This window comes from Rahnella rivi (assembly GCF_019049655.1).
GTDB classification, from domain to species: domain Bacteria; phylum Pseudomonadota; class Gammaproteobacteria; order Enterobacterales; family Enterobacteriaceae; genus Rahnella; species Rahnella rivi.
Map to the genome: position 1 here is coordinate 112769 of NZ_JAFMOX010000066.1, position 55165 is coordinate 167933.

The 55165-nt window shown below is 50.0% G+C and carries 69 protein-coding genes (2 of these 69 cut by a window edge); 27 read left to right on the plus strand and 42 right to left on the minus strand.

Features of this window, described 5'->3' with window-relative positions:
- The 3 genes from J1779_RS21660 to J1779_RS21670 form a co-directional block, all read right to left on the minus strand.
- Positions 1 to 80: the 5' portion of a hypothetical protein gene (locus J1779_RS21660; RefSeq protein WP_238485258.1), read on the minus strand. 730 nt of this gene lie to the left of the window's left edge; 80 of the gene's 810 nt are visible here — the first part of the coding sequence; its start codon is at positions 78 to 80; its stop codon lies off the left edge, out of view.
- A 14-nt stretch (positions 81 to 94) separates the two neighbouring features.
- Complete coding sequence (locus tag J1779_RS21665; protein ID WP_217204766.1) at positions 95 to 277, minus strand: hypothetical protein; 183 nt, start codon at positions 275 to 277, stop codon at positions 95 to 97.
- Positions 278 to 382: 105 nt separating this feature from the next.
- A complete protein-coding gene (locus J1779_RS21670; RefSeq protein WP_217204767.1) occupies positions 383 to 769 on the minus strand; it encodes a hypothetical protein in 387 nt (128 codons plus the stop codon).
- A gap of 266 nt (positions 770 to 1035) precedes the next feature.
- Here J1779_RS21670 and J1779_RS21675 point away from each other — a divergent pair, with 266 nt between their 5' ends.
- On the plus strand, positions 1036 to 1251 hold the full coding sequence (locus J1779_RS21675; protein WP_217204768.1) for a KTSC domain-containing protein: 216 nt from the start codon (positions 1036 to 1038) through the stop codon (positions 1249 to 1251).
- A 34-nt stretch (positions 1252 to 1285) separates the two neighbouring features.
- On the opposite strand, the gene J1779_RS21680 is transcribed toward J1779_RS21675, so the two are convergent.
- From J1779_RS21680 to J1779_RS21755, 16 genes are all read right to left on the minus strand, one after another.
- Positions 1286 to 1738, minus strand: a complete 453-nt coding sequence (locus J1779_RS21680) for a lysis protein (RefSeq protein ID WP_217204769.1) — start codon at positions 1736 to 1738, stop codon at positions 1286 to 1288.
- The gene (locus tag J1779_RS21685) at positions 1735 to 2265 is read right to left on the minus strand and encodes a lysozyme (RefSeq protein ID WP_476655341.1); all 531 of its coding nucleotides are present in this window, start codon (positions 2263 to 2265) and stop codon (positions 1735 to 1737) included. The genes J1779_RS21680 and J1779_RS21685 overlap by 4 nt, the downstream gene beginning before the upstream one ends.
- 1 nt (position 2266) lies before the next feature.
- Positions 2267 to 2536 carry a phage holin family protein gene (locus J1779_RS21690; RefSeq protein ID WP_013575116.1) on the minus strand — a complete coding sequence of 90 codons (270 nt, stop codon included), beginning with the start codon at positions 2534 to 2536 and terminating at the stop codon, positions 2267 to 2269.
- A 171-nt stretch (positions 2537 to 2707) separates the two neighbouring features.
- Entirely contained in the window at positions 2708 to 3382 is a 675-nt protein-coding gene (locus J1779_RS21695) for a bacteriophage antitermination protein Q (RefSeq protein ID WP_217204770.1), read from the minus strand.
- The gene (locus J1779_RS21700; RefSeq protein WP_217204771.1) at positions 3379 to 3675 is read right to left on the minus strand and encodes a Ref family recombination enhancement nuclease; all 297 of its coding nucleotides are present in this window, start codon (positions 3673 to 3675) and stop codon (positions 3379 to 3381) included. The genes J1779_RS21695 and J1779_RS21700 overlap by 4 nt, the downstream gene beginning before the upstream one ends.
- Positions 3672 to 4268 (minus strand): DUF1367 family protein, encoded by a 597-nt coding sequence (locus J1779_RS21705; protein WP_217204772.1) that lies wholly within the window; start codon positions 4266 to 4268, stop codon positions 3672 to 3674. The genes J1779_RS21700 and J1779_RS21705 overlap by 4 nt, the downstream gene beginning before the upstream one ends.
- Positions 4269 to 5192: 924 nt before the next feature.
- On the minus strand, positions 5193 to 5687 hold the full coding sequence (locus J1779_RS21710; RefSeq protein WP_217204773.1) for a hypothetical protein: 495 nt from the start codon (positions 5685 to 5687) through the stop codon (positions 5193 to 5195).
- On the minus strand, positions 5684 to 6106 hold the full coding sequence (locus J1779_RS21715) for a M23 family metallopeptidase (RefSeq protein ID WP_217204774.1): 423 nt from the start codon (positions 6104 to 6106) through the stop codon (positions 5684 to 5686). The genes J1779_RS21710 and J1779_RS21715 overlap by 4 nt, the downstream gene beginning before the upstream one ends.
- A complete protein-coding gene (locus J1779_RS21720; protein ID WP_217204775.1) occupies positions 6099 to 6599 on the minus strand; it encodes a hypothetical protein in 501 nt (166 codons plus the stop codon). Before J1779_RS21720 ends, J1779_RS21715 begins: the two co-directional genes overlap by 8 nt.
- 3 nt (positions 6600 to 6602) lie before the next feature.
- Positions 6603 to 6740 (minus strand): hypothetical protein, encoded by a 138-nt coding sequence (locus J1779_RS21725; RefSeq protein ID WP_217204776.1) that lies wholly within the window; start codon positions 6738 to 6740, stop codon positions 6603 to 6605.
- Positions 6730 to 7176, minus strand: coding sequence for a replication protein P (locus J1779_RS21730; RefSeq protein ID WP_217204777.1), 447 nt, complete (start codon positions 7174 to 7176; stop codon positions 6730 to 6732). The genes J1779_RS21725 and J1779_RS21730 overlap by 11 nt, the downstream gene beginning before the upstream one ends.
- The gene (locus J1779_RS21735) at positions 7166 to 8152 is read right to left on the minus strand and encodes a YdaU family protein (protein ID WP_217204778.1); all 987 of its coding nucleotides are present in this window, start codon (positions 8150 to 8152) and stop codon (positions 7166 to 7168) included. Before J1779_RS21735 ends, J1779_RS21730 begins: the two co-directional genes overlap by 11 nt.
- Positions 8153 to 8154: 2 nt before the next feature.
- Positions 8155 to 8322 carry a hypothetical protein gene (locus tag J1779_RS21740; protein ID WP_217204779.1) on the minus strand — a complete coding sequence of 56 codons (168 nt, stop codon included), beginning with the start codon at positions 8320 to 8322 and terminating at the stop codon, positions 8155 to 8157.
- Complete coding sequence (locus J1779_RS21745) at positions 8319 to 8555, minus strand: hypothetical protein (RefSeq protein WP_056778987.1); 237 nt, start codon at positions 8553 to 8555, stop codon at positions 8319 to 8321. Before J1779_RS21745 ends, J1779_RS21740 begins: the two co-directional genes overlap by 4 nt.
- 16 nt (positions 8556 to 8571) lie before the next feature.
- Complete coding sequence (locus J1779_RS21750) at positions 8572 to 9036, minus strand: toxin YdaT family protein (RefSeq protein ID WP_217204780.1); 465 nt, start codon at positions 9034 to 9036, stop codon at positions 8572 to 8574.
- Positions 9037 to 9046: 10 nt separating this feature from the next.
- A complete protein-coding gene (locus J1779_RS21755; protein WP_217204781.1) occupies positions 9047 to 9244 on the minus strand; it encodes a Cro/CI family transcriptional regulator in 198 nt (65 codons plus the stop codon).
- A gap of 79 nt (positions 9245 to 9323) precedes the next feature.
- Between J1779_RS21755 and J1779_RS21760 the strand changes: the two genes are divergently transcribed.
- The 8 genes from J1779_RS21760 to J1779_RS21795 all read left to right on the plus strand — a co-directional run bounded on the left by J1779_RS21760 (position 9324) and on the right by J1779_RS21795 (position 15595).
- Complete coding sequence (locus J1779_RS21760; RefSeq protein WP_217204782.1) at positions 9324 to 9725, plus strand: helix-turn-helix domain-containing protein; 402 nt, start codon at positions 9324 to 9326, stop codon at positions 9723 to 9725.
- Positions 9726 to 9920: 195 nt separating this feature from the next.
- Positions 9921 to 10151: a hypothetical protein gene (locus tag J1779_RS21765; RefSeq protein WP_217204783.1), complete on the plus strand. Its 231-nt coding sequence runs from the start codon at positions 9921 to 9923 to the stop codon at positions 10149 to 10151.
- A gap of 238 nt (positions 10152 to 10389) precedes the next feature.
- Entirely contained in the window at positions 10390 to 10686 is a 297-nt protein-coding gene (locus J1779_RS21770) for a hypothetical protein (protein WP_217204784.1), read from the plus strand.
- 292 nt (positions 10687 to 10978) lie between these two features.
- A complete protein-coding gene (locus tag J1779_RS21775) occupies positions 10979 to 11275 on the plus strand; it encodes a hypothetical protein (RefSeq protein ID WP_217204785.1) in 297 nt (98 codons plus the stop codon).
- 21 nt (positions 11276 to 11296) lie between these two features.
- A complete protein-coding gene (locus tag J1779_RS21780; RefSeq protein ID WP_217204786.1) occupies positions 11297 to 13681 on the plus strand; it encodes a hypothetical protein in 2385 nt (794 codons plus the stop codon).
- Entirely contained in the window at positions 13678 to 14181 is a 504-nt protein-coding gene (locus J1779_RS21785; protein WP_217204787.1) for a siphovirus Gp157 family protein, read from the plus strand. The genes J1779_RS21780 and J1779_RS21785 overlap by 4 nt, the downstream gene beginning before the upstream one ends.
- 81 nt (positions 14182 to 14262) lie before the next feature.
- On the plus strand, positions 14263 to 14538 hold the full coding sequence (locus J1779_RS21790; protein WP_217204788.1) for an excisionase: 276 nt from the start codon (positions 14263 to 14265) through the stop codon (positions 14536 to 14538).
- Positions 14513 to 15595 carry a tyrosine-type recombinase/integrase gene (locus J1779_RS21795; protein ID WP_217204789.1) on the plus strand — a complete coding sequence of 361 codons (1083 nt, stop codon included), beginning with the start codon at positions 14513 to 14515 and terminating at the stop codon, positions 15593 to 15595. The genes J1779_RS21790 and J1779_RS21795 overlap by 26 nt, the downstream gene beginning before the upstream one ends.
- 50 nt (positions 15596 to 15645) lie before the next feature.
- Here the strand turns inward: J1779_RS21795 and J1779_RS21800 are convergent, their stop codons facing one another.
- The 6 genes from J1779_RS21800 to ftnA all read right to left on the minus strand — a co-directional run bounded on the left by J1779_RS21800 (position 15646) and on the right by ftnA (position 20990).
- Positions 15646 to 17112 carry a hypothetical protein gene (locus J1779_RS21800; RefSeq protein WP_217204790.1) on the minus strand — a complete coding sequence of 489 codons (1467 nt, stop codon included), beginning with the start codon at positions 17110 to 17112 and terminating at the stop codon, positions 15646 to 15648.
- A gap of 1 nt (position 17113) precedes the next feature.
- Positions 17114 to 18184 (minus strand): hypothetical protein, encoded by a 1071-nt coding sequence (locus tag J1779_RS21805; protein ID WP_217204791.1) that lies wholly within the window; start codon positions 18182 to 18184, stop codon positions 17114 to 17116.
- Positions 18185 to 18686: 502 nt separating this feature from the next.
- On the minus strand, positions 18687 to 19025 hold the full coding sequence (locus tag J1779_RS21810; RefSeq protein ID WP_321186536.1) for a YebY family protein: 339 nt from the start codon (positions 19023 to 19025) through the stop codon (positions 18687 to 18689).
- Between the two features lie 47 nt (positions 19026 to 19072).
- On the minus strand, positions 19073 to 19957 hold the full coding sequence (copD, locus tag J1779_RS21815; protein WP_122095650.1) for a copper homeostasis membrane protein CopD: 885 nt from the start codon (positions 19955 to 19957) through the stop codon (positions 19073 to 19075).
- Positions 19958 to 19960: 3 nt separating this feature from the next.
- Positions 19961 to 20347 (minus strand): copper homeostasis periplasmic binding protein CopC, encoded by a 387-nt coding sequence (copC, locus tag J1779_RS21820; protein ID WP_217204891.1) that lies wholly within the window; start codon positions 20345 to 20347, stop codon positions 19961 to 19963.
- 136 nt (positions 20348 to 20483) lie between these two features.
- Complete coding sequence (gene ftnA / locus J1779_RS21825) at positions 20484 to 20990, minus strand: non-heme ferritin (RefSeq protein ID WP_056778943.1); 507 nt, start codon at positions 20988 to 20990, stop codon at positions 20484 to 20486.
- Positions 20991 to 21396: 406 nt separating this feature from the next.
- Between ftnA and J1779_RS21830 the strand changes: the two genes are divergently transcribed.
- Positions 21397 to 21627 carry a DNA polymerase III subunit theta gene (locus J1779_RS21830; protein WP_056778941.1) on the plus strand — a complete coding sequence of 77 codons (231 nt, stop codon included), beginning with the start codon at positions 21397 to 21399 and terminating at the stop codon, positions 21625 to 21627.
- 32 nt (positions 21628 to 21659) lie between these two features.
- Here the strand turns inward: J1779_RS21830 and pip are convergent, their stop codons facing one another.
- The 4 genes from pip to dbpA form a co-directional block, all read right to left on the minus strand.
- A complete protein-coding gene (gene pip / locus J1779_RS21835; protein ID WP_122095652.1) occupies positions 21660 to 22616 on the minus strand; it encodes a prolyl aminopeptidase in 957 nt (318 codons plus the stop codon).
- A 447-nt stretch (positions 22617 to 23063) separates the two neighbouring features.
- Positions 23064 to 25103: a S9 family peptidase gene (locus J1779_RS21840; RefSeq protein ID WP_217204792.1), complete on the minus strand. Its 2040-nt coding sequence runs from the start codon at positions 25101 to 25103 to the stop codon at positions 23064 to 23066.
- 120 nt (positions 25104 to 25223) lie between these two features.
- A complete protein-coding gene (yebF, locus tag J1779_RS21845) occupies positions 25224 to 25589 on the minus strand; it encodes a protein YebF (RefSeq protein WP_056778932.1) in 366 nt (121 codons plus the stop codon).
- A gap of 164 nt (positions 25590 to 25753) precedes the next feature.
- The gene (gene dbpA / locus J1779_RS21850) at positions 25754 to 27136 is read right to left on the minus strand and encodes an ATP-dependent RNA helicase DbpA (protein ID WP_122095655.1); all 1383 of its coding nucleotides are present in this window, start codon (positions 27134 to 27136) and stop codon (positions 25754 to 25756) included.
- A 261-nt stretch (positions 27137 to 27397) separates the two neighbouring features.
- Between dbpA and purT the strand changes: the two genes are divergently transcribed.
- Positions 27398 to 28576: a formate-dependent phosphoribosylglycinamide formyltransferase gene (gene purT / locus J1779_RS21855; protein ID WP_217204793.1), complete on the plus strand. Its 1179-nt coding sequence runs from the start codon at positions 27398 to 27400 to the stop codon at positions 28574 to 28576.
- Positions 28577 to 28676: 100 nt separating this feature from the next.
- Here purT and J1779_RS21860 read toward each other — a convergent pair whose 3' ends face one another.
- Positions 28677 to 28856: a YoaH family protein gene (locus tag J1779_RS21860; protein ID WP_056778924.1), complete on the minus strand. Its 180-nt coding sequence runs from the start codon at positions 28854 to 28856 to the stop codon at positions 28677 to 28679.
- A gap of 181 nt (positions 28857 to 29037) precedes the next feature.
- On the opposite strand from J1779_RS21860, the gene pabB reads away from it, so the two are divergent.
- The 4 genes from pabB (at position 29038) to J1779_RS21880 (ending at position 34595) form a co-directional block, all read left to right on the plus strand.
- The gene (gene pabB / locus J1779_RS21865; RefSeq protein ID WP_217204794.1) at positions 29038 to 30414 is read left to right on the plus strand and encodes an aminodeoxychorismate synthase component 1; all 1377 of its coding nucleotides are present in this window, start codon (positions 29038 to 29040) and stop codon (positions 30412 to 30414) included.
- On the plus strand, positions 30411 to 31013 hold the full coding sequence (locus J1779_RS21870) for a CoA pyrophosphatase (protein WP_136375988.1): 603 nt from the start codon (positions 30411 to 30413) through the stop codon (positions 31011 to 31013). The genes pabB and J1779_RS21870 overlap by 4 nt, the downstream gene beginning before the upstream one ends.
- 193 nt (positions 31014 to 31206) lie before the next feature.
- The gene (locus J1779_RS21875) at positions 31207 to 32571 is read left to right on the plus strand and encodes an L-serine ammonia-lyase (protein WP_217204795.1); all 1365 of its coding nucleotides are present in this window, start codon (positions 31207 to 31209) and stop codon (positions 32569 to 32571) included.
- A 431-nt stretch (positions 32572 to 33002) separates the two neighbouring features.
- Positions 33003 to 34595: an EAL domain-containing protein gene (locus J1779_RS21880; protein WP_136375989.1), complete on the plus strand. Its 1593-nt coding sequence runs from the start codon at positions 33003 to 33005 to the stop codon at positions 34593 to 34595.
- A 55-nt stretch (positions 34596 to 34650) separates the two neighbouring features.
- On the opposite strand, the gene J1779_RS21885 is transcribed toward J1779_RS21880, so the two are convergent.
- A complete protein-coding gene (locus tag J1779_RS21885) occupies positions 34651 to 36210 on the minus strand; it encodes a TerC family protein (protein WP_122095659.1) in 1560 nt (519 codons plus the stop codon).
- 606 nt (positions 36211 to 36816) lie between these two features.
- Between J1779_RS21885 and manX the strand changes: the two genes are divergently transcribed.
- From manX to J1779_RS21905, 4 genes are all read left to right on the plus strand, one after another.
- Entirely contained in the window at positions 36817 to 37779 is a 963-nt protein-coding gene (manX, locus tag J1779_RS21890; RefSeq protein ID WP_122095660.1) for a PTS mannose transporter subunit IIAB, read from the plus strand.
- A 93-nt stretch (positions 37780 to 37872) separates the two neighbouring features.
- Positions 37873 to 38670, plus strand: coding sequence for a PTS mannose/fructose/sorbose transporter subunit IIC (locus J1779_RS21895; RefSeq protein ID WP_213052311.1), 798 nt, complete (start codon positions 37873 to 37875; stop codon positions 38668 to 38670).
- Positions 38671 to 38681: 11 nt separating this feature from the next.
- On the plus strand, positions 38682 to 39524 hold the full coding sequence (locus J1779_RS21900; RefSeq protein ID WP_056778904.1) for a PTS mannose transporter subunit IID: 843 nt from the start codon (positions 38682 to 38684) through the stop codon (positions 39522 to 39524).
- Between the two features lie 107 nt (positions 39525 to 39631).
- Positions 39632 to 40090, plus strand: coding sequence for a DUF986 family protein (locus J1779_RS21905; RefSeq protein WP_056778900.1), 459 nt, complete (start codon positions 39632 to 39634; stop codon positions 40088 to 40090).
- A 66-nt stretch (positions 40091 to 40156) separates the two neighbouring features.
- Here the strand turns inward: J1779_RS21905 and rlmA are convergent, their stop codons facing one another.
- Positions 40157 to 40996 carry a 23S rRNA (guanine(745)-N(1))-methyltransferase gene (gene rlmA / locus J1779_RS21910; RefSeq protein WP_122095661.1) on the minus strand — a complete coding sequence of 280 codons (840 nt, stop codon included), beginning with the start codon at positions 40994 to 40996 and terminating at the stop codon, positions 40157 to 40159.
- A 147-nt stretch (positions 40997 to 41143) separates the two neighbouring features.
- On the opposite strand from rlmA, the gene J1779_RS21915 reads away from it, so the two are divergent.
- Positions 41144 to 41845 (plus strand): purine nucleoside phosphorylase YfiH/LACC1 family protein, encoded by a 702-nt coding sequence (locus tag J1779_RS21915; RefSeq protein WP_217204796.1) that lies wholly within the window; start codon positions 41144 to 41146, stop codon positions 41843 to 41845.
- 53 nt (positions 41846 to 41898) lie between these two features.
- On the opposite strand, the gene cspE is transcribed toward J1779_RS21915, so the two are convergent.
- The 3 genes from cspE to J1779_RS21930 form a co-directional block, all read right to left on the minus strand.
- Positions 41899 to 42108: a transcription antiterminator/RNA stability regulator CspE gene (cspE, locus tag J1779_RS21920; protein WP_002221949.1), complete on the minus strand. Its 210-nt coding sequence runs from the start codon at positions 42106 to 42108 to the stop codon at positions 41899 to 41901.
- Positions 42109 to 42149: 41 nt separating this feature from the next.
- Positions 42150 to 42266, minus strand: coding sequence for a DUF2627 domain-containing protein (locus tag J1779_RS21925; protein ID WP_072158134.1), 117 nt, complete (start codon positions 42264 to 42266; stop codon positions 42150 to 42152).
- Between the two features lie 1118 nt (positions 42267 to 43384).
- On the minus strand, positions 43385 to 44374 hold the full coding sequence (locus J1779_RS21930) for an MBL fold metallo-hydrolase (RefSeq protein ID WP_183846458.1): 990 nt from the start codon (positions 44372 to 44374) through the stop codon (positions 43385 to 43387).
- Between the two features lie 185 nt (positions 44375 to 44559).
- On the opposite strand from J1779_RS21930, the gene J1779_RS21935 reads away from it, so the two are divergent.
- Positions 44560 to 44850 carry a hypothetical protein gene (locus J1779_RS21935; protein WP_122095664.1) on the plus strand — a complete coding sequence of 97 codons (291 nt, stop codon included), beginning with the start codon at positions 44560 to 44562 and terminating at the stop codon, positions 44848 to 44850.
- Between the two features lie 61 nt (positions 44851 to 44911).
- Here the strand turns inward: J1779_RS21935 and J1779_RS21940 are convergent, their stop codons facing one another.
- From J1779_RS21940 to mgrB, 4 genes are all read right to left on the minus strand, one after another.
- Positions 44912 to 45148 (minus strand): DUF4060 family protein, encoded by a 237-nt coding sequence (locus J1779_RS21940; protein WP_013576199.1) that lies wholly within the window; start codon positions 45146 to 45148, stop codon positions 44912 to 44914.
- Positions 45149 to 45280: 132 nt separating this feature from the next.
- A complete protein-coding gene (locus J1779_RS21945) occupies positions 45281 to 45595 on the minus strand; it encodes a phage protein NinX family protein (RefSeq protein WP_056778885.1) in 315 nt (104 codons plus the stop codon).
- A 132-nt stretch (positions 45596 to 45727) separates the two neighbouring features.
- Positions 45728 to 46000, minus strand: coding sequence for a YebO family protein (locus J1779_RS21950; protein ID WP_056778882.1), 273 nt, complete (start codon positions 45998 to 46000; stop codon positions 45728 to 45730).
- A gap of 114 nt (positions 46001 to 46114) precedes the next feature.
- Positions 46115 to 46237, minus strand: coding sequence for a PhoP/PhoQ regulatory lipoprotein MgrB (gene mgrB, locus J1779_RS21955; RefSeq protein WP_240993898.1), 123 nt, complete (start codon positions 46235 to 46237; stop codon positions 46115 to 46117).
- A 764-nt stretch (positions 46238 to 47001) separates the two neighbouring features.
- Here mgrB and J1779_RS21960 point away from each other — a divergent pair.
- Together J1779_RS21960 and J1779_RS21965 are read left to right on the plus strand one after the other, a co-directional pair.
- Complete coding sequence (locus J1779_RS21960; RefSeq protein WP_217204797.1) at positions 47002 to 49695, plus strand: autotransporter outer membrane beta-barrel domain-containing protein; 2694 nt, start codon at positions 47002 to 47004, stop codon at positions 49693 to 49695.
- Between the two features lie 177 nt (positions 49696 to 49872).
- Positions 49873 to 50109, plus strand: coding sequence for a YobH family protein (locus J1779_RS21965; RefSeq protein WP_056778874.1), 237 nt, complete (start codon positions 49873 to 49875; stop codon positions 50107 to 50109).
- A gap of 61 nt (positions 50110 to 50170) precedes the next feature.
- Here J1779_RS21965 and J1779_RS21970 read toward each other — a convergent pair whose 3' ends face one another.
- Positions 50171 to 50416 (minus strand): DUF2766 family protein, encoded by a 246-nt coding sequence (locus tag J1779_RS21970; RefSeq protein ID WP_056778871.1) that lies wholly within the window; start codon positions 50414 to 50416, stop codon positions 50171 to 50173.
- 203 nt (positions 50417 to 50619) lie between these two features.
- On the opposite strand from J1779_RS21970, the gene J1779_RS21975 reads away from it, so the two are divergent.
- The 3 genes from J1779_RS21975 (at position 50620) to J1779_RS21985 (ending at position 52940) form a co-directional block, all read left to right on the plus strand.
- On the plus strand, positions 50620 to 50811 hold the full coding sequence (locus tag J1779_RS21975) for a YdfD/YebW family protein (RefSeq protein WP_056778868.1): 192 nt from the start codon (positions 50620 to 50622) through the stop codon (positions 50809 to 50811).
- A gap of 128 nt (positions 50812 to 50939) precedes the next feature.
- Positions 50940 to 52580: an ABC transporter substrate-binding protein gene (locus J1779_RS21980; protein WP_217204798.1), complete on the plus strand. Its 1641-nt coding sequence runs from the start codon at positions 50940 to 50942 to the stop codon at positions 52578 to 52580.
- Between the two features lie 144 nt (positions 52581 to 52724).
- On the plus strand, positions 52725 to 52940 hold the full coding sequence (locus tag J1779_RS21985) for a hypothetical protein (RefSeq protein ID WP_122095668.1): 216 nt from the start codon (positions 52725 to 52727) through the stop codon (positions 52938 to 52940).
- A gap of 79 nt (positions 52941 to 53019) precedes the next feature.
- Here the strand turns inward: J1779_RS21985 and J1779_RS21990 are convergent, their stop codons facing one another.
- Positions 53020 to 53307 carry a sigma-S stabilization anti-adapter protein IraP gene (locus J1779_RS21990; RefSeq protein ID WP_056778857.1) on the minus strand — a complete coding sequence of 96 codons (288 nt, stop codon included), beginning with the start codon at positions 53305 to 53307 and terminating at the stop codon, positions 53020 to 53022.
- Positions 53308 to 53627: 320 nt separating this feature from the next.
- Between J1779_RS21990 and J1779_RS21995 the strand changes: the two genes are divergently transcribed.
- A complete protein-coding gene (locus J1779_RS21995) occupies positions 53628 to 53840 on the plus strand; it encodes a hypothetical protein (RefSeq protein ID WP_162997838.1) in 213 nt (70 codons plus the stop codon).
- A gap of 51 nt (positions 53841 to 53891) precedes the next feature.
- Here J1779_RS21995 and J1779_RS22000 read toward each other — a convergent pair whose 3' ends face one another.
- On the minus strand, positions 53892 to 55165 hold the 3' portion of the coding sequence (locus J1779_RS22000) for a sensor domain-containing diguanylate cyclase (protein ID WP_217204892.1). The gene runs 232 nt beyond the window's last position; 1274 of the gene's 1506 nt are visible here — the last part of the coding sequence; its start codon lies beyond the right edge, outside the window; its stop codon occupies positions 53892 to 53894.

Consider the following 55165-nt stretch of genomic DNA (forward strand, 5'->3'; position numbering starts at 1 on the left):
TAAATATCAGCCAAATCACGAAGAGAAAGTTGTCCGGCGCAGTAATCACGTTCAAGGCCGCTTTCCTCGGGATTTGTCATACCCCCTCCGGAGTTTATTTAACGAATGTCACTTTCGTGGTGATCAGTCGGCGAATGAGTCGAGCAGCTTCACGCTCCATATCAGCGACCGTTTCCGGTGTTGCCGCTTTCCATCGATATTTACGTTCAATCTCAGAAAAAACAGAGTTCACATCAGCAGTAGATGGAGGGAAAATTTCAAGGTTGAGCTTTGACATGGTTCCTCTTAAGGCTTTGCTGCACATTGGACTAAGCGCACTCGACACTCACTGCGATGGGCATAAAAAAACCGCCCGGAGGCGGCTTATTAGTAATTTTGGAAATTATTCCGAATATCTCAATTTTTGTAACCCGGCATTCATTCCCTCTAACGTGATATGCAGCGCTTTCACCGATTCACGATCATAATGATCAGGGAAAAGCCAATATTTTGCTTTAAGAGCACACAAATCTGAAAATTGCCGGTCAATCAATCTTACTGGTTCCGCTGCTTCGCTCCAATAACGAGAGAGTTGAACCTCTCTTGCCTTGTCTCTTTCTAATCCATGCTCACGTTCGGAAAAATAGATTTCGGTTTCATGGATTGCTTTCGTTAAAGCACGGATAGCATCTGTGGCTTGTTTTTCGTTCTCACGTCCTAAGCCTTTAAATGTATTTAATGTGGCAAGTAATGCAGAATAGCTACTAATAATAATTGAAGTTGCTGGCATATTATTTTCCTCAAAATAAACTGAGGTGACATTATCACAGGCACTAAGTGAATTCCTTTTGCAGAACCTTAATAAATAAATTTATTTTTAAGAGCAACCAGATCGGCTACTGCGTCTTTGACCGCTTTTTCTTGTCGCCAATTCAACCAAATCTGTGAAGTCCTCGCATTTGTTTAATCGATGACCGTGATCGTCGACAAAGTTGTAGCCTTTAAAAAGATTTACGATTTCCTCGGGACTCATCCCATCTAAACGAGGAACCTGCTTTGATTCGTCAACCTGTTTCATCTTCAAACCTTCATTCAGTTGGTTATGATAGTGCAACTTCCACTTTGGAAATTGCCTTCCATGGAGGCGGTATCTATCAATATTCTAGAGTTCCAGCCGCCATTCACACGGCACTAATGAATGCACCGTCAAAAGGTCAGTATTTTGATGTTCATATCAAAAAAGCCGGTTACCCATATCGCAAAGTTGGGTGATTAATCTAAGCGAGGTCACCACCTCGCTTTTTCATCATAGGCATTGCTCTCTGATGTACTGCTGTAGTCCGGCAATCATCTTTCTACTGGTTTCGATTCTACCTCTGAGGGTGAAATAATCCCGTTGAGCGGTGTCAGTAAGTCTGGCGCCGGTGCCATCATCCAGGCTGGTGGTGACGGGTGATTTGTCGGTGTGCGGGCAGGTTGCGTTAAGTTGCAGCCGCTTACGGCCAGCAGCAACATCATCGTGCAGCTTTTCAATATTGGCCTTCGCATCTGCCAGCTCTCCAGTGTATTTCGCATCAAGGGCAGCAACATCGCGCTGTCGCACCTGCATGTCGTTAATCGTATCTTGCCGCTGCTGTGCAAGCGACGCTGCTTTATTAGCCCGGGCGCTTTGTTTATTAACCTCACCCAGCAGAATGTAAACTAGCATCGCCGAGAGCAAGAGTTCCACGCCGACAACAATCCATGCTTTCAATGTCATTTATCCAGCCCCCAGCACGTCAGTTCGCTCTCTTGGGCACGCCTGATGACCTGACCAGCGCAGTTGTTCGTACGAATTCGGCAATCTTTCCCACCGTCCCAGATCCAGCGTTTCATCTCTGCGCATGCTCCGAGGCGATCACCAGCATTAATTTTGCGGTAGAACGTCGAAGGGAAGCATTTTCCCGGGCCGATGTTCCAAGGGCAAAAGGAAGCGATACCGACTTTCTGGGGAGGAGTAAGTTGAACGTGAATGTTTTTATCAACCCAATCCAACGCTTTGGCCTGCTCTGCTTTATCGATGGTGTCGCACTGCGCCCAGGTTAATTTCATGCCCTTGAACACAGGCTTCCCATTCACAGAGGTAACGCCACCGCAGATAGTCCAGACGCCGCCCTGATCCTGATAGGCTATCAGGCTGGTGCCTTCTTTCTCTTTTTGGAATTGTTCCATCAGCACAGGTGCGCTTGCGCCAGCAGCAATCAGCGCCAGCATTGCGGCACTGAGTTTCGTTTTAAGGTTTGCCACTTCAGACCTCGCTGGTTTTTTGTGCGAGCTCGTTAACAACCTGGGCCGTTGCTGACGGATTTTTTGCATCAACCTTATCGGCGATTTCTTGGAGTATCCGGGTGCGCTTCATCTGTTCGCGACGATTCAGGAAATACGTCAAAGCAGTAAAGAGCGCCCCAATCAGCACGCCAGCGATAAAGCCCCAATCCTGAAGGGATAAGCTTGCAAAGAAGGCCGTAATTCCAGCACCACCATATGTAGCGTTACTGTATTTTTCGTCCATTTTCATAGTCTCCCCCTCCGGTCAGCCGGTTGGGTGCATGGTCTTAGAAATAAAAAAGGCCACGCGAATGCGCAGCCCTGAAAAACGACAAAACCCGCACATCGGCGGGTTTATACAATTTTGACAACATATCAAATTAGCCTTAAATATCGCTCAATTTGTTCGGTTTTGCAAGAGTTACTCGATAACTTCTTCGAAATTGAGCGCCTCTTTACTTCTCAACACCTGAATTAGCGAATCACAATCAAGCTCAGAAGCGACCAGCTTCAATCCGCGCCAGTGCTGGCTATAAACCTCGCACCAAGTTGACCGGGAAACAGTCATGAGTGTCGCCAGCGCGGAACCTGCGTATTCCTTATATGACTCATTTTTGTTCTTTGCGGCCACATCCTGCACCGCCAGCCAAACGAGTGATATGAGGCGTTTCTTCGTTTTCTCCAGCAGCCCGGCAGGCAGGTTTTTCTGATATGCCAGCCATACAGCCTCGCAGATATTTTTCTGGTGATCGAATTTCAGGTCAAACCCATAGCAATAGCGGATCCATGAGCTTTGGTAAACCGGCAACGTGTTCACAGCTCGGCGCCAGGCGCATGAGGAAAACTCGAAATCCTTCATTGGTGGCGCTGGCCGGATACGGCTGCGCGTCTCAAGCGCGTATGTCGGCGCACGCTCTGACCGGACCTGTTTATTACCCTCCAACTGTACTTTATGAATGTGCTGGCGAGGATATTTGTTTTTATCTGCCGGGGGATGCTCACTAAACGCCTCTAACTGCCCCTTCGTCCCGCCGGACAAATCCATTAATGCCGTTGCCAGTTCTGTGCGCGCGTATTGCAAAAGTTGATTATTCACGAAGTTATCCCCTCTTCAATTTCTTTCAATGCCTGCTCAAGGAGCTGCTCTTCGGTGCCAAAATTCTTTTCCCATTCTTTCTGTCCTGCGTGAATGGCTACACCGTAACCACCAGTTCGGTGGTGTTGCGGGCAAAGTGGGATTGCACGGTAGTTACTGGCGCGCTGGCCAGCGCCGCACCCGGTACGCAAATGGTGAATTTCAGCAGGGGATTCGCCATACCCCAGATTTCGGCAAACTATGCAGCCCATATCTGAGAGCCTGTTCAGGTGTTTTCGCTCTGAAATTTTCATGCCGCATAGCTCATCAGCTGGCTTGCAGCGTTCTCTGCGGCTTCGGGGGTGCTGAAGGTTTTGTTGAGGATCCACGTCCAGAGGGTATTAAGCGTGGCTTTGTATAGCTCTGCGAAATCCGTCTCGTCCATTTTTGCGAATGAAATGGAAACTGGCTCTTTCGCAGTAACGCCATTAGGCATTACCAGTTCGGTGTAATACCCCGACTCAATGGTGGTCCAACGGCGGAAGGCGTCGAATGATTTAATGAGTGTCACGCGATCAGTACGCTCGGCCCGCACGCTCCTGAGGTAGCCGATGGCTAGCGAATTCAACGTTTCGCCATGCCCGGCAAATTCAGCAATATGGTTTACATAACCGCGAATGAGGGCTTTCTCTTCAGGGGAAATCGCGCCGCCTGTTGGCGTCCAATATTCGAAGCCGAGATTGAGAAGGGAGAAATAAAGACGATGGAAGCGCGGGTTACGGACTTTTTTAAAGTCGGACGTGATCACGTCACCCAGCTTGATTTTTGAATGCACGAAATCTCTGGTATCCGGGTTGGCGGGTATCAGAGTGTTGTTGGATGCTTTAATAAATGCTAATTGCGCCATTTCTCACCTCTTCGCGAGTAATGGCACAGCAGAAAACGGGGTTGTCAGTTGTTCAGGCTGACCGTTGAATTATATCGTGGAATAGTGATGTTTGTTAGTCAAATTCAGGAGGGATAATCGTGTATCCGGCGCACTCGGCTATTTCTAAAAAAGCCTGAAGGTTTGCTACATGCTGGTCAGCTCGGAGTATCTCGGCACTCGCGATCTCGTCGCCTGTCATTTGTATCAATACGCGGCCGCTTTCGGGGAGGGTGAATTTTACTCCATTGATTATTAAGTGCTTTATCATCTCTACCTCTTTTTTAAGACATTCCCGGTCCCGAGGTAGCCATATCCGCGCAACGAAGCGTTTACGCGGATCGGCTTTTTAAGAGTCAGGGCCATTGACAAAATACTGTATATAATCACAGTAATTTTTAATGGGTTTTATTTCAAGTTTTTTAAGATATTGACCGTCTGATTACTCATATATTGAACGATAGATTCCTATAATGAACGATTATTCAATGGCCTGTCTCTGCAGTGGTCAGCTTCTCTCGCTTTCTCATGCAGGCGACGCAGTTCTCTTTATCATTGTGAAAGCAGTCAACCCGTGCACCAGTGAACATCCACTTACCGCACAGGCTAGATATGCTGTTTTCAGTGAAGTAATGCCCCTTCTTCGCCAGATATGGGAATCCCCATCCTTGCTCTAAGGTAACCTGCCGATCGTCCCAATACGCTTTTCCGCTGGTCATGACTTGGCACCAGAGTTTGATGGGGATCTGGATTGGTGCTGACCGGTAACCTGCTCCCAAGCCCTATCCATAAATTCCCGGCTGAAATCCATCTCAGGTGCCTGGACGAAGGCGATATAAGCCTCTTCATGACAGTTGGTGCAGTAGCCAGAACGGATGGCGCAGCCGCAATTTTCACAGTGTCTGCTCATAGAGCCCCCTGTTTCGGCGCAGCGGCTAACATGGCTGCCCAGCACAATTTCGCGCGGTGTGCTGCTTGCTCACATCCACTCATGGCTTCGTAATTTTCCCATTCTTCATCTGAACTAAAGCACTGGCTTGGTTCTGATTCGAATCCATTGATAACCATGTCTTCTGTCGGCTCAATCGGGACAAGCGCACAGCCTTCAGGAATTTCTGATGTACTTTTTCCCCGGCGTACCTGGGAGAAGTATCCGAGTCCGGAATCGGTAAAACTGATCCGAACCTTTTCAGGGTCACCCTTTTTGACTTCGCCGCCGGAAAAGCAGGCAACAAAGCCAGTCCCATATTTCTCTGCATCTTCCTGTGCATTAAGGACCGTTACTGCCAGTTCAACTGCCTGCAGGTAGTTTTCCTGCGAGATCGTTATGTCGCCGTCATCGGCTTTACCTTTCAGGAATTCGAGCAGTTCCTGTGCTTTTTCGAGGGTTAGCTTTTTCATGCTTTGCTCTCCGCTGCCAGGTGACACATGATTTCGGATTCAGTCGGTAGCGGAGCCGCAGCGCACTTCATGAAAATTGATTTTCGCGCCGGAGTGCCGCGCTTAAGCAGGTGGCGCACTGAGTCTTCTGCCATGCAAAGTGCTCGAGCAATCTCCTGATCGGTTTTTCCTGACAGATGCAGCTGGTAAATACCGGTGATCACTCTTTTGCCGTACGAGATGCGATTGCCAATTTTTACAACAACGCCGCTGGCCTTCGCTGCCGCGGTAACCGGGACCGGTTTGATCGGTGGAGTGGCGGGCGCCCGGCAACGTGCGCGAGCTGCAGCGCCCCAGCCGTCGATGATGGTTGCTGTGTAATCGCAGCCATCATCCTGCAATGGGCGCACTTCTTGGATTAGATGGTTGATATCAGACATGGCGAACCGCCTGCACGTTCTGGCGCTGCAGGGAGCGGATTGTAGTGCGTAATTTCTTCAGCCGTTTGGCAGTGGCTTCATGCTTGCGGATTTGCTTGGTCAGGTATTCCGGTGTCGGGATGTTCAGCGTCAGAAACTCATCAGCACCCCAGATCACCTTCGGTAACTCAATCTTTTCTTTCGCAGGCTGTTCAGGGACCGGCGCCGGTGCTGGGTTCACTTCAACTTTCTTAACGCTGGCCACTTTAGCAGGGCGCGGTTTTACCAGTTTTTTGGCTTTTATTGGTGCAATCGGCTCAGGAGAGTAATTGCGGCCTTTCTCGGTGATTGAGTAGAAACCATTCAGGCATTCCACATTTCCCGTTTTGACCTGGCTATTCAGCATCGCTACGGCGATACCTGGTTCCAGACCCAAAGAGTCCGCAACGATCAGGGCTGTTGCCTTTCCCACTTCTTGCAACTCATTCAGTATTTTTTCTACGGTGGTGCTCATTGGTCATTCCTCGCTGTTCAACATTTTTGACTTTGCTAACATCTGGCGACCGGCTGGCGTCTGCAGCAGCTGGCATTCCAGTTCTTCATCCAGCTCGTCAGACAAACCCGCGTCATCGTCTGGTTCAAACTCATTCGACATAGCGCTTTCCTGCTGCCATCTGCATTGCTGGCGTCGGGCCAGATGGGTTTTTGGAGGCAGCAATCTGTCGGCGGATGGGTGGCACTGAGAAGCCAGCGGCTAATTTCTTTTCCCAGCGCGCCAGCTTCGCTCCGGCCAACCTGTCCATTTCCGGCTGTGTCAGTCGGCGTTCTACGCCCTCGCGGCGCATTTCAACGCAGATGTGATACAGAATTGGGTGGCGCCACGGGAACTGCTCGGATGTGCCATAACGCCATGACTCTGATTTCCAACGCTTGTACTCAGCGATAACATCGCTGACCGTAAGTCCGACCAGGCCGCCGCCGACCTCTGCAACCAGCGCGATAAACTCAGCGAAATCTGGTGGCCAGGTACTGCCAGCCTCGCAACGCTCAATGCAGGCGTTGCAAACACGAGTGATCTGGTCACTCGTCATAGCCCCGATCTGTTTTTCCCAGAGGTCCGTGGGACGATTGCCATTCTTCGCTATCCATCGGGTGCTGTAGATTTTGATCATCAGATCCCACAGACGCCACGCCGGTGAATCCGCGCTCTTTGGCCCACTGTTCGCGACCAGCTCGTAATTGCCGCTCGGCAATGGATTCGCCGTTGTTGCCGATGGTGCTTGCGATGTTTTTTGCATGATTCATTCCCCCGGTGTTTACCTGCCAGTCGTTCTCAAAGGCACGTTCTTTGCCGTAAAACCGCTGTGCCTGCATCACGTATTCGGTACCGGCCTGCCCACGCATCTCGCAGTACAGCCGATATCTCCGCGTCCCTTCGAGCATTACCTCCTCGCTCACCCCTTCCAGCTTTCGGGCTTTCCAGCAGGAGTGCGCTTTGTTTTTCGGATTTGCACCTTCGCGCTTCGGGTACTCATGCCAGAGGGTCTCGAACTCCTCAGGGTAAGAACCCGCTGCGTTTTTCTTCGTCGTGGGCTGGGCCTTTCCAGCACCCGACAAAAGGGTTTTATCTTTTAGTTCTTTATCTGTATCTGTATCTTTATTCGTTGAACGGTCGCTGGAATTGCGTTGAACGGTCGTTGAACGGTCGTTAAATGCCATCTGATTTTTAAGGGCTTTTTCTTTAGCCCTTTTTGCAGCAGAAGCATTTCCCGCTGCAATTCTCTGAGACTGAGCACCTTTAACAACTTCCAAATCTCGCTCAATTCGCTCATGAACCCATTCAGAACCGGTGTCCAAAAAGAACTCGTTCAACGTGCGTTCAACGTCCGACCAACGCTCGTTGCTTAACTTTGCAATACCCGCCAGCCGAGATTTTGGTAATGGCCTCCCCGTTTGCCAGTAGTTGAACATGAGGAGCAGGTAAGCACCGTGCTCCTCGGTAGTAAGATGCGGCGTGTCAGCCAGGTAATCAGCGACATAAAGCTGCATGTAAGGGAGTGCAGCCATATCTACCAACCCAGCTGTTTAGCAACTATTCCAAAGGCTTTATTCAGGCGCTCAGACTGTATTTCTTCGCGTTCTTTTGCGATTTGACGCACCAGCACTCGCATAAATGGCTTAGTGACCGGCATCGCACCGTAATGAAACCGCTTATTCGCATACGATAATTTTTTCATCGGCGCGCCCTCCCCTGATTGCGTTTGATATCCGGCGCGCCTTTGATCCGCTTGGTGGACTTCAGGAACGTCTTTGCGTGCGCAATGCTGCTGACTACCGTCGCGTTCGCTGAATCGCAATAGTGATCAGCTCCGCGCATGGCCAGCGTCAGGGCAATGCCGCTCTCGACACCTTCACGCAAAAAATGCGCGTTAATCTGCTGCTGGATCTGTTCTCTTGAAAATTTGGCCATTGGTCATACCTCGTCTTTAATGCAATAAACCGCGTACGCTCTGCTGCAGCGACGCATACGCCCTCTCCCAGGCATCACAATCCGAATCAAAATCAGAAAGTGGAGCGCGCAGAAGGACTGAACTGATCAGCTTCTGGTTGGCTTTCATGGCCTGTGTCGCCAGATACTCGACTGAGTTACCGGCAATGAGGCTGGCGCGCAGTTCCGCAGGCAGCGCGGCAAGGATCGCCGGCAGTAACTGCTGAATGTTCTGAACTGCGCGCGGGCGGTCGCTATCAAGCCAGCGGAAGATTTGCTGCTTGTTGTTGTGCAGCGCGGCGTAATCAACAGTACCGTCGCCGTGCTCTACGATTTGCAGGATTGGTGAATGCAGGCTGAGATCGAAATACGCTTTCGTTACTTTTATCGCGACCTGGCTTTGAGAGACTTCACTCGCCCAGTTGCGAAGCGCGTCTCTGATGTGGTTGTGCTTGATTTCCATAAATCAGAACTCACTCATGGGATGTTGTAGATTTGATATACAGATCAGGGTTGTAGACGAGAACTCCACCAGATGCCTTTTCTAAACGAACGGCTCTTTTTTCCGGAACAAGCTCCCCCCAGGTGGAAACAGACGGCGGTTTTACGCCGGCGGCCAAGGCTAACTTGACCCTGTTTCCGAAGAATTTAATTGCGTCGTTCTTGTACATAGCTAACCTCTGCATTTAGGAATACCTAAACGATACGATTTAGCAAAACTTTAGTCAAATAGATTTAGTATTTCCTAATATGAATACTCCCGGACATCGACTTAAAGAGCGCCGCAAGGCACTGAAACTTACCCAGCGCGAACTGGGTAAAGCTGTTGGTGTTGCTCACGTGACGATTTCCCAGTGGGAACGTGATGACACCGCGCCATCTGGTAAGAATCTTTTTGCTCTGAGCGCCGCATTGAAATGCAGTCCTACCTGGATTTTGATGGGTGACGAGCAGTTTGAGCCTGAAGAAGCTGACACACTGCCCCGTCAGTTGGAGGAAAGAGAGGAGGAGTTGCTTGATTTATTCGCTGCTCTTCCTGAGAGCGAAAAAGAACCTTTCTTAAACGCATTGCGGCTGAAGATCGACGACTACAACAGGCTTTTGGAAGAATTACTGAAAAGCCGAATGGAAACTCGAAAAAAGAAGAGTTAAATACACTTTCATTCCACATCCTTCGACATAAAAATAACCACATCTAAATCATGTGGTTAACCTTTTTGCATCAAAATATTTAGTTATTCCTAAATATTACCCCTTGACTGATTTGTTAGGATTACCTAAATTACTCCCATCGACGGCACAGCAGCCTCGGGGTAACAGTTCTGACGGCGTGAAAGAACGCGAGGTATGACCAACGGCAGCATCCACTCGGTGGGAGTTTACGAAATGATTTTATTGTCCATATACGTCGTCGGGGTTGTTCTCGGCATTTTGGCTCTACTGGTTGACGAACGCGGGACTCCTGACTGCGAGAAAACACCCGCTTCAATGGCCGCACTTCTGATCATTGCATGGCCGGTTACTGTTTTTTGTTGCCTGTTCTCATTGTTGATGGGTTTCACCGAGCCGCGCCGATAAAAACAACGCACAACGCAAAGGGTAGTGATGGAGGCGCAGCTAAAGCCTGTGAAATTAATGCTCTTTTCGTTGTGGTGGTGAAGGGTTGAATGGGTTTGTCTCGTGCAAAGAACGGTCGTAAAAACGACGCCGGAGCGTAACCGGAAAAACCCACCACAACACTTTTTATTTAAAGATATAAAGCAGTTTAAAAACTCAGAATTTAAATCAATCAATTTTAATAATTGAGGTATGACCAATGATTATCGAAGCAAATATTACTGGAACTGAAATCGTTACCGGAATTACTGAGTTGTCCGAAAAAGAAAAAGTCATCGGGTATTTGATTGAACCGAATAAGCGTCAGGGGTCCACATCTATCGTCACACCTGAAGGCAAAACCCTCGGTGAATATTGCTGCACACATCACGCGGTAAAAGCGGCATTCATCCAGGCTCATGACTTGCCAGTAGATTCAGTTTCTGAACGCAGCACTAAGTTCTCAGTGGCTGATTTACTGCTGGCATCACTTCTGCAGAGTTTGTCACGTCACTGAATACCAGGCCGGTATATCCGGCCATATTGAGATGCATCTCACCTTCAGGTGGTTGGTTGGATGTAACTCAATATGCGGTGGCGGCGGCGAAAGCTGGCGAGGTGTGAAGCAGCGACCCGCGGCCCGGCGTTAAGGGCAACTTACAGATGTAAAAAAGCCCGCACAAGGCGGGCAGTTCTACCGGCTTTACACCCCGGAGGTGGCGGAGTCAGCGACCAAACCGACTCCAGCGAGGTATGACCAATGGCTTCCACCACTGGACGCTGTGATTATAGTGCGTATCGAGGGGACTATGCAAACCGAACTACCTGCAACGGTAAGCGCGAAGGTGTTCATCTTTGCGAAAAAGGACGTATGGGATGGAGAATATAAGCTCCATGTTATGAGCGGTGATATTTCAGGGCTTTTGGATGGATATATTCTATTAGGCTCTGAAGATATAACGGTCAACGTGCCAAAAGTGGACTTAGTTAATGGGGCATTATCTTTCTTAAATAAACAGAAAGAAAACCTGTTAGCGGATGCCGAGTTGGCGGCGAAAGATATCGATAAAGAAATTCATTCTTTAATTCATCAAGAGACGAAGTAAAACAAAGCGAGGAAATGACCAATGCCATTTTTCATAATTGCCTTTTATCCAAAAAAATCAGCAGCAGCAAACGGGGCTGTACCTCTGGCCACATGTATTGATTCTAAAAATGCCAAACTTGCAGAAATGAAAGCAACAATGGCATTGGAGGAATCTTTCCCTGATACAACGGATAACTTTTTCAAGCCAAAGATTTGCGAATTGACCGCAAATATTAACGGGCGTCCGCCGGTCGATGGATTCAGCGAACACTGGCTGACCTGTAACGTTTGGGATGAAGAAAACAAAACCTTCGAGCACATCCCTACAACAACCACCATCGATGATACCGCTGACGAACTCGATCCTCTCGCTGGCGCCAAGACAATTGCCGACCTGCCATTCTCTGCGCGTGTCGCTTATGTGTCCATGTACGGCGCTGAAAGTAACGAGCTCGATATGGAGCAGGTTTCTAACGCCATCGATATGGTTTCTGACGACGAAGCGCCGGAAGAAATGAAAGCATTCATCACCGGGCTTTCTGGTATTCCCGCACTGCAGCAGATGTTTCCCGATCGCCTTTCGGTACTGATCGAGACAATGCGCGCGCAAATGCCTCCATTCGACAGCGCGAAAGATGTTCGTAAGTTCGCTGAAAAATGGGTTGCTGAGCCGTCTAAGCGCGAAGAGAAGGCGCCAGGCACGGCGGAGCTGGCTCGCACTTACGAGACTCTTGATCTGGAAGTTGCCCTGCATGTGATGGGGATTAACCCTGATGAAGCGAAAGCATCTCACATCCGTGATGCGAAATACCTCAAGGACAATCACGATCCAGCCTGGCGTGGATGGGCAACTTCATTACGCGTCGTGCCGGGGATCCTCGACATTCCTCGCGGTGAGCTATGGGAGCTGATGGCTGATGGCCACAAAGACCTTAAACTGATTGAAGATACTGATGCCCGCCGTGATTACGTGAGCAGCAAGCTGCATGGCCACCCCCTGCTGCCCGACTATCAGCCGGAAGCCGCAAAGGTTCAAAATCTCGGCGGCGGTAAGTATTCCATTGAAGGTCTGGCCGGAACTGGCGCCTCAAATGAAGTCGACAAAACGGAAGTGGTCGAAGATCAGCTTACCGAACTGCAGGCTCATATTCGGGATCTGGTGATAGGGAAAACCAATGTCGTTTCTCCAGATGAAATGGCAAAACTGCTGACCGATAAGAGTTTGGGTGCAAAGCTGGTGGTGAAAAAGCTCGCTAAGGATTACGAGCTTTCTGGCAATGCATTCGGCCTCCTTAAACTAGATGAAATACATCACCTGACACTTGATGTCGTTGAATCGTGGATCCCTGACCAGACCGACCGCATCGCCTTTATTACTGATCGCGTAAAATTTTACATTGATGAACGCACTAATGAAGGCGCGGTTGAGAAGCCTGTGACTGATACAAAACCAGCCGAAACCGTAACAATCGCCCCGAAAACTGAAACAGTTCAGGCCAAAACGGCGCCCGAAACAGCAGAACCTGCATTGCCTGAAAATACCGTGGCCGCTCCTCAGGATGATTTCAGACAGCGCGCTGCCGCCCTTGAAAGCGGGCTTGCCGAAAAATCAGAAGAGGCGCTGGGAAATCTGCATATCTGGAAACAAGTTCAAAGTACAGACCCCCGCTACACAAAACCGTTGGAAGGTGCTGGCTTTGCCGGTACCAGCATTAACGCCGAATATATGTTCATGCGCGCAACCGAGATCTTCGGGCCGGTCGGTACCGGCTGGGGATACGAGATTGTTGAAGATCGCATGCTCAACGGCGCACCTCTTTCAGAGCAGATTTACGAGAACAATAAGTTCGTAAGGAGTGTTCTGTTGCGTGATGCCGACGGCACGCTGCTCTTTGAACAGAATCACGTACTGCGCATTAAGTTTTGGTATGCGATCGAGGGAGATGTTCGCGGTGAGCTGGAATCATATGGCTCGACGCCTTATCTGTATAAATCAAAACGCGGGATCACTACCGATGGAGAGACCCACAAAAAGAGCCTGACGGATGCCATTAAAAAAGCGCTATCTATGCTGGGTTTCTCAGCCGATGTCTGGCTGGGCTGGCACGACATGCCTGAATACCTGGCAGATAACGCGATCGAATACAGCATCAAAAATGCCAGCGATAAGGCCGAAGATACTGTTCGCCTTCGCAAAGAGCTGGATGAGAAATTTGCTGCCAATACGGAAACCATGAAAGGCGCTGTTACCGCAAACGAAGTAACCAAAATCGCTTCATCCCTTAACCGCACTATCGGCGTTCACCTCAAGAATGCGAAGGCAGTTAACGACACTGAGCATGCGCGCTATCTCGAAACCCGGCTGCGTCGCCTGGAAGAAATTAAAACCGAATGTCTCGCAAAATTTGAAGGAGAAAAAGCATGAGCAACAGAACCATAGATTTAGCGCTTGAAATGAAAAAGCTGCAGGAACTGGCGGAAGATGGCGAACTTACTCCGGACATGATCAAAGACACCCTTGAAGGGCTCGAAATGATGCTGGGGGATAAGCTGGACGCCACTATGCATGTTGCGCGGGACTTCATCGGCAATGCGGAAAAGTGTGATACGGAAGCCAAGCGCCTGGCTGAACGTAAGAAAATGTGGACTAACCAGGCTGAACTACTGAAAAAATACATCCTCGACTGCATGATCACTGCCGGGAGCGATAGTGTGAAAACCGCAGCCAATACCTTCAGCGCCCGCAAGGGATCTCAGCGGCTTATCGTTGACGACGAAGAGTTACTTCCTGACGATTATGTTGAGTCGTTCACGCAGATCATAAACAAAGTAAAAAGTGATGAACTGAAAAAAGCGCTGCAAGCCGGTACTGAGATCAAAGGCGCGCACCTTGAAGTCGGCCCGCGCTCGCTGGCAGTTCGATAACCAAAACTGATTTCCAATAATCAAAACTGATCCGGTCATCATGCCAATATGCTGACCGGTCAACCTAATGAGGTATGACCAATGGCTAAGTTGCTAACTTTAGAAGAATGGAGCGATAAAAATTACGAAAGCCATAAGCCATCGATCCAGACACTCTGGCGCTGGGCTCGTAACGGGTGCATCTATCCGGCACCGGAAAAGCACGGTCGCCAGTACCGCGTGCAACCAACCGCCATCTACATCAATCCAAAAGATGTGAGGCTCGGCAAAAAAATAAAAGATGCGCAAAGCAGCTTACCGGCGCGCAGCGCGTTCATGGAGAAAGTTATAAATGACGCGGCGAAGCACAAAGTATGACGCTAATCTCCCTAGGAACCTGACCTATCGCCGCCGTTACAAGTCCTATTACTGGCGCAACCCACTCACCAAGAAAGAATTCTCGCTCGGCCAGATCTCGCGCAGGGATGCGATCTCTCAGGCCATAGAGGCAAACAACTTTATTGAACAGAGCTTCTCCCCCATAGCACTGTTGGAGCGACTGAAGGGCACTAACGAGTACACGCTAAAATCCTGGCTGGAGCGTTATGACATCTTGTTTAAGCGAAGGAAATTAGCAGACAACACCTACAAAGTGCGGAAAGGACAAATTGCCGTTATTGAAGAGAAAATGGGGGAAATGGTGTTGGGGAAGATCACGACGCGGCATATCGCTGACTTTCTCGAAATCTGGGTCGCCCAGGATAAAAAAACCATGGCGGCCACAATGCGTTCGGTGTTGTCAGATATTTTCCGGGAGGCGATAGTCGAGGGGCATATTGAACAGAACCCAGTTGCGTCAACGCGGGCCGCGAAGCCGGTGGTGAAGCGTGAGCGATTGGAACTGGAGCAATACCTCGCAATAAGACAGAGCGCCGACTTACTGCCCGCATGGTTTGGCCTTTCTATGGACCTGGCGCTTATCACTGGCCAGCGGCGAGAGGATATTGCGCTTATGCGCTTTGACCAAGTTGTTGATGGGCGACTACTGATAGATCAGGGAAAAACAGGGGCGATGATATCCCTCCCTTTGGATCTTGAATTGCGGAGCGTTGGTTTACGATTGGGCACGGTGATCGACCGTTGCAGGCTAGCAAGTAGCACTGATTTCATCGTCAGCGCAGGAAAGCGGAAAAACAGCCCTGATGGATCGCTACACCCTGATGGACTAACTAAGAAATTTGTCGCAGCGCGGAACACTGCAGGAATTGAGTTTCAGGATAATCCGCCGACATTTCATGAAATCAGAAGCTTGGCAGGGCGATTATATGAAAAGGAAAAAGGTAAGGAGTTTGCAAGGAAAATACTGGGGCATAAATCTGAGAAAATGACTGATAAATATCTGGACACAAGAGGAAAGGAGTACTCACTATTGTGAATTACTCCAATTCAAATAATCAAGATTGACTATAATGAATAACTAACCATTTAACTAAGTAACCATGTAACAATACGAGGTAAAAACCACATAGAACTCGCAAGCAATAAATAAATGATCACCATCGCGCCTAAGGAGAAGAACAGTGTCTTCCTTCTTTTTCTTATAGGGAGGAGGAAACTTTCCTGATTTTCTTCACGTGAAGTATAACGTTGTAGAACTTTCAACCACTTTTCACTTTCACTCAAAGTTAAACATGCGTCTCTAGAATGAATAACTACCTGTAGAGCGCAAGACAAAATCAAATACCCTGCAAGAAATTTAACAAGCAAAGACAACTCATGGCTTGCTAACAGCTGGTCAATATTTTTGTTGTCAAACTTTCCTAAAAAAGAATAACCAACAAAAGCTAAAATACCCAGAACATCCCTCGTAATATTCGAGACTAGATCGCGCACCTTAGATGCATACATATCGGCCTGAGAACGCATATCTTTAAGTAACTCGCGAATTTCTTTATGGTAAGCATCTTTACGGTCTAATATGACGAAGGCATAACTGTCCTGCGATTGTTGCAAGGCTGTACTGATATTTTCAGCAAGTTCTGAGTAAAAATCATTCGTAGTAATAATATCTAATGACAGACGGTCCATCACTAGTTGCAATCTTGTTTCTGCTCGCTCTCTATATACCCAGCTTACAGTTTTAATTAATTCTTCATTTAACTTAATAATATCTACAAATGCATTTTCAGATAGATTTACTGTTAGTTTTTTCGTGCCTTTAAAACATGCATAGTAATTGCCATTCTCTTTTTTTAACTCATAACAAATACTTGCCACAAGGTTTCTAATTGAAATCAGAGAAAAGGCTAATGCTATTTCTGAACTAAAATCCCCCCAAGTCAAAATGAAATTTTTTGGTTTAATTTGAAGGTATTCTTCTGAATTAATATGTACTAGGTCTGATACTTCTCTTGCATCAGGTAATGTTGCAACAGTTCTATCCAAACCTCGAACATAAACACCATCGGCGGGGATAATTGATATGAAGTCACCCCCTGAAGCCTGGCTCAGTTTATGCACCCATATACTGGTACTTTTTTTGAAATCTGGCTCATGCTGGCTAGTCACCTCAGAGAAAGGATCAATATTCTTTACCCAATCTAAAGCTCGTGCTTCAGATAAAAAAAACACATTTATATCGGAAATCACATCATCCGAACGCTGTGCTAAGAGTTCTGCTATTTGCTTTTTACTTAATACTATGCACCAATCGCTTTTTTCAGCATGTAAAAAATCGACCATCTCGTCAAAATCGACTATATTTCCGCCGACTTTTAATGTAGGGCAAGGCAAACCAAGAATATTAGTTAATTGTTCAATTTCAGAGCACAAAGCAACCAGTTCCTGGTCGATACAACTCCCAGTTACAGTTAACCGATAGCTCTCCTCAAGAACCTCTGAAGAAATTTCACACAATCTGTCTAATTTGGTTAGCAATACCCCGATCGTCATCCTACTTTACCTTGACTTCAAACTTGTTAGTTTCAATTGTAATCTGTTCTTTGCCATTTGGTAACGTTTTTCGAGTCAAACCAGCTGCTGCTGCGTCACCAGCAAAGGTAATGACAACACCTTCGGCTGTTTCGTAAATAACTGTTTTATCCCTACGGCTTATGGACGCGGGTGTAGGCTTAAATTGTTGGCCTGCCACTCCAATACCCACTAATTTCTCGTGCAATTCATCTATCAGGACTTGACGCGCGCCCTTGTCGTCATGTCTGACAACAGACTCCAAATATCTTTCAGTGTCAAAGGTTTCACATGAATCAAAATAACTTATCGATCTACCAATTATCGTATTGGCATCTTCACCCTCAGGCAGACTTTCCCTAGGTATTAATCTTGCCCAGGAACGCAGTGCTTTATGAGTCTCAATTGTTAAAGTGGAAGGCGTTTGCCTCAATTTAACACTGAGAAACTTTTTAAAATAATCTGTAAGATTCGAGTCTACACGGTCATATGCAAGCACGTCCCATGCAAAAGTACCGGAAAGATCAATAAGCGCGCTTTTTTGTACTGCTTGCTTACTTTCGCTTAGAGCATTAGGGACTTCATTAATAACAGCTATTTTTTTACCATTTTTTTCTTCGTAACTGTAGGTTAATGTAGCCGTCTTGTCTAATTTAACCAGAAATAACAATGATTTGTATTCATTTGGACTGCTGAGATATTTCACGACGGAAACTACAAATAAACCATCAGCAGCTGAACCTGCATGAAGTTTAGCAAAGCTGCGTGTAACATCTTTGGAGGTTTCCGCAAAGTCTTTCTGCCCTGTTACCAGCTTTTGGCATTTTTCAGACAAGCTATCCACATCCTCTTCGAAAACGTACTGAGTGCCTTTTGCGCATTCCTTCAGTCTATTAAGAAAAAATGCTTGTTGAGCCTCTGCCAGTGAGACTGAATCCAAAAAGATTGTCTTATCACCATCAGCATCTGCATTGATGATATGAAAAATAAAGTTACTTATTTCTAATGATTCAATCTGTCCTTTGCTCAAAACGGACTCAATAGATTTGGCCATGTAAATAATCCTTATTGATTAAAAAATTAATCTAACAATTTTCTATTGTTTTTTGTATGTCATAAGTCACTTTTTTGCTGAAAATCAATTGAATAGATACTTAAAATGGATCCTCGAGTCAAAACAGTATGAGGGAGGAAGTTTAGGTAGGAGGTGTACATTTTGCTGCAAGTAACGAAAAGACCGAGTACAGAATTTCGTGTAACGTTCGTGTATTTTCGTTTTTACAAAAAATAAACCTTACAGATCAATAGCATAAAAAAAGACCGAATACGATTCCTATATTCGGTCTAGGGAAATGGCTCTTGGGAGAGAGCCGTGCGCTAAAAGTTGGCATTAATGCAGGCTGTTAAGCCGTACAATGTAAAGGATAGCCGACAGCTGACTATTTTCCACTCAACTCGCAACATAGTGATAATAACAATGCTGTATTATTTTCATTATGTGACAACATTCGCAAAGCATGAGTTTAACAACAGTCACTTATTAGCCGCACAGCAACTCAGCAGAGTGATTCCGCTTTGCTGATAAATGGCGCGAGGCTCATTTTTTGTCCCGGATTCTGCGGGTCATCAAGCCAGATTTTTTCAAGCGGAACCGCCTGGACCTGACGATTTTTCACCTGCTCTTTCGCCACATCGTTCAAAGGATATTGCGCCAGTGTGCTGTCGTTAATCACATATAACGCATGGCCGGGACGGCATTGCAGCATCACCTCTTCCCGGGTGAAAGCCCATGCCTTGCCGTATTGTAAACGGCTGACGGTTTCCAGTTGTGGCGCGGCCAGACTGCTGGCGGACAAGGTCAGCAATACGCAGGCAAGCAGTGATTTCCTCATGATATTTCCTCGGTAATAATTTTATTCTTAATACGTTATTAATAACTGTTTCAGCGCGGTGCCAGCGTAGCAAAAAGGCTCACCAGCAGCAGAACGATCAACGCCAGAGCCCATTCTATCCGGGTCATCAGCACAAAACGTCGTTCGGCCTGCTCGGGTTCTTTGCTCATCAGTGGTACCAGATGATAACGGTTATATACGGCGACGGCGGCCATTATGCCAACCAGCACGATTTTGATCTCGAGCAGACACTGGTAAAGCGAGGTCATATCCGTCGGCCAACGTTGCAGGATAATGGCAGTGTTGGCGATGCCGGTCAGTATCACCAGCGCGACTGCCGCGTGGCCCCAGGTCGAAAAGCGGATAAGCGTGGCAATAGCGTAAGGCCGGACTTCAGGTTTTCGGGCGTAGAACATGCATGTCAGCAGCGGGAGCAAACAACCAAACCAGTAGGCGGCGCTAAGCAGATGAACCATATGATTGAGGCGCTGCACCAGCCCTAATAACCCCTGATGCATGGCGGCATGGCCTATCAGCGCCTGGCTGAGCAGCAGGCCTAGCGAGCACAGAAATACCAGCAGGTTGCGAACCGGAAGCCAGTCCATCAGTAACACCAGCAGCAGCGCGGCAGTCAGCAACAAGTGCCAGCGCCATACTTCGCCAAAAGTGGTGGTCAGCACCAGCAACCAGACATTCAGGTTCAGGCCGTCACTCCAGCCATTGCCCATCAGCGCAGCCTGAATCGCCAGCATTCCGACAGACGTGATCGCGGCGACCACGCCGGACCACATCATCAGGGTCTGATTTCTCTGCAGTAACATCCCCGAAAAACCGGCAGGCGCCAGCAGGGAGCAGAACACACTCAACCCGAAAATTTGCATCAGCGACGCAAAGTGGGCAAACCGGCACAGGACGAACAGTGCAGTCAGGCTCATAACTTATTTAACGGTAAAACTGTAGTTACCGTGGGTTTTATGACCGTCAACTGATACCACATTCCACGACACCGTATATTTGCCGGATGTCAAAGCCTCTGGCAGAGGAACGACCGCCTGAGTATTGTCATTGGCAGCCAGTGTCATCGCCCCGGTTTTAACGGCTTTTTTGGCGGCGTCTGCCAGGGTAATTTTGCTGAAGTTCGGTTCGATACCTTCACTGAACCCAAGAGAGAGTTCGGTCGGGCTGGCAGTCAGAACGGCGTTCGCAGCGGGAGTTTGGGTTTTAAGATGTGCATGCGCGAGGGCTTGCTGTGAGATAAATCCGCTCAGCAATACGGCTGAGACTGCCATGGCACGGCAAAGAGAGGAGGTTTTTTTCAACACGATAGTTCCTTGGCTTGCGTAATGATGAATTTATAACGCCGCCACTTTATCGCAATCCCATGTAAAACGTTTGTCATAAATGCATAAAAAAACGCAGAAGCCGGAGCATTCTGCGTTTTATGACCATCACAAACCGGGTTTATACGGCCGGGGCTTGTGCCGCCATGGTTTTAAGATCTTTATCGACAAAGAACAAGCCGTTGCCGGTGTTGCTGACCAGAGCCAGTTTATCGAGAACTGATTTGAACAAGGTTTCTTCTTCATGCTGCTCTGCCACATACCATTGCAGGAAGTGGAAGGAAGAATAGTCTTTCAGCGTCATCGCCAGATCGGCCAGTTCGTTAATTTTTTGTGTGATCAACTGCTCATGCTCATAGGTCTGCATGAACAGATCAGACAGGGATTCGAAGCTGACTGGCGGTGCGGCGATAGCGCCCAGCAGCGGCAATGCACCTGTATCACTGACATATTTGAACAGGCGGTGCATGTGATCCATTTCTTCCATCGAGTGCTTTTTCAGAAACGCTGCCGCGCCTTCGTAGCCTTTGTCACTGCACCATGCACTCATCTGCAAATATAAATTGGCTGAATAAAATTCAAGGTTCAGTTGTTCATTAAGCTGATCGATCATTTCTTTTTTAAGCATGATGCGGCTCCATAAAATAATTAAGGCAGGCGGATGTGTTTATTTACCCGCATTATGCCCGTATCAATACAAAATAAGAACAGCCAATTCACAATATTATCCATACAGGCAACATTTAAAATTAACTCATTGATATATATTGCTTTATTTTTATCGCAAATATCCAATAATGATAACCATTAACATCTAAATGTATATTAAAAAGAATCATTCCTATTCGCAGAATTAATTAAAAGCATGCTGATGAATATAATTATCACTTCCATAACCTGAATAGTTCTTATTTACTTAAATTGCATTTAACGAAAATGGATTTTTGAGCGGAACATAAAAGTGAGCCAACCGCGTTCACCCCGGCGTTGTGCTCGGGTACAATGCGCGCAAATGAGATGCACGGGAGGTTGCAATGAGTATCAATCTGGCAGAAATCAGTAAAGATGAGATGGATCGGATTAACATCGATCTGGCGGCTTCAGCGGTCGCTTTCAAAGAGCGTTACAACATGCCCGTTGTGGCAGAAATGGTAGAACGGCAACAGCCTGAACATCTGCGCACCTACTTTCGTGAGCGTGTGATGCATTATCGCGGGGAATCCCATAAATTCTCCCGTTTACCTTATGAACCGAAGCAAAAGTAACGCAGCTTTAGGCAAACGGGAGGGGAAAGCGATTACCGGCGGGTGGCGAATTGCTGGTTGGTACGAATCAGCTGGTCGAGGATCCCAGGCTCATCAAATGAGTGCCCTGCCCCTTCGATAATATGAAGTTCAGCTTCCGGCCAGGCTTTCGCCAGGTCCCAGGCGTTTTGCACCTGACAGGCCATATCATAGCGACCATGTACGATCACCGCCGGAATATGCCGGATACGGTCAACGTTACGTATCAACTGGTCATCACTGTCTAAAAAGCCAAGATGCGTGAAGTAATGATTCTCGATGCGGGCGAAAGCCAGCGCAAAGTTATCCTCACCAAATGACGCCGAACCTTCCGCAGGCAGAAGCGTGACCGTCTCCCCTTCCCACAAGCTCCAGATTTTTGCAGCCTCGAGCTGCACTGCGCGATCGCTGGATGTCAGGCGTGCGTGATAAGCGGCGATAACATCCTTGCGTTCTTCCTCGGATAAAATTGAGAGGATACGCTGCCATTTTTCAGGGAAGAATCGCGACGCGCCGTCCTGGTAATACCAGGTCAGCTCCTGTTTGCGCATGGTGAAAATACCGCGCAACACCATTTCACTGACGTGTTCGGGATGGGTCTGGGCGTAAGCCAGTGCCAACGTGGAACCCCACGAGCCACCGAAGACCAGCCATTTTTCCACGCCCGCCAGCTTGCGCAGACGCTCAATATCTTCGACCAGATGCCATGTGGTGTTGTTGTCGAGGCTCGCATGGGGTGTGGAGCGCCCGCAGCCACGCTGATCAAACAGCATGACGTCATAATCATTAGGATCAAACAGCTGGCGATGTACCGATGAACAGCCGCCGCCCGGCCCGCCGTGAATAAAGACAGCCGGCTTGCCTTTCGGGTTTCCGCTGCGCTCCCAGTAAACCTTGTGACCATCGCCGGTATCGAGCAAGCCGCTGGCATAAGCCTCACACGGAGGATATAACCCTTTTAATTTTGGCATGACATTTCCTGTTCTATTTGGCCAGAGTATTGATAGATGTTTTTACAACTCAATAACAGCGCATCGGCCAGCCAACGACAAGTTGTTCTGCATCAAAATCGAATTTTTGTATGCTGTTCGCATACTTATCACGCAATTTCATCAGGAACTCCCGGTGATGAACCGGAAGACATGACTGTAAAGTCCTGTCAGAAACAAGAAGGGGCTTGCAACCTGAGCCAATTTGGCACTAAATAGACGGGCAACCCAATCCACCAGCTTTAAAGAGAGGCAATCATGAGTAAAGGAATGGATAGCAAAAAGAATGCGAAGAAAAAGCCATTGAAAACCCCTGCCGAAAAAAAGGCTGATAAAAAAGCCAAGAAAGCATCTGCTTAACAATGTACTTCGTAGAATAAACCCGCTCAGCGCGGGTTTTTTTATGGGATTTTTTCAGGACTTGCAGGCTTAGTTTTTTGCCGCCAGCGCCAGCACAAAGGCGTATTCCAGCGCGATATCTTCGTAAGCTTTGAAACGGCCAGATTTGCCGCCGTGGCCGGAATCCATATCCGTGTGCATCAGAAGCTGGTTGCTGTCCGTTTTCACATCACGCAGTTTCGCCACCCACTTTGCCGGCTCCCAGTATTGCACCTGAGAATCATGCAGGCCGGTGGTGACCAGCATGTGCGGATATGCCTGGGCGCGCACCTGATCGTACGGGCTGTATTGCAGCATGTAGTCGTAATAGGCTTTGTCGTTCGGGTTACCCCACTCGTCATACTCACCGGTGGTCAGCGGGATAGATTCATCCAGCATCGTTGTCACCACATCAACAAACGGAACCTGCGCCACGATGCCGTGATACAACGCCGGTGCCTGATTGATGATAGCGCCCATCAGCAAACCGCCTGCGCTGCCCCCCATGGCGTACACCTGTTTCGCATCGCCATAACCTTCAGCGATCAGTTCTTTGGTCACGTCGATGAAATCGTTGAAGGTATTCAGTTTGTTGAACAGTTTACCGTCGTCATACCACTGCTGACCGAGCTCTGCGCCGCCGCGAATATGCGCCAGAGCAAAAACAAAACCGCGATCTAACAGGCTGAGGCGGCTGCCGCTAAACGCCGGATCCATGCTGCTGCCGTAGGAGCCGTAGCCATAAAGCATCAGCGGATTCTGGTGCGGCTTAAATAACTCCGCGCGGTAAACCAGTGAAACCGGTACTTTCACGCCGTCGCGGGCAGTGACCCAAACACGTTCACTGCGATAGTTCGCCGGATCAAAATCTTTCACTTCCTGCTGTTTGAGTAAGGTGCGCTCCTGCGTATCCAGATCCAACTCAAATAACGTACTCGGCGTGGTCATGGAAGAGTAGCCATAGCGCAACAGCGAGGTGTCCGGGTCAGGGTTATAGGCCAGCCAGGTGGTGTACGTCGGGTCGTCAAACGCCAGCGACTTTTCCTCACCGGTCTGCCAGTGGATCTGGCGCAGATGCGTCAGCCCCTGCTCACGCTCTTCCACGACCAGCCAGTCACGAAACAGGCTAAAACCTTCGAGCATCACTTCATCGCGCGGCGCAATTAAAGCCTGCCAGGCGGACTCTTCACCGCGGTCACTTTGATACAGGCCGAAGTTTTTACCGTCTTTATTAGAACGGATATAGAACTTGCCGAGGTAATGATCGAGTGCATATTCGTGATCTTTCCGACGCGACAGGAAGACCTGAGGTGTCGCCTGCGGATCGTCAGCATCCAGCAGTAAAATCTCCGAGGTGGTGGTGCTGTCGAGATGGATCAGAATGTATTTTTCTGACGTGGTTTTATCCAGACCCACATAGAAGGTGTCGTCTTTTTCTTCGTACACCAGTTTGTCTGTTTTCGGGTCGGTGCCGATAACGTGGCGATAAACCTGATACGGCAGCAGCGTTTTTTTGTGTTTGCGCACGTAATACAGCGTCTGCGAATCGTTCGCCCATTCGCTGCTGCCGGAGGTGTTTTTCAGCAGATCGTCGGTCCAGGTTTCGTCATCCAGATTTTTGATGCGGATGTCGTACTGGCGGCGCGACAGAAAATCTTCAGCAACGGCCATCAGTTTGTTATCACGGCTGATATCCAGCCCGCCCAGCGTATAAAACTCGCTGTCTTTGGCGCGTTCGTTACCGTCGATCAACGTGCGCCAGTTTTCCGTCTCGTCTGCAGGTTGACGAAGATAGAGGGCGTATTCGTTGCCCGGCTCATAGCGTGTCTGATAACGGAAACCGTGTTTAACATAAGGAACGGAATGATCCTGCTGGGCAATGCGTGCCACCATCTCGCCATAAAGGGTTTCACGCAGCGCCTGATGCGGCTGCATGGCCTGATCGGTGTAGGCATTTTCGGCGGTCAGATAGGCCAGAACCTGAGGGTCGGTGCGGTCATCGTCACGCAACCAGTAATAATTATCGACGCGTTCATCGCCGTGTACGCTCAGGGTTTCAGGGCGTTTTTCAGCCTTTGGAGGTGTCATCATCGCGGGATCTCTTTGTCCTCTTAGTGGTGTGGTAAGAGTGACAGGTTTATGCGGGGAAACCAAGGGACGGAAAAGAAAGGAATAATGCGTCCGCTGGCTGGCAACGGACGCAAGAAATGCTTAAACGGGTGCGCTGTAGCTGATTTCGCCAAGCTGACAGTTGAGCGTCACCTGATAGGTTTTATCGGTGTGATCGCCACGAACTTTCAGCGGGATCTCCCAGCGGGCATTATCGCCGCTGATGCTGTCCGGAACGACCCACGCCACCGGTGTGGAAGTACCGAGGGTTTTCTTATCGGCATCCCAGCGCGGAATACGGTTTTGCAGGAAATCACGTTTAACCAGCGCTGCAATCTCATCTTTGCTGGCGGTGGAACAAGGTGCGACCGTCGCCGTTCTGACTTCAGGTTCAGCGGCCTGCGCCACCTGACTCATCCCGCTCATTCCTGCTAACGCTATTACCACGCCTGTGATCATCTTTTTCATTGTGCGTCTTCCCGCTTTTTGTCGATCGTTATCACTGACCTTGCAGGATCCATATCCCTACAACTGACAAGGTCATCGCTTGCGTCAGATAATATAATCCTCAACAAGGTAATAACACAACATTAACAATAAGACCTGCAACGCAAAAGCGGGATGAAAATCCGTTAACGCAAGATAATAGCCTTACAGTTTTTGCCTTTGATCTTACCTTCCTGCAAACGCTGTAACGCTTTTTTAGCGCTTTTCTGACGGATAGCCACGTAAGCGTGGATCGGGAACATATCGATTTTACCCACTTCCGCAGCCGTCAGACCCGCTTCGCCGGTCAGAGCACCGAGGATGTCGCCGGGACGAATTTTGGCCTTACGCCCCCCGTCAATGCACAGCGTCGCCATCTCAGGATCGAGCGCCACCGGTGTCGCTGCCAGCGCCTGCGCTGCGGGCTGCCAGGTAAAGGTCTGACGGGTATAATCTTCCAGCGCGTGCACCCGCACCATTTCCTGTGGCGTCACCAAACTGACTGCCAGACCGCTGGTGCCTGCACGGCCTGTACGACCGACACGGTGAATGTGCACTTCAGGATCGAAAGAGAGTTCGTAGTTGATGACCAGACCGAGATCTTTGATGTCCAGCCCGCGCGCAGCCACGTCAGTCGCCACCAGTACGCGGCAGCTGCCGTTAGAGAAACGCACCAGCACGCGGTCACGGTCGCGCTGTTCCAGATCGCCGTTCAGCGCCAGTGCGCTGATGCCTTTACCGGAAAGTGCATCACACACGTCCTGGCAGTCGCGTTTGGTATTACAGAACACCACGCACGACGTCGGCTGATGCTGATACAGCACCGCCGCCAGCAGGGACAAACGCTGATGTTTATCGGCTTCGATAAAGACCTGCTTGATATCAGCAACATCTTCCTCGCCTTCAATTTCGACTTTCAGCGGCTGACGCTGGAATTTAGAGCTGATGCGCTCGATGCCATCCGGATAGGTCGCGGAGAACAACAGCGTCTGACGGGCTGGCGGTGTATAGCTGACCACATCTTCGATATCTTCGCTAAAGCCCATATCCAGCATGCGATCGGCTTCGTCCAGCACCAGCACTTTCAGCTGATCCAGTTTCAGGGTGCCTTTACGCAAATGTTCCTGGATGCGGCCCGGCGTGCCCACAACAATGTGTGGCTGACGAACCAGAGATTCCAGCTGTGGCCCGATGGACTGGCCGCCGCACAGGGTCAGGATTTTGATGTTCTGGGTGAATCGCGCCAGACGACGTAACTCTTTACTGACCTGATCCGCCAGTTCACGGGTCGGACACAGCACCAGCGCCTGCGCGTAGAACTGTGCCACGGTGATGCTGTTCAGCAGGCCGATACCGAAGGCTGCCGTTTTACCGCTGCCGGTTTTGGCTTTCGCCAGGACGTCCTGACCTTGCAGGATGGCAGGCAGAGAAGCGGCCTGAATCGGGGTCATTTCGGCATAACCCAGTTCGGTCAGGTTAGAAAGTTGCTCAGCGGGCAATGTCAGGGCTGAAAAGGAATGCGTGCTCAAGGCGATAACTCTTTATGTGAGGCAAAAATCGGGGCAGCGGCAGAAGGTCTGACGCCATGGTTTGGCTAAATGATAACAGAGACGCCCGCCGACTGCCTTAAACGGCAGAAAACGGACTGAAAAAATCCGCAGATGCCCTGGCCGGATTGCGTCTCTGAAATCGTTTAAGATGCGGCGCAATCGTTTTCGTATGGCATAAATTCAGATATACTGCGCGCCGAAATTCTCATTTTTCTTCATCACAGATCTGGGTACGAAGCTATGTTAACCATTGGTACTGCACTGCGCACCGGCGCCACCCGCGTCATGTTGTTAGGCTCTGGCGAACTCGGTAAAGAAGTGGCGATCGAATGCCAGCGTCTTGGCCTGGAAGTGATCGCCGTCGATCGTTACGCAGATGCACCGGCGATGCAGGTCGCTCACCGCAGCCATGTCATTAATATGCTGGACGGCGACGCCCTGAAACAGGTGATTGAAAGCGAACGCCCTGATTTCATCGTGCCGGAAATCGAAGCTATCGCCACCAGCATGCTGGTTGAACTGGAAAAACAGGGTCACAACGTGGTGCCTTGCGCTGAAGCGACGCGCCTGACCATGAATCGCGAAGGGATCCGTCGCCTGGCCGCAGAGACGCTGCAATTGCCAACGTCGAGCTACCAGTTTGCCGATGATGAAGCGTCTTTCCGCCAGGCCGTAGACGCGATCGGTTACCCGTGCATCATCAAACCGGTGATGAGCTCCTCCGGTAAAGGCCAGAGCCTGATCCGTGGCGCAGACCAGCTGCAAACCACATGGGATTATGCGCAGCAAGGCGGCCGTGCTGGCGGCGGGCGCGTGATTGTTGAAGGGCTGGTAAAATTTGATTTCGAAATCACGCTGCTGACCATCAGCGCCGTTGACGGCATCCACTTCTGCGCACCGATCGGCCATCGTCAGGAAGACGGGGATTACCGTGAATCCTGGCAGCCGCAGCAGATGACCGAACTGGCGTTACAGCGCGCGAAAGACATCGCCGAAAAAGTGGTGAAAGCCCTGGGCGGTAAAGGCCTGTTTGGCGTCGAACTGTTTGTGTGCGGCGACGACGTGGTCTTCAGCGAAGTGTCACCGCGCCCGCACGATACCGGCATGGTGACGCTGATTTCTCAGGATCTCTCTGAGTTTGCCCTGCACGTTCGCGCCTTCCTCGGCCTGCCGGTGGGCAATATCCGCCAGTTCGGCCCTTCCGCCTCTGCCGTGATCCTGCCTGAACTGACCAGTAACAACGTGACTTTCAGCGGTCTGGAAAATGCACTGACCGGATACAATCAGATCCGCCTGTTCGGCAAACCGGAAATCAGCGGTAAACGCCGTCTGGGTGTGGCGCTGGCCATTGCCGAAAATGTGGAAGATGCCGTCGAGCAGGCGAAGCTGGCCGCCGCCGCAGTGAGTGTGAAAGGCTAATCTCAGTCAGTTCATCCCGAAAAAAAGCCGGACACCTGTAAAGGGTCCGGCTTTTTTTCATCACGAGATCGGCTCTTATGAAGCGTCTCAGGTTCGAATGTTATTCGTCTTCGTCATCAAAAATGACGGTCACGCGATCGCCTTTATGCGTTTCACGGATTTCTGCCGCAACGGTGGCAATGGCTTCGCCGCTGCTCATGCCGTTTTCCATTAACTGGCGGATACGATCGGCGGCCTGTTCTTGTTCGTTATGTGAAAGTGAAGGCATACCTGTCAGCATAGGAAATTCCTGTTGTACGTGTTGGATGAGGCAAGAGAGAAACAACACCCGCAGGCTGCGGGGTTGCACAGTATACGCCTTATTCACGCAAATCGCCTGCGCTGGTTTCCGGTGGCCTGATCTATGTTAGGATCACAGGTCTGTTACATCATTTATCGCGCCAGAGAAACTGAAACCCGCCATGCAACCCGCTCACTCCGTTGTTCATCATTCGTTGCCCTATCAGCCAGATGCCTTGCTGACGCTGTTCGCGCCACTTTCTGCGTTGCCCTGGGCCATGTTGCTGCACTCGGGTGCCGCACAGCATCAGCATAACCGCTTCGACATTCTGGTGGCGGATCCGCAGATAACGCTGACCACGCGCGGCAACATTACCCTGGTTGAGCAAAACGGCAGCGTGGTATCGCGGGAAGATGATCCGTTCACCCTGCTGGAAGAGCAGCTTTCGGCCAGCGGATTACAGGCAACCAGCGCGGATAATTATCCTTTTCAGGGCGGCGCGCTGGGTCTGTTTGGCTATGATTTAGGCCGTCGTGTCGAGACACTGCCGGATATCGCCCAACGCGATATTCATCTGCCGGACATGGCCGTGGGCATTTATGACTGGGCACTGATCGCCGATCATCATTTACAGCGTCTGACGCTGGTCTGTCATGGCGATGTGCAGGTACGTCTGCGCTGGCTCGAAGCGCATGCGCAGCCGGTAAACACCGCGTCTTTTCGCCTGAATGCGCCCTGGCAGGCGAACATGAGCCGCGGGGAATATGGCGAGAAATTCCGCCAGATTCAGGAATATATTCACAGCGGTGACTGTTATCAGATCAATCTGGCGCAGCGTTTTTCCACTGATTATCAGGGAGATGAATGGCAGGCTTTCCTGCGGCTGAATCAGGCCAACCGCGCGCCGTTCTCGGCATTTCTGCGCTTGCCGGAAAACGCCGTGCTCAGCCTTTCGCCGGAACGCTTTATCTGGCTCAGGAATAAGCAGATCCAGACCCGCCCTATCAAAGGCACGTTGCCGCGCTGTGAAGATCCGCAGGAAGATGCCCGTCAGGCTGAACGTCTGGCCGCGTCGGAAAAAGATCGGGCCGAAAATCTGATGATCGTCGATTTACTGCGTAATGACATTGGTCGCGTGGCGACGCCCGGCACCGTGCGGGTTCCCGAACTGTTTGTGGTCGAGCCTTTCCCGGCTGTTCATCATCTGGTCAGTACCATCACCGCGCAGTTACCGGACGACTGCCACGCCAGCGCCCTGCTCCGTGCCTGCTTCCCTGGCGGATCGATTACCGGCGCGCCGAAAGTACGCGCGATGGAAATCATCGAAGAACTCGAGCCGCAGCGACGAAACGGTTACTGCGGCAGTATTGCTTACCTCAGTTGTTGCGGCACCATGGACAGCAATATCACTATCCGCACGTTGCTTACCGAGCAGGGGAAAATCTACTGCTGGGCAGGCGGCGGCATCGTTGCAGACAGTCAGGAACAGGCCGAATATCAGGAGACGTTCGATAAAATTGCCCGCATCCTGCCACAGTTAGGAGACGTACAGCCGTGACGTTGCTGGAACAACAGCCGACCTTGCAGGCATTTTCGCCCGCCGTGGAAGATTTTATTCTGCGCTTTCAGTTGCAGCAGCCACGCCTTCCCGCACCACAGCTGCGCGGAACCCGTCATGCCGCGGTGTTGATCCCCATTATTTGCCGTGAAGAACCGACCATTTTACTGACCCGGCGATCAGACAGCCTGCGCAAGCATCCCGGCCAGGTGGCGTTTCCCGGCGGCGCAGCCGATGCCACCGACGCGTCGATTATTGCCACCGCGCTGCGCGAGGCGCAGGAAGAAGTCGCCATCCCGCCCGAACAGGTGCACGTGTTAGGCACGCTGGCACCGCAGGACAGCAGCAGCGGGTTTCAGGTGACCCCGGTCATTGGCCTGTTACCGGTGGATGTGACATTCCACCCGCAGGAAGACGAGGTGGCAGAGCTGTTCGAAATGCCGCTTCAGGAAGCGTTCGATCTGGCTCGCTATCACTCTCTGGATATTCATCGCAGAGGGATCCACCACCGGGTGTATTTATCCTGGTATCAGCAACAATTTGTCTGGGGACTTACCGCGTCGATCATTCGTCAGCTGGCCCGGCAGGTTAAAGACTGACCTCAACGGTTACACATCGATCACACTTTCGCATCAAATAAGTTTATTTCATGCGAAAAATGAAACTATTGGTCTTAACCCCTTTTACACTATGGATCTACCCATAAGATCAGATCTCCCCTCGGGGCCAGATTTCAGTTATGGGTGTCAGGGATCCCGTTCCCTGCCGTTATCAATTACAGGAGTATTCGACGTGATTAGCGTTTTCGACATGTTCAAGGTCGGGATTGGCCCTTCCAGTTCCCATACTTTGGGCCCGATGAAAGCAGGCAAACAGTTCGCTGATGACCTGCTCGAACAGGGCATGATGCCTGCCGTTACGCGTGTCGCCGTGGACGTTTTTGGCTCCCTGTCACTGACAGGTAAAGGCCACCACACAGATATCGCCATTATTTTAGGTCTGGCGGGTAACCAGCCAGATACCGTCGACATCGACGGTATTCCCCACTTTATCCGCGACGTTGAGCAACGTCAGCGTTTGCCGCTGGGTGAAACGCAGCACGAAGTCGATTTCCCGCGCGACACGGGCATGGTTTTCCGGAGCGAGAATTTACCGCGTCATGAAAACGCCATGCAGATCCACGCCTTTGCCGGTGACAAACTGGTTTACAGCAAAACCTACTACTCCGTCGGCGGCGGTTTTATTGTCGATGACGACCATTTCGGCCAGCCGGTGCTGGATGAAGTGGCGGTGCCTTTCAGCTTTAATTCGGCCAGTGAAATGCTGGCGAAATGCAAAGAAAATGGCCTGTCGCTGTCCGGCATGATGATGAAAAACGAGCTGGCGCAGCACAGCAAACAGGAAATCGAGCAGTACTTCGAGAAAATCTGGCACACCATGCAGGCCTGTATCGATCGCGGTTTAAACACGGAAGGCGTGCTTCCCGGCCCGCTGCGTGTCCCCCGCCGTGCCTCGGCACTGCGCCGGATGCTGGTATCAAACGACCAGCTGTCAAAAGACCCGATGAACGTCATCGACTGGGTGAACATGTTTGCGCTGGCGGTGAATGAAGAAAACGCAGCCGGCGGACGCGTGGTTACTGCACCGACGAACGGCGCCTGCGGGATTGTTCCTGCGGTGCTGGCGTACTACGACAAGTACATTCAGTCGGTCAGCCCCGACATTTATCTGCGCTATTTCCTGACGTCCGGCGCCATCGGTATTCTTTATAAGATGAATGCCTCTATTTCCGGTGCTGAAGTCGGCTGCCAGGGCGAAGTCGGCGTCGCCTGTTCTATGGCCGCTGCCGGTCTGACAGAATTGCTGGGCGGAAGCCCGGAGCAGGTCTGCGTCGCCGCAGAGATCGGGATGGAGCACAACCTCGGCCTGACCTGCGATCCTGTCGCCGGACAGGTTCAGGTGCCGTGTATTGAGCGTAATGCGATTGCCTCGGTAAAAGCCATTAACTCAGCACGCATGGCGCTGCGCCGCACCAGTGAGCCCCGGGTTTCTCTCGATAAAGTGATTGAAACCATGTACGAAACGGGTAAAGACATGAACGCCAAGTACCGTGAAACCTCCCGCGGCGGTCTGGCGATCAAGGTACAGTGCGACTGATATTACCGAGGTTTTCCTTGTGCCTGCGGCGGCGAAGAACTGTTTTTTCACCCGTTCGCCGCAGGATATATCAGCCTGGAACTGTCACTTAGTCATTAAATCTTTGTTAAGAAAAACCTGTTGTATTATCAATACTTAATGGCCGTGAGACTTGCTTATACCCTGCAGGTGCGGCATGCTGATTTCCGCTTGTTTTGCCGCACAGACTGCTTCACTCTGTACCACCACGTATAAGATAAAATGAACAGACGCTAAGTAAGTGACAACGTCACAAATCTGGATTTTCTCTGATTTTCCTTCTTCACGCAGGAAGAGCATCCGGCGATTTACGGCTACTATCAATAATAATGAAACGGCTGTTTTGCATCGGTAAACCTTTAAAATGAACACTTGTAAGCCTGCACTTTACACGGGATAAAAGGATTAGAACGATGCTGTTCTCCCAGACCGGACTTGCGAAGTATCGCTACTATCGCCTTGCACTGGCCGGCGCGATGGGTATTTTTACCCTGCTGTTAACACTCAGTATCCGTATTTATGAACAAAGCCAGGTGATCACCGCCGATCAGCAACGCGTCGCCTTACACACCGTTCAGAAACTCGAAAAACTGCTTGAACCCGCTATACCTGCTGCGCAATCCACCCCTGTCGATCCGGCGCTGACCTGCCGTGAATTACAACCGGCCTTGCAGCAAACTGTCGCTCTGATGCAGACATTGCGTTCTATCACCCTCGTCAATAATGGCACCATCACCTGCTCAAGCCTGATTGGTGCACTGGATCTCAGCCTCGATAAAACGCTGCCCGATATCGCGCAAGGCAAAACGCGGCTGGAACTTCGCGCTGCGAAATTAAGCCGGCTGAACATCCCTACCCTGCTGCTCTGGCAGCCCGCCACGCCCGATAATCTCAACGGTCAGCTGTTTGTGTATAACATCGGGATCCTGTCGAATTTCCTGCTCGAACCGCAACCGCCGTATGCGCGCCATATTGTTCTGAACGTCATGAAGCAAAGTCTGGAATATGGAAAGAACGAAATTATTCCCAGTGTGAATTTGCCGCAGCAGCCGTTACTGACCGTCACGTCGCCAAATTATGATTTCACCGTGTCCATTTATGGCGAAGAGGCCTCGGCGCTGGCGTGGTCAGAGCTGGCGTCTCATCTGCCTCTTTCCATGTTGATAAGCTTACTGACGGCAACAGCAGTCTATTTATTGTCAGGCAGCCGGATAAGCCTTGCCTATCCGATAAGCCACGGGATTTCGCACCGAGAATTTAAGGTGTATTGCCAGCCCATTATTAACAGCGTCGATGGCCGCTGTATCGGCGTGGAAACGCTGATGCGCTGGAAAAATCGCAGGCAGGAGTGGGTGTCGCCAGATGTGTTTATTCCGCTCGCCGAGCAGCACGGATTAATCATCGCGCTCACCCGCTATCTGATTAAAACCGTCACCGATAATCTCGCCGTTTTCCCCGCCACATCCGGGTTTTACGTGAGTATTAACGTCGCAGCGCAGCACTTCAATAATATGGAAATTGTGGATGATATCCGCAAAATCTGGCTTCCCGCCGAGCCCTCCGTCTCACTGATGCTGGAGCTGACGGAACGCACGCGCTTGCAGGAGCTCAGAGCTGCCGAGATTTCTCAACTGAAGGAGATGGGGATTTTACTGGCCATCGATGATTTTGGTACCGGCCACAGTTCACTGAGTTATCTGAAAACGCTTAACCCAGACGTGCTGAAGATCGACCAGGCGTTTACCGCCTCAATTGGCACCGATGCCATCAATGCCACGGTGACGGATACAATCATCACGCTGGCGCAGCGCCTTAATCTGAAACTGATTGCCGAAGGGGTGGAAACCCGTGAGCAGGTCGATTATTTGCGTAAACGTAAAGTCGACTCCCTGCAGGGCTACTATTTTGCCCGGCCAATGCCGATTGAGGTGTTTCCGATCTGGCTGGCGCGCTACGAGAAATCGACCCAGGCACTGCAGCCGGTTGAAGAGGAGTCTGACGAATAACAGCCATAAAAAAACGGCGACCGAAGTCGCCGTTCTCAGCAGAAGTACACCGCGGTTACTGGTCTTCTTCCCACCCGTTTTCAGACTGAATTTTCGTTATCCGTACACGCTCAATACGGTAATCCGTCACTTCAAGGATTTCAAAGTGCAGCGACGCCATATCAATCACTTCACCGGCCACAGGCATCTGGCCTGATTTCGACAACAGCAGCCCCGCCAGTGATGCAAAATCATCGTCCGGGCTGACCAGCGTGTTGATATCCAGGATCTGCTGCAACAGATGTAAATCCGTGCCCCCTTTGGCAATCCAGGCGTCGCCATCAGCAATCACGTCAGGCGTTTCATCTTCATCAGGGAATTCACCGGCAATCGCCTCCAGCACGTCCAGCGGCGTAACCAGCCCCTGAATCACACCAAACTCGTTACTGACCACCACCAGACGCCCTTTCGCTTTGCGCAGCACCGCCAGCAGATTGATGACATCCATGGTTTCCGGCACCACGATGGGCGGCGTTTTTTCGGCAAAGGCCACGATACTTTCACCGTTTTCCAGCGCCACCAGCAGATCCTTCGCACGCACCACACCGATCACGTCATCCAGTGAATGGCGGCAAATCGGGAACAGGCTGTGCGGCGTATCCAGCAACTGACTGCGGATTTCTGCCGGAGAACGTTCGCAGTCCACCCAGGATATTTCGGTACGCGGCGTCATAATGCTGCGCAGTGAGCGTGATGCCAGCGTCAGTACGCCGGTGATCATGTGTCGCTCTTCTTCAGCAAACGTCTCATTCGCAGGCAGCACATCACCGGAAGGTTCATCTTCATTCTGATGCTGGCGTTTCCCGCCCATCAGACGCTGAATCGCCTCGGCGGTACGTTCACGCATCGGCCTGGTGGACTGGCTTTTCAGGAAGTTACGACGGGCAATCTGGTTAAACAATTCAATCAGAATGGAGAAGCCGATCGCAGCGTACAGATAACCTTTCGGAATGTGGAAGCCAAAACCTTCCGCAATCAGGCTCAGACCGATCATCAGCAGGAAGCTGAGACACAGCACCACCACCGTCGGATGATTGTTCACAAAGCGCGTCAGCGATTTCGACGCCATCAGCATGACGCCCATGGCAATGATAACCGCCGTCATCATGACGTAGAGGTTATTCACCATGCCGACCGCCGTGATCACCGCATCGAGAGAGAAGACGGCATCCAGCACCACAATCTGGGCGACGACCGACCAGAAGCTGGCGTACCCACGATTTTGTGAACCGTGCTCTTCATGCCCTTCCAGCCTTTCATGCAGCTCTGTCGTCGCCTTGAACAGCAGGAAAACCCCGCCGAGTAACAGGATCAGATCACGACCAGAGAAACTAAACTGAGCAATGCTGAACAGCGGCGTGGTCAGTTTGACCATCCACGAAATCAGCGACAGCAGACCTAAACGCATGATCAGGGCTAATGACAAGCCGATGATACGCGCTTTATCACGCTGTTTTGGCGGCAGTTTGTCCGCAAGAATGGCAATAAAGACCAGATTGTCGATACCCAGAACAATTTCCAGTACGACAAGTGTCAGCAAACCGACCCATATTGAAGGGTCCATCAAAAATTCCATGTCAGACTCCGCAATGAGTTAAAGAAAAAAGACGCAAAGAAACGCGATTCGCTGAGCATTCAGACGCCCGGCAAAAAGTTTTAACTGGATAACTCACAGATGAAAGCGGTTTCAGTGCGGCAAAAATCAGGCCCATTGGGGCGGATTTGCCGGTATTGATGAGGTGAAGAAGCGAAGAATAGTGACGTCGGTGACAGTCCATAGGGAGGGCTGAGGCCCGGTACTCCTGTTCAATTATTTGGAAAATCACTTTATCAGGAATGATTATCAGGGGAAAGTATGATCTTTTACCTCCAGCATCATTCTGAAACATCTATGCTGTTTTATTGTGCACGTGAAAGCGTATTCACAATACGTCGTTGAATAACGGACAGTCGTCACAAAAATTATTTTTTCACACACTAAAATAAATCACGTTGCACAACCTGTTGAGGTTCTGCTGTTTTACTGTTTATCAGTGTTATCAGAAATTAACGGACGTTCTTTGAGTTCAGTCTCATGCAGGGAATGCCCTGTCCGCCTCAGGAATAAAAACGGGCGGATGTCATCGTCAGCACCATTACTTATGTGCATAACTCTTAACGGAGTTAACAGAGGAGGTAGCGAGTGAGTATTGCTATTATCATCGGCACGCACGGGTCAGCAGCTGAGCAGTTGCTGAAAACAGCGGAAATGATTTTAGGTGAACAGGATAACGTCGCCTATATCGATTTCGTACCCGGCGAGAACGCCGAAACCCTGATCGAAAAGTACACGGCAAAGTTGGGTGGTTTAGACACCAGCAGCGGCGTCCTTTTCCTGGTCGACACCTGGGGTGGCAGCCCGTTTAACGCCGCTAGCCGCATTGTTGTCGATAAGGAAAATTACGAAGTTGTCACCGGTGTGAATATCCCAATGCTGGCAGAAACGTTCATGGCACGTGATGACAACCCCTCTTTCGCAGAGCTGGTTGCCATTGCAGTGGAAACCGGACGTATTGGCGTGAAAGCGCTGAAAACCCCGGAACCTGCCACCGAAGCGCCTGTCGCCGCACCTGTGCCAAAAAAAGCCGCCCCGGTTCAACCTTCCGGCCCGAATGACTACATGAAGATCGGTCTTGCCCGTATTGATGACCGTTTGATCCATGGCCAGGTAGCGACCCGCTGGACCAAAGAAACCAACGTCAACCGCATTATTGTTATCAGCGATGAAGTCGCTGCCGATACCGTGCGTAAAACGTTGCTGACTCAGGTTGCTCCTCCCGGTGTTACCGCACACGTTGTCGATGTGGAGAAAGCTATCCGTGTCTACAACAACCCAAAATACGCAGGCGACCGTGTGATGTTGCTGTTCACCAATCCAACCGACGTGTTGCGTGTGGTGGAAGGTGGCATAAAGATTACGACCGTCAATATCGGTGGTATGGCATTCCGTCAGGGTAAAACCCAGGTGAATAATGCCGTGTCCGTCGACGAGAAAGATATCGAAGCATTCAAAAAACTGGATGCCAAAGGTATTGAACTTGAAGTGCGTAAAGTGTCCTCGGATTCACGTCTCAAGATGATGGATCTTATTAATAAGATGAATTAATAAGCACATGCCTTTCGGGCAGATGACCTCAACGTTATCTGTACCCTGTGTGCTTGTTTTTACTCAGCGTCCTTTGGTCATAGGAGAAGTGCAATGGAGATCACCACACTACAAATTGTGCTGATATTTATTGTTGCATGTATTGCCGGGATGGGTTCGATTCTGGATGAGTTCCAGTTTCACCGTCCGTTAGTTGCCTGTACTTTGATCGGTTTTGTTCTGGGTGATGTTAAAACCGGGATCATCATCGGCGGTACTTTGGAAATGATCGCTTTGGGCTGGATGAACATCGGTGCTGCTGTTGCGCCAGATGCTGCTCTCGCCTCTATCATCTCGACCATTCTGGTTATTGCCGGCGGACAGTCTGTCGGTGCGGGTATCGCGCTGGCGATCCCTCTGGCAGCTGCCGGCCAGGTATTAACCATTATCGTTCGTACCATCACCGTTGCCTTCCAGCACGCCGCTGATAAGGCCGCTGAAAAAGGGAATCTGAGCGCCATTACCTGGATCCACGTTTCAGCACTGATTCTTCAGGCAATGCGTATCGCCATTCCAGCCGTGATTGTTGCTGTTTCTGTGGGTACTGCCATCGTTCATGATCTGCTGGCATCGATTCCGGAAGTGGTCACCAACGGCCTGAATATCGCGGGTGGTATGATTGTTGTTGTCGGTTACGCCATGGTCATCAACATGATGCGTGCTGGCTACCTGATGCCTTTCTTCTACCTCGGTTTCGTCACTGCGGCATTCACTAACTTCAACCTGGTTGCACTGGGTGTAATTGGTGTGGTGATGGCAGTGCTTTACATCCAGTTGAGCCCGAAATACAACAAATCTGCGCAAGCAGCGGCGGCTCCGGGTGTTAACGATCTCGATAACGAATTGGATTAAGGGTGAAGGACATGGTTGATAAAACTGAAGTTAAAAAACTCACGGCAAGCGACATTCGCGGTGTGTTTATGCGCTCCAACCTTTTCCAGGGGTCATGGAACTTCGAACGTATGCAGGCTCTGGGCTTCTGCTTCTGTATGGTGCCTGCAATTCGTCGTCTCTATCCTGAAAATAACGACGATCGCAAAGCGGCGATCAAACGCCATCTGGAATTCTTCAACACCCATCCTTACGTTGCAGCGCCTGTTTTGGGTGTAACGCTGGCGATGGAAGAACAGCGTGCCAACGGCGCACCTATCGACGACGCAGCCATCAACGGTCTGAAAGTCGGTCTGATGGGGCCTCTGGCCGGTGTGGGTGACCCGATCTTCTGGGGTACTGTACGTCCGGTGTTTGCTGCGCTGGGTGCAGGTATCGCGATGACCGGGAGTCTGCTCGGACCGTTGCTGTTCTTTATTCTGTTCAACGTAGTGCGCCTGCTGACCCGTTATTACGGCGTGGCATATGGCTATAAAAAAGGTGTCGATATCGTTAGTGATATGGGCGGCGGCTTCCTGCAAAAACTGACTGAGGGGGCGTCGATTCTCGGCCTCTTTGTCATGGGGGCGCTGGTTAACAAATGGACCCACGTTAACATCCCGCTGGTGGTATCGAAAATTACCGACCAGACAGGCCACACCACGGTCACCACGGTACAGACGATTCTGGACCAGCTGATGCCAGGTCTGGTGCCATTGCTGCTGACCTTCGGCTGTATGTGGTTGTTGCGTAAGAAAGTGAACGCGTTGTGGATCATCGTTGGCTTCTTCGCCATCGGTATCTTCGGTTACTGGATTGGCCTGTTAGGTCTCTGATAACCACAAGCCGGGGGATCACTCCTCCGGCTTTTTTATTGCCTTAATTTGCCCATTTCTGATTTTATTTAGTTTTGCCTGTTGGCAGTGAGCTGGAGTTTTTTTTCATGTCCGTGACCGATATCGTCCTCGTCCTCTTCATCGTGCTGCTGCTGGCTTATGCCATTTACGACGAATTCATCATGGGAACCCGCAACGGAAAAACACGTCTGAGAGTCAATCTCCGACGCCGTAACAAACTGGATTCCATCATTTTTATTGGTCTGCTGGCGATACTGCTTTACAACAATATTCAGGCGAATGGCACGCCTTTGACTAATTACCTGTTGATCGGCCTGGGGCTGGTCGCGTTCTACCTTTCTTTTATTCGCTGGCCAAAGTTGCTGTTCAAACCTGCGGGTTTTTACTTCGCCAATGCGTTCATTACCTACGACCGTATCCGTGGCATGAACCTCTCAGAAGATGGCGTGCTGGTGTTTGAACTGGAACAGAAGAAGTTATTGATTCGCGTAAACGAGTTGGACGATCTGGAAAGGATTTACAAAATCATGGTTGAAAATCAATAGACTGACCTTCAACCACTGAATGCCGTAAGCGGACTGACGCCGCACAGTGCGACGCTCAGACTAAAATTATGACTGGCCGCTCTCGTCATCCGCTTTACGCTGGTACAGCCTGATAACGAAGTCAGTTTCACACTCGAAAGCCTGCTCTGCCTTGAGATTTTTCATCACCTCTTCGGTGGCACGCCACGCAAATGGCGTCATCTGCAATAAATCAAATGCCTCCGCGCCGTTAAGCTGCATCCCGTAAGCCAGAGACTCCGTCGCCACGCGCTCGAATCCTTCCAGCTGTTCATCCAGTTCAGCATGCAGTTGCACATCCTGATAAATCAGCCCTTTCAGCTGATAAAGATGACGTGGCCCCGGTGCCACGGTTAACACTATGCCACCCGGTTTTAACGCGCGGTACAGCTCCTGAGCCTTACACGGGGCGTAGATACGCACCACGGCGTCCAGCGAGGCGGCGGCGAAGGGTAAGCGGTGGCTGGAGGCGACACAGAATGACACAGCGTGGTACCGCTTTGCCGCATAGCGAATCGCGACTTTTGCCACATCCAGGCCAAACACTTTCATCGCACGCGTTTGCATCAGGCGCTCCGCGATGGCCGTGGTGTAATACCCTTCCCCGCATCCGATATCGAGCAGCGTACCGGCACTTTGCGGCAACACATCATCAAGAATGGTCACCAGACGGTCGCGCAGCGGCTGATAATGACCGGCATCCAGAAAGGCACGTCGCGACATCATCATTTCGGTGCTGTCCCCCGGTTGCTTCGAACGTTTGTGCTGCACGGGCATCAGATTGACGTAGCCTTCCTTTGCATGATCGAACTGATGATTTTCCGGGCAACGCCATTGCTGGCCGGTCAGCTCAAGAGGCTGGAAACAAAGTGGACACTGATAAGTCATGCGGGAAACCTGCAAGGAAAGTCTGAAGGGGCGAATATTCGCAATAAGGTTAAGTCTAAAGAAGGCGACTTGCGGTTGCAACTGCTGGAAAATCGGGTGGAAAGCCAGCTACACTGGTGCCATAACATTTTATTAACGAGACTTGAGATGAGTGACAGCTCAGCCTTACTCCGTCAAATCCCCGGTATTCTTCATGGTTTCGGTGACAAACGTGCCCTGCTTCCCGCCGGGTTACAACCTTATGAGGCTACCCGTCCGGTAAAAAAACAGGTGCATGGCGTCAGGATTGTGGATGTCTCCCGGCCAGAGCAAGCCTGTGGTGAAGCTGATGGGCTTTTCACGTCCACACCCGGCATTCTTCTGACGGTGTACACAGCAGACTGCCTGCCGGTCATTTTCAGCCGTAAAGATGGTCAACACATTGGGGTGGTGCACGCCGGCTGGCGCGGGCTTATCGACGGGATTCTGGAGCAGGTCGCGGCCCGCATTACACTGTCAGGCGATACCGCCGACTGGGTTGCCTCTGTTGGCCCGGCGGCGGGGGCCTGCTGCTATGAAGTCAGCCAGGAGCTGAACGATACCTTTATAGAGCGCCTCGATTTACCTGCATCGCTGATTTCTCCCCGGCCCCGTCATCTTGATTTAGCCGCTATCGCACAAGCCAAGTTACGCGCACTCGGTTTCACTGAAACAGACCGAGCAGGCCGCTGTACCATTTGTACGCCGGATGAAACCGGACAAGGGTTCCATTACACCAGTTTTCGTCGCAACAGCCATCAGCGTGCGTTGAATCCATCGCATCCTGGGATCAGCGGGCGAAATCAGCAGTCGGGGATCATCATCCTCTGAATGCCGGACACAAAAAAACCCGCCTTAGCGGGTTTTTTTACAGCTGACGCTGCTTAGATTGCAGTTACGTTAACTGCAGACGGGCCTTTCTGGCCGTCCTGGATTTCGAACTCTACGTTCTGGCCTTCAGCCAGAGTTTTGAAGCCATTACCCTGGATTGCAGAGAAGTGTACGAACACGTCTTTGCTGCCGTCAGCAGGAGTAATGAAGCCGAAACCTTTAGACTCGTTGAACCACTTAACTTGACCTTTGATCTTTGCCATCTTGAGTATTTCCTTTGGATTGTTTAAACCGCCCGTAGGCGTTACATAGACAAACTAGAGTCGTTACTGCTTGAGGCACTAAGATAAGAATCGGCAGAGAAGCGGTATTCAACGTGAACGTCTTTACTCAGAACTTCTATACTGAAAATGCCACACATATACAGAACTGTACCTCGTTTTACCCAGAAGCGTTATCACATACTCTGAATTCGATGGCAAGCCATTTTTAATCAGCGATGGACATGTCGCACATATTTGAGCCGCTTAATGGCACTTCGTGTTCAGTTAAGCTGAAATATGTTGATAGACATGCTTTTTTCTGCTTTACAGGCACAGCGGTATATCAAACAAAACAATAACGACCTTTTTCGATTATTGATCATTTAATGCAGAACCGTAAGCGTAAAAAACATCTTTATTTGAATTTTTATGGAGAAACTGACTACAGAAGCCTTACACATCAGCCTTCAGCGCCACCTCCACGGGCAGGCTGCTGACAGTGAAGCCGGTTACCGGTGCGACCCGAACTTAAACCCTCCCCACTCTCGGCGCAATTTTTGTCCCCACCTGCATTGTGACTGGTTATGCAATAATCAATAAGGCCATCGATGAATAAAATGGTGCAATAAAAACAAGGAAAAGAAATAAATGCACCTTAACTGTGCGTCTTCAGAGGGGCACAGATATTATTGCTTCAGAATTTTTCCTGAAGGCTTCCAATTCCAGAAACCCTGTTCACAATATGTATATTACTTACTCAGCGTTTTTTACATTATAATGAATTAAATTTTGCGACTTAGTTAAATTAGCATTAACATTTCGCCTGTTATTTGAGCAGCCTTATTCAATAATAAAATATCATTATAATTAATAATTATTTAATACCGTGACCTGCCTCGCAAAAAATCTATTTTCCCGAACACAATCGGGTGGAGACTTTTGCGTCTGAACTTGCTGCATAGCTCACTGTAAAACCCGCGAAAAATCCCGTCTGCGGCAGCTCCGGTGCGCTTTTCTGTTCCGGTTCAGCACAAATCTCTTTGTCTGTAAGCGTTAAGCGATGTCTTGCGGTGATAAACACCCTATTTCACCGTCAGACATGCCAATATCCTGTCTGCACTGCTTTCCAGAAAACGCTATTTAGCGTTATTTATTATAAATACTAACAATTCATTAACCCCTTCATTGATTAAGGTGAAGCATTACCGCCGCTCAGGTGATAATACTTCTCATTAATAAACATAATCCCTCAGGCGTGATGAGCAACATTCCTGTTTCACTCTTTAGATATGCTGGCTCCCATTTTTAATGGCTTGAAATTCATATCTGGATTAACGCTTTGAGCAATCGCCTGGGTTAATTCCTTTAAGGGCTGATCAAGGGATTCATCCGCTAATTCAAAAACGCCCCAATGGATCGGCACAGCTTTGTGACAACGCAGTTCTGAAAACACCCCGACAGCCTGCTGCGGATCCATATGCTGCGCGCTCATGAACCATCTTGGTGCATAAGCACCTATCGGAATGGCCGCCAAATCGAAGGGGCCCAGTCGCTGCCCTATCACTTCAAACTGATTGCTGTAACCACTGTCGCCTGAGAAATAAAAACGCATTGCCGGATGTGCAACCACCCAACCACACCACAGGGACTGATTGCGATCCCAGGGCGTCCTCATACTCCAGTGGCGCGCCGGTACGGCTGAAAACGTCATTTCTCCAAACTGCCGTTCCTCCCACCAGTCAAGCTCCTCCACAAACTTAGCGCCGCGTTTTTCCAGCCATCTTTTCATACCGAGAGGCACCATAAACTGTACCTGCGGGAAACGACGCAACAGTTTACGCACCGTGGTTTTATCCAGATGGTCATAGTGATTATGTGAAAAAAGCACCACATCAATGGGAGGGAGTTGGCTGACCGCCGCCGGAACCGGCGTTTTACGTTTGGGGCCGTAAAACCTCAACGGCGAAGCCCGTTCCGAAAGCGCAGGGTCCGTGAGAATGTATCGCCCCGCAACGCGTAACAACAAACAGGCATGGCCCAGAAACCATAATCGGTCATCACTGCCGCTGAAGTCGGCCTGTTGCCACCATTGATCAATAAAATGATCATAGCCTTTCTCCGGCGGGACAGGCAGTTGCTGCGCTTTCCGCTCCTGCTGCCAGCGTTTCAAATCGCCCTTCTGGCGATTATGTGGCTCGATGTTGGTGAAGCCTTCGGGCGTGTGATGACTTTTGGACGGATCGTAATACGGATTTTTACCCGGCATATAACTCCTGATGATTATCATTCAAGGGGCGTCAGTGCCTCCTTTATCCGGATTAATTATCATACTTCCCGATATCACCACAGGCTAAAAGTGCAACATTGTGTGGGACTGCGAGTGAAGGAGTGAGTTAAGAAGATCTTAATAATTCTGTGTTTAACTGGTGACGTTCAAAAAGGAGGACATTTATGACCCGGAATACAACCGATCGCCGCAGCTCATTTTCTGCGCGTTTGACCCATATTATGCAAATTCAGACGCAATACGGACGCTTATGGCTTCGCTCCCGCTTTCGCCGGATGAGCGTTCCGCCAGCCCTTAAGCTTGTCACATTCGCTGTTTTCAGCCTGTTGATACTGGCGCTGACGGGAACAATGCTGCTGATGTTTGATCTTATCGCGATGGTTTTCCGCACGCTAAAGCGCCCTTTCCCCCGCGGCGGTTTCCGTCAGCCCCCTCTCATCAGGAAAGCCCTGTAAAACAAAAACCGTGCAGGAAGAGACCGGCACGGTTTGAAGTAAAATTGATGTACGCTGATTATCAGGCAGGCATACCGCAAAGTTTGGTCAGATTTCTGGCTCCGATCATGAGAGTAGCAACATAGGATTGTCTGCGGGTCACCACTTCTACCGCAACACGCGCATCTTTATATTTGATGAGATAAGTCGAAGGCCAACCCTGACGCCGTTTGCCATAGGCTTTTTCATGACTGTCGATAGCTGCGTGAGCAACCACCAGATGGGAGAGAGTTTTATCACCTTTAATGATGCGCTTCATAATGGACTCCGCCTTAGACACAACTGTCAAAATGAGGAAACATTAATCACTTGATACTCATCGCTTTGCGCGACGCTTATTCGAATCACTTCTTTGCAAAACCTTGTCACAATCTGAGTATCTCTGCGCTTTTTACTCTGCGCAAGCCTTACTTTCTTTACTTAGCAGGAAACAGACCATGGCTGCCCGCAATGGACGTTTACTTTGCGCCTGCCACTGGCCATGAGGGCTTTGAATTTCTGCAAGCCAAAGAGGATCGCTCTGTAACTCTTTAAAATTTATGCTGATTTTGTTGGCGCAAATAATAGGCCACGCGTCGGAGGGGTTGTTGCAATAATCTTTGCCTTTGATGCCGCCGTAGGGATACCACTTCTCAGGCTCTTCCCCGGTCAGTAAGGCGATACTGTGGTTTACATCGGTGTCGTTTTCTTCAGACCATTTAATCATCGGTTCTTCCCTCTCACAGAGCACATGCGTGGAGACTACCGGATGATTAAGACAGATTTATGAATCGAAGGTCCAGGCGATCATGAGCAAGTGAAGGGTAAAAACCCGCACGGGGCGGGTCAGTAAAACCACTTATCTTTCAGGAATAAAACCACGCAGGCTGAGAGCGGAATCCTCTTCTGCGTCGGCAACAGGCTCGGCGCCTTTTGCCCTGGCGGTCAGGATCTTGAGCAACTCCGTTTGCTGACGTTGCTGCTCAGCAATTTCCTGAAGCAATTCAATCTGCTGGTTTGCCCTGACACTGGCCCGGCTGACAAAGAACCAGACCAATAAGAATAACAGCGCTGAAAGTGCACACAGCGCCAATGAAGCCAGGCTGTTTTGGCCCATAGCGAAATCAAACATTTACGACCCTACCACTGGATGTTCTGAGCGCACATCTTATCATTCCCGGCGGGACAGGGAAGTGGATCACAAAAAAACAGGAATTTCTTACGCAGGGCTCACGGCTGGCGGCGTTTAAAAAGGGATAAAGGAGGTGATGGCGCACACGCCGAGGTCAAAGTTCCCCCCCTGATCGCAATAGCTGTTGAGCGCCATCAGGTAAAGGCCAACGCAAATAAGCAGGAAAAGAACGAACACGACGATCTTCCTGAACTTGAAAACAGGTTTTTTCAATTTGATTGCGGTTCTCTTCTGGTTTACTGCGCGTCTGTCAGGGCTCAATGGCAACGTCCAACATGATATGGAACAGATTTCCATAGTACGACGGAAATCTTAAACAACGATATAACGAAGCGCGGCCTTTTGCACACAGATTGGCGTGAAATAATCACGTACGTAAATCATACATAAAAATGCATAATTCTTATCAATATATTGCCCCCTAACCTGCTTGATCTGAATCAAATAAAAATGAATCTCTCTGCTCCGCGCGCTGTTCATTATTTCATTGCGTTGTTTCCTCAAAAGAGATTTTTTTAATCAATTTATATTCATGCGAATTTCCGAATAATAAAGACTGAATAAAGCGAAAATAATTTCATCCTGAAAATGGTTCAGTGCTGACTGCGCGCCTTATTCTCTGGTCAACCCCCGGTGCACCATGATTTTTCTTTCGCGCCATCTCACACTTTAAAGCAAGCTATAACTACCATTTGGAAATTATAGGGAAATACGCTGCTTTAAATAACATAAATAAACATTGATTTATTTTAACGTATAAAAAAATAATTCATTTTTCTCTCTGCTTTCTTTGAACTTATTTATTGAATTACACACCTCATTAAAATATTATCCCGCCGTCGAACAGGTATTCTGTCTCTTCGTTATATAAATGAAAGCATAATAACCGGGGTCATTCCCGGTTGATTCATGCTGATGATTTTTTGTTGAGGGATTAATAAATGCATGCATGGAATAAAAAGTTCTTCGTTTCTAAAATAGCGCTGGCCTGCGCTGTTGCAGTCGCTGCACCTGCGGCGATGTCAGCCGACATCTCCGGTACCGTATATGACACGTTCTATCATGACTCTACGCTGGCGAATCATATTGGCTATCGTGGTTATGCGGATAATGATGGTGCAGATAACGGTTACGTTGGCGGAGACATCTACTCTTCAATCAATAATGCTGTGGTGAACGGCGTTATCTCAACTCACTATTTGGGCTTTGATAACGGCACAAATAATACGCTCAATATCACTAACACTACCGTCAACGGCATGATCACCTCAGAGTGCATGACCACCGATTGCGGTAATGCACGAAATGATTATGATCAGTCTCCATTACAGCTGACTATCGATAACTCTACCATTAATGACACATACGAACATTTCGACTACGACGTTACTGATGCTAATAAAGTTCGTGACCATGAAACCCTGAATACCTATGACATGGGTGTGGCCGTGACATTGGATCAGGAAAGTAATATCGTCATCCAAAATAACTCACACGTTGCTGGCATTGCACTGTCGCAAGGTTACGAATGGGTTGATACCGACGTTAATAACGCGAACACGTTCGATAATAACCTGACCGTTAATGATTCCGTGCTGACTTCCGGTTCTTATACCGAATTGCAGACCAGCGGATTCTACGGTCAGTCTGACAAGCCAAGCGATTACGGTAATATCAGTGCAAATGGCGTTGCTGCTGACGATGTCGCCTTATCGGTTGTCGCCAATGCCACAGCTGATAATGCGATGAAAACCAATGCTGTTTTCAATAATTCCACGATCACAGGCGATGTTTCCTTCGTCAGTACCTTCGATGAAAACTATTATCCTGGTGGCCACGACAACAATGCTGATGGGGTGCCAGACAGTAATGGCTGGGACGACACTGACGAACTGAACCTGACGCTGAATAACGGCAGTAAATGGGTCGGTGCGGCAATCTCTGACGTTGACGCAGATGCCTATCTCTATGATCGCTCAGCTAACAGCATCTGGCCTGGATCTGTCTTAAGCGACACAACGGGTTACCTGATTGGCAAAGATGTTTACCAAAGCGGCCTGTTTAATATTGCTCTGGATAATGGTTCAGAATGGGACACGACCAAGATGTCTAACGTTGACAATCTGACCGTAGACCACAAATCACAAGTCAATGTTGCTGAGTCTGGCTTGCTGGCGGACAACATTTCTCTGGCTAACCAATCCAGCCTGAAAATCGCTGCGCATGGTGCAGTCTATACCAATGCCCTGAACCTGAACTCAGGCAGTAAAGCGACGCTGACTGAAGAATCAGCCTCCCTGTATGCCAATACCGTCACCGTAGGCAACGGTTCTGAGCTGAATTTAGGCGCAGGTCAGGTTGATACGCACAATATGGTGCTAACCGACGACGGTACGTTTAACACCGGCAGCCGCGAATATGTGCTGAACGCCGACCTCAACAATGCACGTGACAAAACTGCCGCTGATTATGTTTACGACCGCGGTACTATCGGCATGAATTCCGATGGTCACCTGGCCGTAAATGGTGTGGCTGACGGTAACTATCAGGTGCGTATTAACAACGCAACGGGCGAAGGCCGTGTCGCGGATTACCAGAACAAAGAGCTGATCCGCACTTATGGGGGTAACGCCTCCTTCACCCACGCAAATTCCGCTGATCTGGGAGCCTACAAATATCAGGCACAACAAGTTGGCGATACCGTGGTTCTGGCTAAACAAGGCATCACGTCTACTGCGAACGCTGCGCTGAGCCTGCCTTCTTCCAACGCTGCAACCTGGCATATGGAGCAGGATACCCTGAGCAACCGTATGGATAGCTCACGTCATACCCAGGGTAATGACAAAGGCGGCGTCTGGGTGAATTACTTCGGTGGTCAGCAGAACGGTGACAATGGCGTTGTTGATTACGATCAGGACGTTAACGGCATCATGGTCGGCCTTGATACCGTGACAGAAGGTGGCGGCGATCGTCAGTGGCTGGTGGGTATGGCGGCAAGCTTCGCGAAATCCAGCCTTTCTATGGATGATGCAGACGCAGACACTGACAGCCAGTCAGCTCGCGTTTACTCCAGCCTGGACTTCAAAAATGGCGTATTCATTGATACCTCTCTGAGCTACAGCCACTTCAGCAACTCGACTGACAGCAGCATGAGCAATGGTCAGCAGGTTTCTGGCGATAGCACTACCGATGCCTGGGGCTTTGGCCTGAAAGCCGGTTATGACTGGAAATTCGCGCCACAAGCTTACCTGACACCTTATGCAAGTATCACAGGTGTGTTCATCGGCGATGACGACTACAGCATGAGCAACAACATGAAAGTCAGCGATCAGGCCTATGACAGCATGCGTTACGAACTGGGTGGGAATATCGGCTACACCTTCGATCTGGGTGCCGATCAGGCGATCAGCCCTTATGCAACGCTGGCGTATGTCTATGAAGATGCCAATAACGATGCAGATATCAACGGTGACCGTATCGACAACGGTATCGATGGTTCCGCAGTTCGCGTTGGTTTGGGTGGACAGTTCGATATGAGCAAAAACTTCACCGTTTACGCAGGCGCTAACTACCTTGGCGGCAGCGATGTTGACCAACCCTGGGCTGCAGATCTGGGTATGAAATACCGCTGGTAAGTGCTGTTCTGAATTGACACAGTGACATCAATTGGCTCCTTTACAGGGGCCAATTTTTTGCTTTGACATAAAGAAAGCCAGATTAAGACTCTGCTGAGATGACAACGCACCAGAAATAACATCTACTCTGTTTATCAATATCCTGAATGTCAGGATAGATAATCAGGAGTTTCTCGAATGAGTGTTATCAAAGCCATTATTGTGCTGGCGGTAATTTATGCGATTTTTCTGTTTTCAGGCTACGGTGTTACCGTTGGCAGCAGTGAAAACGCAGCGGGCTTAGGCCTTAAATGTCAGTATCTGACGGCCAGAGGGATTGTCAGCTCGCAGTATATTCATTCGGACAGCGGCGTGATTGGTGTGGCGAATTGCCCGATTTTCAAGCAAATGGGTGAAGTGGTCGATAATAAATAACGCAGGCTTTCCGATCTTCCACGTTGTGATGCCCGTCTGACAGGCATCACAACGTTGGATATCAGCTGTCGTGTTTCGTGAATTTAAGTTCGATGAGTGAAATCGCTTTTTCGATAGCACGTTTGGTCACCGGATCAGCACCCGCCGGGTGATGATTAAAATCGATACTTTTTAACTGATGAGACATCTTGTCGCGCACTTCAGCAGGCGCAATAATCTCAATCACATCCAAAATTTGCTTAATCACCAACTGGCAGGCGACCAGATCAGACTCATATTCTTGTTCTCTGGTTAAAGCGTCAGACATCGGGTGCTCCTTTCATCAAGATCATTCGTAAAAATTATGGCCGCGAGGATATCACGCTCTCTGATTAAATTCTCGCTACGCTAAATAACAGCCCCGCCGGCCCGCTTCAGCGAACAATTAAACAGCAAACAAACATCGACATATGTTGTTAACAGCAGAATGCTTCTATGCTTACCCTTGCGGGAAAAGGAAGGAGGAGCGCTATGTTCGCACTTGTGTTGACCATTTGTTATCTGGGAGGGGGCTGCGAAGAATTTGTCGTGGATGCCTTTAATACTCAGCAACAATGTACCCTCGCGATGCAACAACAGGGGCTGCGTCAGGCAGGTTGTTATCCTATCGAAGATTTCATCGATGGTTACTGGATCCCTGCGCATGACAATGCTGACTTTTGATGCAGTGCGTGAGCATTCACAGAGTCACTACTAATAATCTCATAAAGATTGCCAAACTGTCCGAACAACGGTATGAATACCCTGTTACTCATTGATATTTAACCATATTGACAGGGCAGGAAATGGCAATGACGATACGTAAAACTTATGGCTGCTTTAAAAAGCTACCGCTCGCACTCCTACTTTCAACCAGCTTTCTGACTTCTTTTTCAACCTGGGCCGCGAATGTTCCCGCAGGCGTCGAACTCGCTGCAAAACAAGAAATAGTCCGCAATAACGGCAGCGAACCGGCATCACTGGATCCGCACAAAGTAGAAAGCGACGTTGAATTCAATATTCTCAGCGACCTGTATGCCGGGTTGATAACGATTGACGACAAAGGCAATGCACAGCCTTCGCTGGCGGGCAGTTGGGAAACGAAAGACAACATCACCTGGGTCTTCCATCTTCGTCCCGGGATTGTCTGGTCTGATGGGAAGCCGATCACCGCACAGGATGTGGTTTTCAGCTGGCAACGCCTGATCGATCCAAAAACCGCCTCACCTTATGAAAGCTACCTCGGCAGCATGCATGTGCTGAATGCGGGCGACATTATTGGCGGCAAAAAAACGCCGGATCAGCTGGGTATCAAAGCGCTCGATAAACAGACCCTTGAAATTACCCTCGATCAGCCGCTCTCCTATTTCCTCGGTATGCTCGCCCACCCTTCTCTCTCGCCGATAAGTCAGGCCGATGTGGAGAAGTTCGGTGATAAATGGACGCAGCCAGGCAATATGGTCAGCAGCGGACCGTTCAAACTCGATACCTGGACAGTCAACGAACGCATCACCGCCGTCCGCAACCCTACTTACTGGGATAATTCGCACACGGTGATCAACAAGGTCACCTATTTACCTATCGCTTCTCCGACTGCGGACGTAAACCGATTCAAAGCCGGAGAAATCGACATTACGGCAACCATACCTGCAACCCTGTTTGCTTCACTGAAGAAAGAGCTGGGTTCGCAGGTGCATGTCAGCCCTTACCTTGCCGTTTACTACTACGCAATGAATACCCAAAAGCCGCCATTCAACGATGTTCGCGTGCGTAAGGCGCTGAATCTGGCGATCGATAAATCCATTATCGCCGATAAAGTATTAGGTCAGGGACAAACACCGGCCTGGCACTTGTCTCCGGATAACACCGGTGGGTTTACTTTCGCAAAACCGAAAGAAGCCAGTCTGACGCAAGAGCAACGTAATGAGGAAGCGAAGAAACTGCTGAAAGAGGCGGGCTTTGGCCCTGATCATCCGCTGAAATTCAACCTGCTTTACAACACTTCAGAATCACATCAGCGCATTGCTATCGCGGCCGCCTCGATGTGGAAAAAGAACCTTGGGGTAGATGCGACATTGCAGAATCAGGAATGGAAAACCATGCTTGATACCATGCATCAGGGCACCTATGACGTTGTCCGTTATGCCTGGATTGCAGACTACAACGAGCCATCCACCTTCCTGAATACCCTGCGCACCGGCAACAGTGAAAACACACCGAAATTCAGCAATGCTGCCTACGACAAAGCGCTGGATGATGCGCTGAAGGCCACCGACAAAGCCGATGTCGGTAAGGCTTATCAGCAAGCCGAGGAAGTGCTTACAGAGCAATCACCGGTCATTCCGTTGTATCACTATGTCAGCCCGCGGCTGGTGAAACCTTATGTCGGCGGTTTCAAAGACAACCTGCTGAACTACGTCTACACCAAAGATCTTTATGTGATTAAGCACTAACGCGTCCCGGCCTCTTCCGCTCACCCGGTGGAAGAGGCATCACAATTTTGCGCCACTTATCTCTTCCGCTTTCACCTCGCCCCCTCTTTGCCACCTGCGACTCAGATGATAGATTGTACGTAAATCACACAAACGGGAGCGATGATGAAATTCTCGGAAAGTGAGATACAACCACTATGGGATGAAGTTGCGCGGATTATTGGCGACGGCGTGATTCAGATGCGCCACAGAGGCGAGCCTCTGAGCGTTGATGCGCTGATTGGGTATCTTGATGGGCAACTGGCCAGCGCAACCGGCGTTCAGCGCCGGATACTGCTTGGTGCGGCGATCAACATGCTCAAAGCCGACCGCCGCTCCTGACCCCAGACACACAAAATCCTCGTCACCGTTACCGATGACGAGTCTGCTAAATTACGACGTCGTGCGACGTTACGTCACGTTATTTAGACTGCGCAGCGCGGCCTTGTGCAAACAGGAAAATGCGCTGAGTGATGTCATCCGCGCCGAGAATATTCCCTTTCTGCTCCAGATTGGCCCTGGCATACGCCATGTCGTGAGCCTGATCGACCATATTGATCACCCGGTCACGCGTGGATTTATCAAGTGTTCCTAACAGCGTCGTCAGAATGGCCTGATAAGCGTTTGAGGCGTAAGTGAGCTGCTTTTCACGTTGTTCCAGCGCGTCAATGCGAACCATCAGGGCCTGCAATTGTTCTTGATGCGTCATAGCGGCATCCTTCTTCACGGGTGGAAATAACCGGAGACAGCAGAGAAGGAAGATCTCCGCCGGTTACTTTTCTAAGTTTAGCAGAGTTATGAAAAGGAACGCCTTACCCGACACTTCGCCAATGTAAACCTTACATCAATGAGCCTTTTAGCCTCTCTGACAGATGTAACCGTGACTTATCTCAAACTCCCCGTCAGCAAAGCCACGTTCCGGCCCAACCGGTAACAACGGCAGTAACTGCTTACAGATGCCGAAATGACAACGTGCAACCCGATGTGACATTTTCTGGCTCAGCACTATTTGTTCATTCAGGGGGATATGTGGGTAAGAAAACAATTTTTGGCGCAATCATTGCGGGCATGTTGTTGACCAGTTCATTTGCTCAGGCAGCAGGATGCCTGAAGGGGGCGGTGGTGGGTGGCGTGGCCGGACATCTTAAACATCACGCGGTGCTCGGCGCCGTGGCCGGGTGTGCAGTGGGGCATCATCTGGCAGCGCAGGCGAAAAAGCAGCAGGCTTCGGCGGCAAAATAACGGATGAACATCAGGGCCGGTGTTGCCCTGATGTTCATCGCGCAATCGGGATTATTGCGAAATCACTACGCGATTGCGCCCTTCTTTCTTAGCTCTGTACAGCGCTTCATCCGCGCGCTTCAGCGCTTTGTCAGGCTCGCCCTGTTGCTGATTCCAGTATGCGACGCCGAGGGAAATGGTGATCGGCTGAATGCCTGGCAACATCAGCGTTTCTACATTTTGTCGCAGACGTTCAGCAATCATTCCCGCTTCTGCAAGCGGCGTTCCCGGCAGCAAGACCAGAAACTCTTCGCCCCCCACACGGCACAAAATATCGCTTTCACGCGCACTGTGACGAATCTGCTCAGCCAGTGACTTGATCACTTCATCGCCGATATCATGGCCGTAAGAGTCGTTAATTGCCTTAAAGTGATCGATATCGAGCGTGATGGCGGAAAACTGCTGACGCAGTTGTACAACGCTTTCGAGCGTCATCGCCAGCCCCCGTCGGTTGAACAAACCGGTCATCGGGTCAGTCTGTGTCTCGAATTTCAGCTTGCCGATTTTCTTTTGCAGCAGGCTGATGCCAATCAGCAACGCGCGCTTGAGCTGCGTAGATTCGAAATACCAGGAAGGAATTTCGCGAATATTGCTCGAAACATCCGGCTTATCCATCTCATTGGCGCTTCGCGCAAGCAGCCAGAGAGGCCGCGCGATTAATCGGGAGAATAGCCAGACAATCAACAGCGTGACAATCGCCAGTGGCGTCAGATGCCGGAGAACTTTATACATCAGCCCCTCAAGCGGTTTTAGCGTGGCGTCGGTGGGGCGCTGCGTGACAATCTCCCACCCCGATGACGGAACCACCGCATACCCGGCCAGCATCGCCTTGCCGGCGAGGTTAGTGACCATCAGGCTACCGTTGGCACTGCTTTTTGGCGCCTCCGTCAGAGGGCGCGGCTTGACCACTTCTCCGACACGATTTGCATCCGGGTGATAAAGAATGCGCCGTTCATTATCAAGCACGGCGATATAAGAACCATCGCGGTAATAATGCTCGCCCAGCAGCTCGTTCAGGATGCTTTTCTGCCGCAAATAAATGGTGCCGCCAATGTAGCCCAGGTATTCCCCTTGCTCAGAGACTACCGGCGTTGAAATAACGATCACCAGGTTTTTAGCCAGAGAAATATAGGGCTTGCTGATCATTGGCCGTCGCATTTTGAGGGCTTCCAGCGCGCCCGGCGTGTTCACCGTATGGCCGATAAGTTGCAGACTGTCAGGCGAGGTCGCGAGGATCTTTCCTTTCATGTTGGTGATCACGACCGAGTTAAAACTGTCGGTCTGAT

Coding starts and splice junctions, on each gene's coding strand:
- J1779_RS21735 (WP_217204778.1), bottom strand. CDS start 8,152: ATGGCTGCACTCCCTTACATGCAGCTTTATGTCGCTGATTACCTGGCT.
- J1779_RS21730 (WP_217204777.1), bottom strand. CDS start 7,176: ATGACGAGTGACCAGATCACTCGTGTTTGCAACGCCTGCATTGAGCGT.
- ftnA (WP_056778943.1), bottom strand. CDS start 20,990: ATGCTTAAAAAAGAAATGATCGATCAGCTTAATGAACAACTGAACCTT.
- J1779_RS21975 (WP_056778868.1), top strand. CDS start 50,620: ATGTTCGCACTTGTGTTGACCATTTGTTATCTGGGAGGGGGCTGCGAA.
- J1779_RS21915 (WP_217204796.1), top strand. CDS start 41,144: ATGAGTGACAGCTCAGCCTTACTCCGTCAAATCCCCGGTATTCTTCAT.
- J1779_RS21880 (WP_136375989.1), top strand. CDS start 33,003: ATGCTGTTCTCCCAGACCGGACTTGCGAAGTATCGCTACTATCGCCTT.
- J1779_RS21670 (WP_217204767.1), bottom strand. CDS start 769: ATGCCAGCAACTTCAATTATTATTAGTAGCTATTCTGCATTACTTGCC.
- J1779_RS21790 (WP_217204788.1), top strand. CDS start 14,263: ATGGCTAAGTTGCTAACTTTAGAAGAATGGAGCGATAAAAATTACGAA.
- J1779_RS21720 (WP_217204775.1), bottom strand. CDS start 6,599: ATGAGCACCACCGTAGAAAAAATACTGAATGAGTTGCAAGAAGTGGGA.
- J1779_RS21860 (WP_056778924.1), bottom strand. CDS start 28,856: ATGCTGACAGGTATGCCTTCACTTTCACATAACGAACAAGAACAGGCC.
- J1779_RS21755 (WP_217204781.1), bottom strand. CDS start 9,244: ATGTACAAGAACGACGCAATTAAATTCTTCGGAAACAGGGTCAAGTTA.
- yebF (WP_056778932.1), bottom strand. CDS start 25,589: ATGAAAAAGATGATCACAGGCGTGGTAATAGCGTTAGCAGGAATGAGC.
- J1779_RS21765 (WP_217204783.1), top strand. CDS start 9,921: ATGACCAACGGCAGCATCCACTCGGTGGGAGTTTACGAAATGATTTTA.
- pip (WP_122095652.1), bottom strand. CDS start 22,616: ATGCCAAAATTAAAAGGGTTATATCCTCCGTGTGAGGCTTATGCCAGC.
- J1779_RS21785 (WP_217204787.1), top strand. CDS start 13,678: ATGAGCAACAGAACCATAGATTTAGCGCTTGAAATGAAAAAGCTGCAG.
- J1779_RS21925 (WP_072158134.1), bottom strand. CDS start 42,266: ATGTGTGGCATTTTCAGTATAGAAGTTCTGAGTAAAGACGTTCACGTT.
- J1779_RS21950 (WP_056778882.1), bottom strand. CDS start 46,000: ATGTTTGATTTCGCTATGGGCCAAAACAGCCTGGCTTCATTGGCGCTG.
- J1779_RS21775 (WP_217204785.1), top strand. CDS start 10,979: ATGCAAACCGAACTACCTGCAACGGTAAGCGCGAAGGTGTTCATCTTT.
- J1779_RS21760 (WP_217204782.1), top strand. CDS start 9,324: ATGAATACTCCCGGACATCGACTTAAAGAGCGCCGCAAGGCACTGAAA.
- J1779_RS21680 (WP_217204769.1), bottom strand. CDS start 1,738: ATGACATTGAAAGCATGGATTGTTGTCGGCGTGGAACTCTTGCTCTCG.
- J1779_RS21990 (WP_056778857.1), bottom strand. CDS start 53,307: ATGACGCATCAAGAACAATTGCAGGCCCTGATGGTTCGCATTGACGCG.
- J1779_RS21805 (WP_217204791.1), bottom strand. CDS start 18,184: ATGGCCAAATCTATTGAGTCCGTTTTGAGCAAAGGACAGATTGAATCA.
- J1779_RS21700 (WP_217204771.1), bottom strand. CDS start 3,675: ATGAAAATTTCAGAGCGAAAACACCTGAACAGGCTCTCAGATATGGGC.
- J1779_RS21725 (WP_217204776.1), bottom strand. CDS start 6,740: ATGTCGAATGAGTTTGAACCAGACGATGACGCGGGTTTGTCTGACGAG.
- J1779_RS21705 (WP_217204772.1), bottom strand. CDS start 4,268: ATGGCGCAATTAGCATTTATTAAAGCATCCAACAACACTCTGATACCC.
- J1779_RS21740 (WP_217204779.1), bottom strand. CDS start 8,322: ATGAAAAAATTATCGTATGCGAATAAGCGGTTTCATTACGGTGCGATG.
- J1779_RS21935 (WP_122095664.1), top strand. CDS start 44,560: ATGACCCGGAATACAACCGATCGCCGCAGCTCATTTTCTGCGCGTTTG.
- J1779_RS21945 (WP_056778885.1), bottom strand. CDS start 45,595: ATGATTAAATGGTCTGAAGAAAACGACACCGATGTAAACCACAGTATC.
- J1779_RS21750 (WP_217204780.1), bottom strand. CDS start 9,036: ATGGAAATCAAGCACAACCACATCAGAGACGCGCTTCGCAACTGGGCG.
- J1779_RS21840 (WP_217204792.1), bottom strand. CDS start 25,103: ATGATGACACCTCCAAAGGCTGAAAAACGCCCTGAAACCCTGAGCGTA.
- J1779_RS21710 (WP_217204773.1), bottom strand. CDS start 5,687: ATGAAAAAGCTAACCCTCGAAAAAGCACAGGAACTGCTCGAATTCCTG.
- J1779_RS21895 (WP_213052311.1), top strand. CDS start 37,873: ATGGAGATCACCACACTACAAATTGTGCTGATATTTATTGTTGCATGT.
- rlmA (WP_122095661.1), bottom strand. CDS start 40,996: ATGACTTATCAGTGTCCACTTTGTTTCCAGCCTCTTGAGCTGACCGGC.
- J1779_RS21930 (WP_183846458.1), bottom strand. CDS start 44,374: ATGCCGGGTAAAAATCCGTATTACGATCCGTCCAAAAGTCATCACACG.
- J1779_RS21770 (WP_217204784.1), top strand. CDS start 10,390: ATGATTATCGAAGCAAATATTACTGGAACTGAAATCGTTACCGGAATT.
- J1779_RS21900 (WP_056778904.1), top strand. CDS start 38,682: ATGGTTGATAAAACTGAAGTTAAAAAACTCACGGCAAGCGACATTCGC.
- J1779_RS21965 (WP_056778874.1), top strand. CDS start 49,873: ATGAGTGTTATCAAAGCCATTATTGTGCTGGCGGTAATTTATGCGATT.
- purT (WP_217204793.1), top strand. CDS start 27,398: ATGTTAACCATTGGTACTGCACTGCGCACCGGCGCCACCCGCGTCATG.
- J1779_RS21885 (WP_122095659.1), bottom strand. CDS start 36,210: ATGGAATTTTTGATGGACCCTTCAATATGGGTCGGTTTGCTGACACTT.
- J1779_RS21905 (WP_056778900.1), top strand. CDS start 39,632: ATGTCCGTGACCGATATCGTCCTCGTCCTCTTCATCGTGCTGCTGCTG.
- J1779_RS21715 (WP_217204774.1), bottom strand. CDS start 6,106: ATGTCTGATATCAACCATCTAATCCAAGAAGTGCGCCCATTGCAGGAT.
- J1779_RS21830 (WP_056778941.1), top strand. CDS start 21,397: ATGAGTATCAATCTGGCAGAAATCAGTAAAGATGAGATGGATCGGATT.
- J1779_RS21940 (WP_013576199.1), bottom strand. CDS start 45,148: ATGAAGCGCATCATTAAAGGTGATAAAACTCTCTCCCATCTGGTGGTT.
- J1779_RS21780 (WP_217204786.1), top strand. CDS start 11,297: ATGCCATTTTTCATAATTGCCTTTTATCCAAAAAAATCAGCAGCAGCA.
- copD (WP_122095650.1), bottom strand. CDS start 19,957: ATGAGCCTGACTGCACTGTTCGTCCTGTGCCGGTTTGCCCACTTTGCG.
- J1779_RS21745 (WP_056778987.1), bottom strand. CDS start 8,555: ATGGCCAAATTTTCAAGAGAACAGATCCAGCAGCAGATTAACGCGCAT.
- J1779_RS21665 (WP_217204766.1), bottom strand. CDS start 277: ATGTCAAAGCTCAACCTTGAAATTTTCCCTCCATCTACTGCTGATGTG.
- J1779_RS21980 (WP_217204798.1), top strand. CDS start 50,940: ATGACGATACGTAAAACTTATGGCTGCTTTAAAAAGCTACCGCTCGCA.
- J1779_RS21800 (WP_217204790.1), bottom strand. CDS start 17,112: ATGACGATCGGGGTATTGCTAACCAAATTAGACAGATTGTGTGAAATT.
- J1779_RS21795 (WP_217204789.1), top strand. CDS start 14,513: ATGACGCGGCGAAGCACAAAGTATGACGCTAATCTCCCTAGGAACCTG.
- J1779_RS21960 (WP_217204797.1), top strand. CDS start 47,002: ATGCATGCATGGAATAAAAAGTTCTTCGTTTCTAAAATAGCGCTGGCC.
- J1779_RS21985 (WP_122095668.1), top strand. CDS start 52,725: ATGAAATTCTCGGAAAGTGAGATACAACCACTATGGGATGAAGTTGCG.
- J1779_RS21690 (WP_013575116.1), bottom strand. CDS start 2,536: ATGAAAATGGACGAAAAATACAGTAACGCTACATATGGTGGTGCTGGA.
- cspE (WP_002221949.1), bottom strand. CDS start 42,108: ATGGCAAAGATCAAAGGTCAAGTTAAGTGGTTCAACGAGTCTAAAGGT.
- J1779_RS21970 (WP_056778871.1), bottom strand. CDS start 50,416: ATGTCTGACGCTTTAACCAGAGAACAAGAATATGAGTCTGATCTGGTC.
- pabB (WP_217204794.1), top strand. CDS start 29,038: ATGCAACCCGCTCACTCCGTTGTTCATCATTCGTTGCCCTATCAGCCA.